Consider the following 57671-nt stretch of genomic DNA (forward strand, 5'->3'; position numbering starts at 1 on the left):
CACCAGATCTTTGAACGTTATCATAAGTTTCATCTTAAGAATGGTTATGCTAAAAAACAGGCGATTACCCTTAAGGAACTTGGTAATCTTGAGGTGGGCGATTATGTAACCCATATTGATCATGGAATAGGCAAATTTGGCGGACTTCAGAAAATTGATGTTGAAGGGAAAAAGCAGGAAGCCATCAAGCTTTTCTATGGCGAGCGCGATATTTTATATGTTAGCATACATTCGCTGCATAAAATTTCAAAATATAACGGGAAGGATGGCAAAGAGCCCAAGATCTTTAAATTGGGAAGCAATGCCTGGAAGAAATTAAAGCAAAAGACCAAGGCCCGGGTTAAGCATATTGCCTACAATCTAATTGAACTTTACGCAAAACGTAGATTACAAAAGGGTTTTGCCTTTGGCCCAGATTCTTACTTACAACACGAGCTGGAAGCCTCTTTTATGTATGAAGATACGCCAGATCAAAGTACCGCTACCCAGGCGGTAAAAGAAGATATGGAAAACGAGCGCCCTATGGATCGGTTGGTTTGTGGGGATGTTGGTTTCGGGAAAACAGAGGTTGCTATTCGGGCAGCTTTTAAAGCGGTAGATAACGGTAAACAAGTTGCTGTTCTGGTGCCAACCACTATTTTGGCATTTCAACATCACGAAACTTTCTCTGAACGTTTAAAGGATTTTCCGGTAACGGTAGATTATCTAAATAGGTTTAGAACCGCTAAAGAACGGCGTGAAACTTTAGCAGATTTGGAGAATGGAAAAGTAGATATTGTGATTGGTACACACCAATTGGTAAATAAAGCAGTGAAATTCAAAGATCTTGGTTTATTAATCGTAGATGAAGAGCAAAAATTTGGAGTTTCGGTAAAAGATAAGCTCAAGACTATAAAAGAGAATGTAGATACACTAACGCTTACTGCCACGCCTATTCCAAGAACACTTCAGTTTAGTTTAATGGCCGCAAGGGATTTATCTACCATTACCACACCGCCTCCAAATAGATATCCTATTGAAACTAATGTAATTCGCTTTTCCGAAGAAACTATTCGGGATGCAGTTTCTTATGAAATTCAGCGTGGCGGGCAGGTTTTCTTTATTCATAACAGGATTGAAAATATTAAAGAAGTCGCTGGAATGATTCAGCGTGTGGTGCCAGATGCTAAGGTTGGGGTAGGACACGGGCAGATGGAAGGTAAGAAGCTGGAAAAACTGATGCTGAGTTTTATCAATGGTGAATTTGATGTCCTGGTTTCAACAACGATCGTGGAAAGCGGACTTGATGTGACCAATGCGAACACTATTTTTATTAATAATGCGAATAATTTTGGGGTTTCAGATCTTCACCAGATGCGAGGTAGAGTAGGCCGAAGCAACAAAAAAGCTTTTTGTTATTTTATAACGCCACCATACTCTGTAATGACCGAAGATGCCCGTAAAAGAATTAGTGCCCTGGAACAATTTTCTGAATTAGGAAGCGGTATAAATATCGCGATGAAAGATTTAGAAATTCGTGGTGCCGGGGATTTACTGGGTGGCGAACAAAGCGGATTTATCAATGAAATTGGTTTTGATACCTACCAGAAGATTTTAAATGAAGCCATTGAGGAATTAAAAGAAAATGAATTCCAGGAGCTGTATAGCGAATCTGAAAATATAGAGGATAAAACCTTTGTAAAAGATGCGCAGATCGATACCGATTTTGAAATTCTTTTTCCCGATGATTATATCAATAATATTACTGAAAGACTTAATTTATATACGCAATTAAATAATATTACTTCAGAAGAGGAATTGCAAAAGTTCGAAGCCGAGCTTGTAGACCGTTTTGGGGAATTACCAACCCGGGCAGTAGACTTACTGAATAGTGTTCGAATAAAATGGATCGCGGCGAGTATAGGTTTGGAAAAGATCATATTAAAACAAGGCAAATTGATAGGTTATTTTATTTCCGATCAACAATCCAGGTTTTACCAAACCAATACATTTACCAAAGTGCTGCAATATGTACAAACACATAGGCAAAAATGCACAATGAAAGAGAAGAAAACCAGGAATGGCCTGCGTTTGCTTTTAACTTTTGAAAAGATTAATTCGATAGAAAGCGTTTTAAAAGTTTTGCAACCCCTTGATTTTAGATTGAAGGAAGAAGAGGTAGAAAAGACTGCTTAAAATGTTCCCCTCCCTTTTAAGGAGGGGTGGCTGATAGGCCGGGGTGGTTGAACCCTTCTGTCTTTCCTTCGGAATGCCACCTTCCCTTCAGAAGGGAAGGAGCTTTTGATATAAGACCTCACAGGTTTTTGAAACCTGTGAGATTTCTTTTTTGCGTCATTCTGAATTCGTTTCAGAATCTAAGTTGTTATATAGTTCTTTCAAAATCAAAACCTAAAACCTCTTTTAAATTCACCGAACTAATCTTTTTTCCTTTCGAAACTCCATTCTGCTCAAAATCGGGAATATTTAAGTTTCTTTCTTTTGCCGTTTTACTGTAGTATTCTTCCCTTGTGGGATGACCTGGGTAGGCGGCGTTAAAAATCTTTCCCCAGGCTTCTTTCTTGATGATCTGGTTAATGATTTTAATACAATCTTCCTGCTGAATAAGATTTACCGGCGCTTTTGGATTTTTAATCCCGGTTTTGTTAGCGAGATAATGCACAGGATGTCTGTCCGGGCCAATCAATCCACCGAAGCGAACAACTGCGGTTTGAAAATGCTCATTCTTTAATAGTATCTTTTCTGCAGCATTAAGTTGCTTAGCGGCTTCTGAAGTTCCGTTAGCTTCATTTTCTTCGGTGTATTCGGGGAAGGTTTCTTGGTCTTTATAGACTGAAGTAGAACTCACAAAAATCACTTTTCCTACAGGTGATTTTTCTATATAATCTACAATTCTTCCTATTTTACCTACGAAATCGGCCTGGGGATCACTGCGTAAACCAGGTGGTATATCAATGATCAAAAGTTCAGCATGGGCAAGAAACGAAGTTAGATCACCCTGAACGCCTTCGGTAAAAATTTTGATTTGATAGGGAGTAATTTCAGCATCACGCAATGGCTGTATTTTTTCCTGACTGGTAACCGAGCCTTTTACTACGTGCTCTTCTTTCAGCTTTTTTGCGAGTGGCAATCCCAGCCAGCCGGTTCCTAATATAGATATGTTCATAAAGCCCCTCCCGGCCTCCCCAAAGGGGAGGTGTTTTTAAGTTTTTAAATAAAATATTCGTGTATTTGTGTATTCGTCAAGCTGAACTTGTTTCAGCTTCTAATATGAGAGCATTTCTTATCAAGTTAGATCCTGAAATGAATTCAGGATGACGAATAATAACCCAAAGCTACAAAACCAAAGCCTACTCGGGGCTTATGGTTTTCTTAAAAATTACAGCATCATTTAGCACAAAAGGCCGTGGGATCATTGTTTCGGGCCTTGGCTTTACATTTAAGGCTTCATTTTCTAGCAAATCATAACTGGACTCGTAGAGCGTAAATTCTGGTTTTATCTCGTTTTTTAAACTAAATTCCAGTCTTAAGGTATCCCTTCCCGAAATATGATAAGTCAATATCCGGTCGTGCCATCTACGGGTGTGAATATGAAAATCGTTACTTCCTAGTGCAACGGAATCGGCTTCAAGCCCGTTTACTTTAAAGCTTTGAAAATCTATTGTTCTATCGGCAAAAAGTTCTATTCTATTTGCTTTTCGGTTGGTAGCAATTTTTAATGAATAGGAATTAAAAGCTGAGGTAGAATCGGTTTTTTCCCAGGTTACGCCCGGTGATTCTAGATCAATTTTTGGAGCTTCGGTACGCCAGGTAAAATTTGAGCCGTATTTACTGCTAAAGGTTTTATTTTCTGAAGGAGCAATTAATGGTTCTTCTCCAAAATATGCTTCGGTCCATTCGTCTGGCATCTTATCGTAAGAATACCAATTGGTAGTGTTTTTATCGGCATCAAAAAGATAAACCAGCGAATTCGGTTTGGGATGTTCTTTGGTGAAATCGGCTTTAAAATGTGCGATTATTAAAAGAATATTGAAAACTAAAAAGAATAAAACCGCAATCTTCTTATTGCTTTTAAAGTAAGCGAAAACAGGTAACAGCAGTTGAAATAATAGAACCGTGAGTAAAGCTGAAACAAACAATATTTTCAAACCTAAAGCTACCGGAAACATTTTTATAAACGGCACTAAAATAAATACAGCCGGAAGGCTTAATAACGCCATTAATAAGGAGTTTGGCGATTCCTGACGCATCATAATAAATAGCTGCAGCAAGCCGAAAAAACCTGGTATGATAAAATAAGCCGCGCCTTTTAGAAAGAAAGCGAGCAAAGCACAAAGCAATAACCAGAAAAATAGCGGAACAACGAATAGATTAGCCTTGTTTTCTATATGTCTAAATCGGAAGTAGGTGAAAAACGAAATGAGTAAGCTTAATGAAACAAAAGCGGCGATATAATAATAGCCGTTGTAGGTGAAACCCTGTTCCATTTCTGAATATTCCGGATAGCTGTAGAGTAAGAATTTCCAGAGTAGAAAAACCAATAAGCCAGAAAAGGCAAGGCTTACTACAAAGGGAATAATACTTTTTAAAATTTCTTTTAGCTGAAAACGATCCTTAGAAAATCCGTAGCCGAGAAGGATAAAAAACAGAACAAAAGCGAGAATAAGCATTGGGAAGATCCAGGAAAACGGATAACTAATTATTTCCCCTCCCGGAATATTGAAAAATAATACTTTCTCTTCTGCATCTACTTCGGCTAAATCTACATCTTTAAAATAATCAAGTAAAGACATTAAATAACTACCTTGATGCGCTAAGGTTTCCTTGTCTAAGTTTTTAGGAGTGTCAGTCGCGGTGTGATAATCAAAATGATCGTCTATAAAGGCAAAATTATAGCCTGGGATATCACCCTGTTCGCGTAAAACTGTAAGATCGGTATCATTAGGCAACATTTTATAAACGCTATAAACGAGCGAATTTGTAACGGGAAATTCTGGGTTTGCTTTTTTGAAAGAATTAATAAGCCCAGCATTTCCTGAATTTGTTTCCAGGAACATAAAAGAATCTCCATCGCTGCCTCGGGCTTCAAAGTTAAGAGCAAGCTTAGCGTCTTTAGCCCAGGGGTGATCTTTTATAAAAAGTTCGGCGCCATTTAAACCGAGTTCTTCGGCATCGGTAAATAGAATGATGATATCATTTTTGTGTTTTTTATTTTCAGCTAGAAAAGTGCGAATACCTTCTAAAATTGTCCCTACGCCACTGCCGGCATCACTGGCACCCAGGGAAGAATGCGGGTTACTGTCGTAATGCGTCATAATCACCAAAGCCTCACCGTTTCCGTTTCCTTCCAAACGAGCCGTGATGTTTTGAGGGCGGACTAATACGCCATTTTTATTAAGAATATAATCTTCGTGGGTTTGGGCCTGTAAGCCCATTTCCTGTAATTTACCAACGATATAATTTCTTACGCGGCTATGGGCTTCAGTTCCTACATAATGGGGCTTCTGCGCAATTGCTTCAACGTGTTTAAAAGCGCGTTGGGTAGAAAAAGTAGTTCCAGGTGCATCTTCGGCTTCAATAGTTTTTGGCTGGCTGCTGTAAAAGCTAAACCAAACTGCAATGGCAATAAAAATGAATGAAAAAAAGCGAGGTATATTTTTCAGCATAATTCAGAAAAAAACAAAAGGTTTTACAGGATTTAAAGATACTTAAGATTTTAAGGAATAGTAGCGCTGCGGAGTAAGCTTTCAGAATAATTAAATTTTGCCTATATTTAAGTAATTAGTAATCAAAAATTTAGGCTATGGGTATTAAAAGTTTTCAGGGAAAACGGGCGGCGCCGGAAAAGGAAAAAAGCGCTCCAATGTTAGTTAGAGATTATATGAGTACTTCACTTATTACCTTTAAGGAACACGAAAATATTATGGATGTTGCTGAAAAACTCACTAAAAATAAGATTTCCGGTGGGTGTGTGGTAGACGATAATAATAAGTTATTGGGGCTTATTTCTGAAGGGGATTGTATGAAACAAATTTCTGACAGCAGATATTATAATATGCCTTTAGATAATGCCACGGTAGGAAAACGAATGACTTGTAATGTTGATACTATAGATGGGAATATGAATGTGATGGATGCCGCGAAACTCTTTATTGAAAAACGATTTAGGAGATTTCCAATTGTAGAACACGGGAAACTTATTGGGCAAATTAGTCAGAGTGATGTTTTGCGGGCTGCGGTACGCTTAAAAAGTAATAACTGGCATTTGGGTTGATCTACGGCTAGTTGCGTTTTACCAACGCGTAAATTTCATTTTCTAAAGGAAGATATCCCTGGTCGTAAACAAAATAATAGACTTTACCAGTTTTTGTAGTGTATATACTGGTAAGATATTCAAAATTGAAACCACGAGCGAGTAATTTATTTTTACTAATCGTGGTTTTTTCGTTTGGGTTGAATTCTTCTAAAATCCGATAATTTTTGCGAAGCTGGTTGTTTACATTTCTTACCAGGTTTTTCCTGTCTTTGTTGAGGTTATTATGGTGGGCATTACGGCAGTAATCGCTGCAGAATTTTTTATCTACCCGACCCACAATTTTTTCGCCACATTCTAAACAGGTTTTTTGCATAACTCGATACTCGAGACTTTATATTTTAAAGGTTTCTCCTAAATTAAATTTTGTTCTCACAATAAATATAAATAAAAAGCTGAATAATTACTGAAATTAGGTTCATCTGTTCTTTCTCATTTCGGCCTGCCGCATAGGCATACTATCTATAGTATTAAAAAGTTTTTCTATGGAAAGCACTTCGGTTTGTTCCAGTTTTTCGCCGCCATCTAAACCAATCAGCATAACCCTGAAATCGCTATTTTTAACTTTATATTTTCCATAGAGCTCTGTAGAACTCTTCCAGTTTTCTTCTTGGAATCCGGTGCTGTATTTTTCAGGTAAAATTTTGTAGACCACCAATTTTCGCTCCTTTAAGCCTTGTTGATGTTTTTGAAGCTCGGTAATTTGTTGTTGAAATTTTTCGGTTTTCTCTTCAGTAATAATCAAAATGAGACGATCTTTCCATTGGTGTTTAGAAAGATCTTGCGCATTTACATTCATAGTAAAAAAGAAAATTAGTAGTAAGAAGCTTATAGATTTTAGCATATTCTAAAATACGAAAAATCTACTATACCTTTAGTCTAAGCATTTCGGCACGAGACATAAAGGAGTCTTTTAGGCGCTCAATTTTCGGGTTCATCGTAGAGGCAAAAACGAGATATTGACATTTTGTAATATGCTGCGGAATCCTAATTAGATCGTTATAATCGCTGTTTTTGGTTAAGAATTCGGCGTCTTCAACCGCAAGGATCTTTAACTGACTTACATTGATGCCGGTGATTTTAAAAAGCTGAAATAACTTTTTTGGTGTAGCGATCACAATATCTACTCCATCATAAATATCATCTTTTTGTTTATCTATAGCTGGTGCATCGTGGGCGCTATACACACGCAAGTCCATATATTTTGTGAATTTGTTGAATTCTTCTTCCAGCGCCAGGGCAGCTTCTTTGTCCTGAACAAAAATCAAAGCTCTGGGAGCATCTTCAAAAGCTGCGCTTTCTAATTTCTGAATTGTGCTAATTACAAGTGCGGTAGTTTTTCCGGAACCTTCAGGAGCAACGATAAAAAGATCTCTTCCGCTTTTAATTTTGGGTAAAATTTGTTTTTGAAATGGAAGCGGATTTTCAATTTTCAGTCTTTCCAAAGCTTCTTTAAGCGGAATATTCAGTTTTTTAAAGGACATAAGATTTGTTTTAAAGCTACCGACGTTTTAATCTTTCTATATAAATATCAAAAGCTTCTGAAGCTTACAAAGATAACTTTCCCTATAATTAAAGCGCTATAAAACATTATTGCTTTTAGAAAACTTGTTGGAAAAGGGCAGGATTTCAAATCCATTCCTGATTTTCCACGCTAAGTTTATCTTTCACTTCGCCGGTATGTTTGGTACTTGCAGGCTCAAAAAGTAAAATCCAGGCTTCCTCTTCAGCTACAGGGTTATGCTCAACACCTCTTGGGACAATATACATTTCGCCTTCATTTAAGCGAATAGTTTTATCTCGAAATTCAATCTTTAGACTTCCTTTAATAACCAGGAACATTTCATCTTCCTCTTTATGATCGTGCCAAACAAATTCCCCTTTTAATTTCGCGAGTTTTACCTGTTGCCCGTTGAGTTCGCCAATAATTTTAGGCGTCCAGTGCTCATTAAACAACTCGAATTTATCTTTTAAATTTACTTTTTCAGGTTTCATAAGTTTAGGGTTAACTAATTAAAAATAGGAAAATTACGTTCAGTTTTTAATAAGCTGTGGTAATTTAGCTTCAATGGGGAAACCTTTAATTCCTTCTTTGGTCTTTAAATAAGTTTCAATTTCGGCCTCACTCATTTGGTAGGTTTCTTTAAGGCCGTCAATAATTATTTTTAGGTAAAATTCGTGTGGGGAATTTATTTCCTCTTTTAAATAATCTTCATTAGTAAAAGTGAAGATTGGGCAATTTTCATCTTCACCCAGATAAATGATCTTCCCGTACCAGGAATTATTTTTCATATCCAGGCTACGATTTTTAATTACGTGTTGGAGATCTATATCAAAATCGCCTTCAAATTTTATTTCCTGTTGTACCAAATCAACAAATTGCTGCTGGGTGATGAGGTACATTCTACCCAGGGTTTTTATATTTTTATCAAAGTCAGATTTTATAAATCCGGCGCCACCGCCACTCCAGGTTTTTGAAGATTTAGCGAAATAAAGTTCACCATTAATAGTGATTCCTTTAGATTTTTCAGGTAGGGTTTTATTGCTGCAACCGGGATAAACGCGTTTTGCATTTGCAGGGCGGCCACCGCCAATATAGCAACTAAAACGCTCTTTCAATAAATTGGAACCATAACAGGCATACCAAACTTTGGGTTCTTCTTGTGGCATCTTTTTTCTACAAGAAAAGCTTTCTTATAGAGAATAGCAACTTCGCCTTAAAAGGAATTTTTTCCTAATGAAATGAGCGTAGTATGCTAAAGAATTTTATATTTAATTCCTATTTGCATTAAAATGCTTAGATCTTCCCCGGCAATTTGCCATTTATCATTTTCTCTTAATGAGCCAACAGGATCAGTCCAAAATAAATTAGGTTCTAATTGAAGGGCTAAATTGTTATTTAGCTTAGAACTTCAGAATTCTATTGATTATTATCTAATGTTTTAATGATTTTGGCCGGATTTCCACCCACAAGTACGTTTGGTGGAACATCTTTTACTACCACCGCTCCGGCGGCAATTACACTTCCATCGCCAATATTAACTCCCGGACAAATGGTTGCACCGCCGCCTATCCACACGCTATTGCCAATAGTAACCGGTTTGCCATATTCTAAAAGCGAATCTCGAGTTTTGGCATCTAAGGGATGCGTTGCGGTATAAATGTGTACGTTGGGCGCTAAAAATACATTGTTTCCAATGTTTACTTCTACAACATCTAAAATGCAGCAATTAAAATTCATAAAAACCTGGTCGCCCATTTTTATGTTATATCCATAATCACAATAAAATGGAGGCTCTATCCATAGATCTTTACCTGCTTTTCCAAATAAGGAGTAGAAGAGCTTTATTCTTTCATCTGCTTTTTCTTCCCCTAACCTATTTGCTTTTTGAAATATGAGTCTTGCATTATACCTATCTTTTGCAATTTCTTTATCTGATGCCAGGTATAATTGGCCTGAAAGCATTTTTTCTTTTTCGGTCATGGTAAGTCTTAATTATGAAATTTAATATTACAAAAAATTTCCGATTGCTTAATTCATTTCCAAACGTTTACAAACGTCTTTAAACGTAAACAAATGATTCCCAGACGATTACTACTAAAAGACTGTGTTATATTTGTCCTGTTGAAATGAACTAACGATTTTCAGCTTTTTAAATTAATACGTTATGAGCACTATTAGAAACAAAGTACAGTTGATCGGGAATGTTGGGAGAGAGCCTGAAATCGTAAACCTGGAATCTGGAAAGAAACTGGCCAAATTCTCGGTAGCTACCAATGAGAGTTACAAAAACGGAAATGGCGAACGCATAACCGATACGCAATGGCATAACATTGTAGCCTGGGGGAAAACCGCAGAGCTGGTTGAAAAATATGTAAATAAAGGCAAGGAAGTTGGAGTAGAGGGAAAACTCACCAACCGAAGCTGGGATGATAAAGACGGGAACAAGCGCTATATAACCGAAGTAGTTTGTAATGAATTGCTTTTAATGGGAAAATAATCTGGTTTGGGCATTATTTCTCAGAATTATAAAAGAGTACAAATGCTAAGGTGGAGCAAAAGTGGTTATTTTCTTTAAAAAAGATAATAACCACTTTTATTTTGTACCATCCAATAGCAAAACTAAAAGTGTAAAAACTTATTAGAGTTAACTATTTTGACCGCTGTATTGCCTCTATAGCATTGGCAAGATATACAAAAGGAGCATTCCAGTTAATTGCTATTTCATTACTGGCATAACTACAACGGTTATCAATATATGAAGTTGCAGGGTGGTTATGCGCAGTTGTGTATTTCTCTGCACATTCATTTTTGTCTTGTTGCCCGGGGTTTGGGCCACCGGCTAAAAGTCCGGGTACCGGATCTTCATTATCGTCAGCCTCAGAAGGTCTGTGATGCGGATCTCTTGTAGATTTCTCGCCAAAACCGGTTAAAAAGGAAAAGCCTTGGCATTTCTTCCCAGCAGGTAATCCAAATTGCTATTTGCAGCATCAAGATATTTCCTGTCGCCTGTTATTTCGTATACATTCAAAAGTAGTATTCCCTAGTTTGCTGCGGTGGAGTTACTTCCCCAAACAAAATCTGATTCATTTATTCCCATTGGAATCGCATAAGCAGAACTTTTTGATGAAGCTCCCAGATTATCGGCCATTTGAGTAAGTTGCTCAATTATAGCATTAATATTTACAAGCTCACTATCCTTATACCTTTTCCTGTGCCTGGCAAGAGAGTAGAGGGCAAGCGTATTTACATTTGGCCAGGCGGGAATTCCAAAGTCTTGTGCTAAAGGGGTTTCCAGGCCAGCTTCCTGGTAATAATCTTTCTTCCCTGTGGTTATGAAAAGTTCTGTGGCAGCCCATTGAAATTCATCTTTAAAATTGCGATCTCCATAGGCTCCGGTGTTTATTTCAGGATCTTTTAATTTTTCCTGGTGGTAAATTACATTGGGGTTTTCTTTCGCCCAGCGATAAGCTTTTTCGCTCATAACCAAAAGCGAATCTGCTAATCCTGGTAATTCATCTTTATAATCTTCGAAAATTCTTGTTGCCTGTGCAGTTACTGCAGCAAAATCTAAAGTAGCTGCTGTACTTTTTTGTACTACCCATCGCTGAAATGTAGCATCTTTTGGCGCAACTGCACCATGAAAATTCGCGCTGGTAAGCTTGTGATAAACACCTCCGTCTTTATCCTGCATTGTCATCATCCATCTTAGGTTGTACAATGTTTCATCAAGAAAATCTGGAATATTGTTGTCGCTTTCTGGAATATTTAAATTAAGTGTGTCCAGATATTCCGGGAAATCTTCATAAAGCGAAAATAAAGTCCCCATAGTAATTCCGCTGTTTACAATATATTTTCCATAATCTCCTGCGTCATACCATCCTCCGGGGCGTGAAATAGTAGATCCAACCGGTCTATTCGCTGAAGCGGCAGAATTATGAACTTTTACCAAATCGTGTGGATGGCCGGCTTCTCTTGCCCATTTTCCAGCATATTCTTCGGGTAAACTTGTGGAAGCTCGCTGAAAATAGAAAGCTTTTATACTTGCCTTTGCTGGCTCAAAATGTACATTTTTGTCTATATAAAAAGGATGGCTGGTACCAATTCCCGGAACTTGTAATACATACTCTCCTGAGATTTCTACGGAAGAAAAATCCGCTTGTTTTACCGTTTCTTTGCTATGCGGCCATTCTTTCGCATCGCTAAGTTTTCCTGAAAATACTTTATTCTTTTCATCTACTGTAAGAATTGAAAAATTGGTAGCTTCTGAAGTTACAACAATCGCTATTTTTTGGCCTGTAGGATAGAATCCAACCTGGTTGATCCTGATTTTATCTGAACCTGAACTTTCTTGATTTAATTGGGCAAATGCTGAAATATTCAGAAGAAAACATAAAAAAGGAACCAGGAATATTGTTGCAAGCCTCATAACTTAGGTTTAAAATTGATATAATTATATTGAATTAGCCGACACTAAAGTTAATGCTCCTAAAGCATTTTTCCACGTCTGTTCTAAATTTCTATTGAAATTGAAAAATTTCCTGGTAATCAAGAGGCGGAAAGTGAATTTTTTAAAAGGGAAAACTTTGCTAAAAGTAAATTTCCTTAGCCAATCGGTAAGTATTAGCATGGGCTTCAATAATCACCTTAATTTCTTTGGAATAGCCACCACCCATACTGCATTGAACCGGAATGTTTAAATCGTAACAGGTTTGCAACACAAACCTATCTCTTTCTTTACAGCCATTTACCGTGCAGGAGAGTCGGCCAAGTTTATCAGTCTCTAAAATATCAACACCGCTTAAGTAAAAGATAAAATCTGGTTTTTGTTTTTCTATTAAATCAGGTAATGTCTGTTTTAGTAGTTTTAGATATTCAATATCACCACTGCCGTCGGGGACTTCAATATCGAGATCTGACTTTTCTTTTTTGAACGGATAATTACCTTTTCCGTGCATAGAAAAAGTAAATACCGATGCATCATGCTGAAAGATCTCTGCTGTTCCATTTCCCTGGTGAACATCCAGGTCTACAATAAGAATTTTTTCAGCTAAATTTTTATGCTGAAGATATCTTGCAGTAATTGCCTGGTCGTTAAGTAAGCAAAATGCTTCGGCCCGGTTAGAATAAGCGTGATGAGTACCTCCAGCAATATTAAAAGCAATTCCATGTTCCAGGGAATAATGCACGGCTTTCATCGTACCATCGGCGATGATCATTTCGCGTTTCACTAAAGCTTCAGAAAGTGGAAAACCACTTTTTCTAATTTCCCTGGTGCTTAGTTTTAAATCACGTAAGCGTTCAAAATAATCAGCATCGTGAGCTTTTAGAATATATTTGTCGGTTGGAAATTCCGGCTCAAAAAAATTTTCTTCGCTACAGGTTCCTTCATGAAGTAATTGCCTGGGCAGCAATTCATATTTTTCCATCGGGAAACGGTGACCTTCGGGTAAAGGATGTTTATAGATGGGATGGTAGGCGATTTTGAGCATTTGCAAGGTAATTGGCTATTCAATAAGCAAATTATAAACGTCATTACGAACGCAGTGAAGTAATCTGCCCGTTGAGAGTCGGCAATTTTAGATTGCTTCGTTCCTCGCAATGACGCTTATTGGCAATTTTTCAGATGCATTTTTAATAAACTTAATTAATAGTTGTCCCCGGTTCTACACCATCTTCATCCGGATTTACGAATACTAGTTTTCCGGCTGAATTCTCGGTCATTAAGATCATTCCCTGGCTTTCTACGCCGCGCAGTTTTCTTGGCGCTAAGTTGGCTAAAACCGTAACTTTTTTACCAATAATTTCTTCTGCTTTATAATGTTCTGCAATTCCTGAAACTACCGTTCTTTGATCCAGCCCGGTGTCTACTTTTATCACCATTAATTTCTTGGTTTTTGGCAATTTATGGGCTTCAATAATAGTTCCCACACGCAAATCCATTTTGGTGAAATCTTCAAAAGTAGCAGTTTCTTTTTGAGGTTCTACCTTATTGTTTTCGGCTGCATTAGCAGTTTTTGTGGCTTCCAGTTTGTCTAATTGTTGCTGCATTTGGGCATCTTCTATTTTGCTGAAAAGCAATTCTGCTTTTCCAATTTGGTGCCCCGCGGGGAGTAATGAATCTCTGGTAGCGATCTTATCCCATTGTGAATATTCCTTGCCGGAAAGCTGACTTTCAGCATCGGTGAAATTCAGCATTTTTTGAAGTTTTGTTGAAGAAAATGGTAAAAATGGTTCGCTTAAAGTAGCTAATGCTGATGCGATTTGTAAAGCAACATACATCACTGTTTTTACACGTTCTTCATCGGTTTTAATAAGTTTCCAGGGTTCTTCATCGGCTAAATATTTGTTTCCTAGTCTGGCTAAATTCATTAATTCGCCTTGAGCTTCCCGGAAACGGTATTTTTCAATAGAACTCGCAATAACCGCCGGATAAGCTTTTAGCTCTGTTACAGTTTGCTCATCAACTTCAGAATAATCATTTGGTTTTGGAACAATTCCGGAGTAATATTTATTGGTAAGGACAACGACCCGATTTATAAAGTTGCCGAAAATAGCTACCAACTCATTATTATTCCTGGCCTGGAAATCTTTCCAGGTAAAATCGTTGTCCTTGGCTTCAGGAGCGTTTGCAGTTAAAACATAGCGTAAAACATCCTGCTGGTTTGGAAAATCTTCCAGGTACTCGTGCAACCAAACCGCCCAGTTTTTGGAGGTAGATAATTTTTTTCCTTCCAGGTTAAGAAATTCGTTTGCAGGAACATTTTCAGGTAAAATATATTCGCCGTGTGCTTTTAGCATTACCGGGAAAATAATACAGTGAAATACAATATTGTCTTTTCCTATAAAGTGCACCAATTTAGTTTTCTCGTCTTTCCAATAAGGTTCCCAGTCTTTGCCTTCGCGCTCGGCCCATTCTTTGGTAGAAGATATGTAGCCAATAGGCGCATCAAACCAAACGTAAAGTACTTTACCGTCGCCACCTTCAACAGGCACAGGAATTCCCCAATCCAGATCGCGGGTTACGGCTCTTGCGCGCAAACCATCATTTAACCAGGATTTCACTTGCCCGTGAACATTGCTTTTCCAGTCGTGGGCGTGGCCTTTTACGATCCATTCGTCCAGCCATTCCTGGTATTGATCTAAAGGTAAAAACCAGTGGCGAGTTTCTTTTAAAGTTGGAACTTCCCCGGTAATAGCCGATTTTGGATTTATAAGATCTGTGGCGTTTAAAGAAGTTCCGCAGCTTTCACACTGGTCACCATAGGCTTCCTCGTTTCCACATTTTGGGCAGTTTCCCGTTACAAACCTATCGGCCAGGAATTGCCCTGCTTTTTCGTCGTAAAGTTGTTGCGTTGTCTCTTCAATGAATTTCCCATCTTCATACATCTTTTTGAAAAACGCTGAAGCAGTATCGTGATGTACTTTGGCTGAAGTCCTGGAATAATTATCGAAAGAAACCCCAAAATCTTCGAAAGATTTTCTGATAATTCCATCATATTTATCTACGATATCCTGCGGGGTAACACCTTCTTTCTTTGCTTTTATGGTAATAGGTACTCCGTGCTCATCACTTCCGCAAACAAAAGCCACGTCATTGCCCTGCATTCGTAAATAGCGGGCATAAATATCGGCTGGAACATAAACACCTGCAAGATGCCCAATATGTATGGGGCCGTTGGTGTATGGTAATGCTGCGGTAATCGTGTATCGCTGTGGAGTATTGCTCATTTATCTTAAAATTTATTGAAGCCGCAAAGGTAAGCAACTCCTTAAAAATACGCGTTAAATTCTTGTAAAACACAGGGAGACTAAGGTAAATGTTCCTCATTTTAGCCTAGAAATCTATTTCTAATATTTAACCAAATGAAAAAAATAAGCTTAATAATTTTTGTTCTTAGTTTAGTGGCCTGTGGAAGCTCTAATACTAAGATGGCTAAGGATAAATTTGTAGTTGAAAATCTTACAAACTATGATGCAGAAGATTTAGCTGAAACCTTTCCTGAAGCAAATATTCAGGAAGACATGGGGATGTTTGAAGAGGGCACTGTGGAAAGAGCCTATACCATAATGTATCCAAATACTCCAGATGAACTGCATATTACCTGGAAAAGTAAAGAACGCGAAGAAATTTTTGATATACGATTTTCAGAAAAAGGAAAATGGAAATCTGCCAAAGGAATTGAAGTTGGAACATCTTATGAAGTGTTGAATGAACTAAATAAAAAGCAAATCTCGTTTTACGGATTTGGTTGGGATTATGGTGGCGCAGTAATGTGGAATGATGGGAAATTCGAAAACTCTAAACTTAGAGTTTTTCTAAGTCCCACCGGGAAAGCAGCCGATAAATATTATGGAGACCGAATTATTGAAGCGAGCGAGGAAGAAATTGCAAACCTGGATTTAAAAGTGAAAAGTATCATGCTTATCAATTAGGCGCTTTTTACGGGAAATCCCCCAGTAAATGAAGTCATAATAAAACCTAAATTCGATTATGGCTCAGCATAACGCTTTGGGGGAATTGGGTGAACGCCTGGCTGTGGAACACCTTTTAAAAAGGGGCTATGAAATTCTGGCTAAAAATTATGTGTATAATAAAGCGGAAATAGACATTTTAGCACGGAAGCATAAAACCTTAGTGGTAGTAGAAGTGAAAACAAGAAGCACACCCGATTTTGGGGACCCGCAAAGTTTTGTAAAGCCTAAACAAATTCGGCAGCTCGTAAAAGCTGCCGATTTTTTTTTAAACGATCACCAATTAGACCTGGAAGTAAGGTTTGATATCGTTGCGATAATTAAGAATAAAGCAGGCATTCAGGTAGAACACCTCGAAGATGCTTTTCTTTATTTCTAGTCTACATTTATATAGCTCTATTTAATATTATCGAATTAGGGTTAGAGCTCTATTCCCAATTGCTCAAATAAAAAGTAGTACTCATACAAAATCTTATTGTGAGAATCTTGTTTTTTCAATGCTCCGCCATGGCCAGATCCCGGCGTAACATATAGATGGTAAAGACCAGAAGGATCTCCTAGCTCCTGTAGTTTAGCAAGAAACTTATAAGAATGGTGGGGGGGTACTCGATCATCGGTATCTCCAGTAATCAAAAGGGTGTTAGGATATCTCTTCCCTTCAGTTATATTATGAAGTGGAGAGTAGGATTTTAAATTTCTATAATCCTCTAAGTTTTCCGGGGTTCCAAATTCTTTTAGGTTTGTATTCATACCACCAACTGTAAATAAATTAAACCTAAGCATATCATAGGGGCCTGCTTCCGCAATAACTGCTTTAAAAAGTTCGGGTCTTTGTGTAGCAGCAGCTTCTACCAGTAATGCGCCATGGGAACCTCCTTTAATAACAAATTTTTCTGAAGAGGTATAGTTATTTTTTATTAAATATTCTCCTGCAGCGATGAAATCGTCTATAGCATTCTGTTTTTTTAATCGCCGGCCTGCTAATGCCCAATCGCTCCCATTGGCACCCCCGCCTCTTATATTGGGAACAGCCAGGATACCACCGTGAGCCAATAAAAGTCCTGTAGCATAGCTAAAAGAGGGCTCTACAGTTGTTCCATAACCACCATAACCATACATTAGCACAGGGTTGGTTCCATCTAGAACGGTTTCTTTATCACACGTGATGTACATGTTTATCTCTGTGCCATCTTTTGAAGTATAAGTAACATATCGGGTTTCCAGACTATTAATGTCATAGGGCACCGAAATAGATTCAGAAGGTTTAAATTCAAGATTATCAAGATCTAGTTGGTACCAGGTGGTAGGGTGAAAAAAAGAACTTATACTAAACTTGGTGGTCCTGGCATCATCATTAAATTCGTAGAAATGATTTAATTTCTTTCCCTTCGGGAAATCTATTTTCCGAAGTAACTCACCTTTTAAATTAAAAATTAGAGCGATGTTTTGTCCCTCGTTACGATAGATACACGCAAGTTTATCTTTACCTAATTTAAGTACGTATTGAAGGTCAATATCATATTCAGGGATGAACTCACTCAATTTATTAGGCGTGTTTAAATTAGCAAGAAGTACTTTGCCTTTGGGAGCTCCTATAGTAGTCTTTAGGAAAACAGAATCACCTTTAATGTGTTTAATACTTAGTTCTACGTTTTCTTCTGCGGGATAAACCAGAAACCTTCTTGGTTGAAAATTTTCTTTGTTAAGATCTGCAATAGATATAGCATTATACCAGGTTCCCCGGGAATGGATATGATGGAATAATTTTAAGTTTTTCTCGTGAATATCATACCAAAAATTATAGGTGCCACTAGTATCCGGATTTTTGTATATAGGTTCCGGGTTCGCTGCAGCGTTATTTATGGAAAGACGGTATAATGTCTTATGGGTTGGGGTATCTAATAATTCTCTACCTTCTTTAGGTTTTTTATAGGCGGTATAATATAATTTACGGCCGTCCCACTCCAAATTTGTACTTGTTCTAATGTTCTTAATCGTGTATGGAAATTTTGATCCCGTGGTGAGATCATAAATATGTCCCTGGGCCCAGTCGCTACCGTTTACCGAAATAGCCACAGCTATTAGGTTTTCACTTTCATTTATGCTCGTATTTCCGTAAAGAACACGTTCCTCTTTACTACTTATAATATCTTTTCCACTAATTAGTTTTTTCCAGTTTTGTTGATCTTTCAATTTATATAAAAGATCCATAGAACCTGTATAAGGATTCCAGTCTTCTTTAGTTTCAAACTTATCTTCAAATTTTGAATCCTTTTTTATATGATCTTCGGTTTTTTCCCTTCGAACTCTATACATGGTTGCAATTTGAGCTCTAAGATCCCAGTAATTGGTTTGTTTCTTTGATTGTGCCCTGGTAAATCTAGCCTGTTCTTCCAGCCAATTCTGCAATTTTGCATCACTGGAGTTTTCCATATATTGGTAAGGATCTTCAACCACCTCTTCAAAATAGGTGTTTGTTGTAGCTTCTTTGGGGGCTTTGGGGTAATCATATTCATTTTGACAAAATGTGGTTATTCCTGAAAAAAGGAATAAGAGGATAGTGAAATTTCTCATTACGGCAATAAAAACTTGAATTTGGAGAAGTAAATTAGGGAGTTTACTCTTAGATTGTAAAATTTTTGTTAAAATTAATAATTTTCAGGAAAGTCTGAAATCTTAGGAAAGAAATTTACAATAAACTTCTGATGCTCTCTCGAGATGAATCTCTTGAGTTAATAGTTATTTCGAATTTTTAAGATTGAGTTTCCATAATCTAAAACTAATTCATAAAAAAAGGCCGGTCTATAGACCGGCCTTTCCCTTAATTTTAAATTATAGTTTACCAGATCTTAACTCGATCTTCTGGTGCTACATACATTTTATCTCCTTCTTCAATATCAAAAGCAGTATAAAAGGCATCTATATTTTGCAATGGAACATAAGCACGATACATTCCAGGAGAGTGAGGATCTGTCTTGATCTTATTCTTCAAGGCTTCGTCACGCATTTTGGTTCTCCAAACGGTTGCCCATGAAAGGAAGAAACGTTGCTCTGGAGTGTAACCATCAATCTTTCCTGGATCTCCGTGTTCTTCCAGGTGAATTTGTAAACCGTCGTAAGCGGCATTAACCCCGCCAAGGTCTCCAATATTTTCGCCTAAAGTAAATTGTCCGTTTATATAAACACTATCCAATACTTCAATGTTACTGTATTGATCTGCAAGATCTTTTCCAAGTGTTTCAAATTGTTTTAGATCTTCGTCTGTCCACCAGTTATTCAAGTTTCCTTCAGCATCAAAGCGAGAACCACTATCATCAAATCCGTGAGAGATCTCGTGCCCAATTACTGCTCCAATTCCACCGTAGTTTACAGCGGCATCAGCTTTATAATCGTAAAATGGTGGCTGAAGAATAGCTGCAGGAAATACAATTTCGTTATAGCTTGGGTTGTAATAAGCATTTACGGTTTGTGGTGGCATAAACCATTCGCTCTTATCTACCGGTTGGCCAAGATCTGCCATGTTATCGGCAACTCTCCATTTGCTGGAGTTCATCATATTTTGGAAAAAAGAACCACCGTTTTCAACATTTACAATTTCAAGATCGCTATAATCTTTCCATTCATCTGGGTAACCAACTTTAATAGTTGTGGTTCCCAGCTTTTCTTTAGCTTTTTTCTTGGTCTCTTCGCCCATCCAGCTTAGGTTATCTATCCTGTTTTCGTAAGCTTTAATTAGGTTAGAAATCATTTCCTGGGCTTTTTCTTTAGCTTCAGCAGGGAAATGTTCGTCTACATAAAGTTTACCTAAAGCCTCTCCAAGAGTTCCGTTTACCATTTGTAAAGCGCGTTCGTCACGAGGGCGTTGCTCCTGGGCTCCTCTTAGTGTTTTGCTGTAGAATTCCCAGTTTGCAGTTTCAATGTCTGTAGAAAGTGTTCCTGCTGCATCGTTAAAGATGCTCCACTTTAAATAGTCTTTCCAGTCTTCAACAGAATTTTTAGCAATTACATCCTGAAGTGATTTCATATAATCAGGCTGAGAAACTATAATCGTGTCTAAATTTTTAGCTCCAATTTCTTGGAAGTAAGTATTCCAATCAAAAGCCGGAACCATATTTTGAAGCTGTGCTACTGTTTTTGGATTGTAAGTTTTGCGGGCATCACGGCGTTCTACTTTGTCCAGTCTAGGTTCTGCAAGGCTAGTTTCAAAAGCCAAAATTCGTTCTGCCGCATCAGCTGCTTCTTCTTTAGAATAGTCTATATATTGAAGCATTCTGGTAATATGCTGCTTGTATTTTTCTCTTTTTTCTTTAGAGTCTGCATCATCTGCAACGTAATAATCACGATCTGGTAAACCCAGTCCTGAAGGGTAAAGGTAAGCCGCGTTCATATTACTGTTTTTAGCATCTGAACGTACGCCGAAAGAGAAAAATCCGGCGCCGCCGTATTGTTGCATTTCGGTAAGGAAATCCTGTAAATCTTCCTTGTTGCTTATAGCTTCTACTTTTTCTAAATATGGTTTTACCGGTTCTACACCTTTTTCGTTTCTGGCAACGGTATCCATAATCGTGTTATAAAGATAAACCGCTTTAGCCTGATCGCTTGAAGGGTCTAAACTGTCGTTTTTAGAAGCGCTTTCCAACAAAGCCATGGCGTCTTCATCGGTGCGTTCGCGAAGCTCCATAAAACTTCCCCAGGTAGTTTGATCTGAAGGGATTTCGGTAGAATCTACCCATTTTCCGTTTACATACTTAAAAAAGTCGTCCTGTGGCGCTACGGTAGTATCCATATAAGCCAGGTTAATACCGTGAACTTCTTCTTTTTCAGTTTGTTCTTTTTCGTTATCCTGACAACTGCTTAGTGTAGCAGCTCCCAAAACCGATAGGAACATTACTTTGGTTATTTTTTTCATGTGTGGTTTAAATTATTATGAAATTTCCCGCTAAAGTACTAAAAAGATGATTATTTAGCTGAAAATTATTTAAAGCGAATCTTATTCAATTTTTATTGAATTTTTGAGATACACCGGTATGGCTGATTCTATAGGGAAATATTAGGTTAGCTATTAGTCAAGGGAATCTATAAGCTTTTGGTCAAAGGGTTTTTTAAGCGCAGTAGCTTCTTCTACATTTTCGTTCGGGATAGTTATGGAAAGTACATAATGAGCAATTTTCCAGCCCTCTTCAGTTTTTTTAAGCACGCCAGAGCCACGGCAAATTCCCATTTGGGTTGCCAACAATTCATCAAACCACGCAATATCACTATTTTCTTCGGTATAAATATTTCGCTCTAAAGTCTTAAAATTCCAGGCTTTTCCGCGGTCAAAATACGGTTTAGAAAACGCTCTAAAATCTTTGTTTTGCCAGTTTTCGGTAGGATCGGTGCCTATAAAAACTCCGTCTTCGGTCATTAAACTAAAATACTCCTCGAAATTGGCTTCTGAAGCAGCTTTATGCCATTGCGTTAGTACTTGATCTATGTTGGATTTATCCTCTGCAGAAATTGTTATACTGAAAAGTAAAAAAATAAAGATTGCGATTTTTTTCATCCTGAATATTTATATAATTCAAGATAGTAAATTTTCATAAACCTGGTAGTGAAAACTTACTGTGCAGAAATAGAATCGGAAGTTGTAGAAATAGTGTCTCTTTCTGCTTTAAACTCATCCAGTTCTTCTTCAAAATCTTCCAGGGTTTTCAGGAAAAGCTCATTAAGCTGAATTTTAAAATTATTGAATTCTACAGGAATTTCACCTGCAACCTCGGTAATTGCATCGGCATCTAATTGCCGGCGGTGAGAAAGTTGGTCTAAAACCTTTGCTTTAGTAGCCAGAACATTGGCACGTGCCCTTACCGCATTAGAACTCAAAGAATCGGGAATACTTGAGGCAAGTGATTCCATTACCTGCGAGATAGGCTTAGAACTTTCTATGGTTTGCCGCAGGTTATAATTTTTTAATTGGTCGACTTCATTTTGTGCAGCAATATAAGACAACCATTGTATGACTTGCTCTCTAGCTTCGGGAAGTAAAACCACTTCCTGATTAGTGGTTTTTATAGGCTGTTGAAGGGCTATTGAATCTAGTTGAGTACTGGAAATGTCTTTATTTGATGATTTTTCACCACAAGACCAAAGAAAAATAAATGATATAAAAACCAGTTTTTTCATAGAAATACAAAGTTAGTCTAAAATATTTCGGTTTTCATAAAATTCCTGCTGTGAAAGCTAAAGAGATAAAAGATTTCTAACAAAGAGAAAGGTTTCGGGCGTTTCGTTGCGAATACTTCTGCGTAAATAAATATATTTGCGGAAAAATCAATATTATGGCCGGTAAAATTTTAATTATTGGAGCTTGCGGACAAATTGGAACCGAATTAACGTTGAAATTACGCGATATCTACGGAAATGATCAGGTGGTTGCAAGCGATATAAGAGAAGGAAGCGAAGAGCTTATGAGTTCTGGCCCGTTTGAAGCAGCTGATGCAACTGATGAAGCTAGAATAGAAGCTTTAATAGACCAATATAATATTAGCGAAGTTTACCTGATGGCCGCAATGTTAAGCGCTACAGCAGAGAAGGCCCCAATGAAAGCCTGGAACCTTAATATGGATTCGCTTTTTCATATTTTGAATTTCACTAAGGATAAAAAGATTAAAAAAGTTTTCTGGCCTTCGAGCATTGCGGTTTTTGGTCCTACCACTCCTAAAAACGATACCCCACAAACTACTATCATGGAACCTTCAACGGTTTATGGAATTAGTAAACAAACCGGGGAAAGGTGGTGTGAATATTTTCACGATAAATACGGGGTAGATGTAAGAAGCTTACGTTATCCAGGCATTATAAGTTATAAAACTCTTCCCGGTGGCGGAACAACAGATTACGCGATTGAAATTTTTCACGAAGCACTTAAGAATAAAGCCTACACTTCATTTTTAGCTGAAAATACCGGTCTGCCAATGATGTATATGGACGATGCGATTAAAGCTACTATAAATATTATGGAAGCTCCTTCAGAAAAAATAAAGGTGCGGTCTTCTTATAATCTTTCGGCTTTGAGTTTTACACCAAAAGTTCTTTCTGAAGCTATTCAGAAGGAAATTCCTGAATTCAAGATTTCCTACGAACCAGATTTTAGACAAAAAATAGCCGATTCATGGCCATCGAGTATAGATGATTCTGAAGCTAGAAAAGACTGGCAATGGAAGCACGATTTTGATATGCAAAGCCTGGTTAAAGAAATGCTTGCCGGAGTTTCTGAACAACTGAAAACTGCGAAATAACTCGATAATCGAGTCTTGATATAGCTCCGTTAACTTGCTATCAGGCAGTTTATTTCTTCTTTTTCTTCATTTTATTAAGCCAGATTATGGTTCCGGTAATTGGTAAACTGGTTGCGATTATACAGGCTAAAAAATATAGGATTTTTGAAAAAGTACCGAATATTTCGCCTGTGTGAATTGGCTTTATTAATGAAGCTACCTGGACGTTTGCCGGTTTTTCTGAAAAAAGTTCTTTTTTAAGAATTTTCCCGTCTCTATCTATCACTAACATATCGTAAGTATTGGGTGACCAGTTGCCAGATTCATATTTTCTAATGGAAAAAATACCATTTTCGTCCTGCGGAAATGAAATTGAAGTCTCCCCGGGATAATCTAGGTTTTGATTAGAAATATTAATAATTTCTGCAAGTTCCAGGGTTTTAGATTCTGCCTTGGTTTCTGAAGCAATTTTCGGTCCGCCGCGGCCACCAAAAACCTGGGTTCCCAGAACCTGACTGCCGAGGTCTTTATACCAATCAAACGACCAGAATAGCCCGGTTAGCGTCATTACAATTAATAATAAGCAGGAATAGAAACCAAGGGTATTATGCAAATCGTGATTAATCCTTTTCCAGTTAGCAGACCATTTAATTTTAAAGCCCGGTTTTAAGGTTTTCCACCTTATTTTTTTCTTCGGAAACCAAAGTACAACTCCGCTTATAGATAAAAATAGAAAGATAATGGTTGCAATACCTACAATAGGCCTCCCAATAGCAGAATCGAATAGCAACCAACGGTGCATTCTAAACATCGTAAAGAAAAATTCATCTGCAGGATTTTCACCTAGCTGTTGGTAATCGCCGGTATATTGATTTATATAAAAAGTGGTGCCGCGTCTATCTTCAGGAGAAATTTTCACCTTGAATTCATAAGCTTTATTGTGATCTTCAGGTAACGTAAGACCTGTAACCGCACCTTCTTTTTCAAGGTTTTGCTGTAGAGTTTCAATAGCAATTAGTTCACCTTGTTTCGGGCTTACTTTTAATTCTTCAGTAAAAAGTGATTTTATTTCGGTTTGGAAGGTGAGAATGGTTCCGCTTAGGCAAACTAAGAATAGGATAATTCCGCTGCCCAGGCCCAACCATAAATGCAGATCGTTAAGTAATTTTCTAAACGTATATTTTTTCTTTTTTTGCTTCTTCTTTGACATGGCTTCTTGTATAAAACTTAAAATAAGACTGACCGGAAATAGAATTTCCGGCCAGCCCTTTTGGCAAATTTAAATATTTTTTAGGTGCTTAAAATGCTCCTATAAAGTGGCTTCCTTCAACATTTACCAGTTCTGCTCCTTTAGTTACCTCACCGGTTTGCGTATCTATTACATAAATATTTCCGTTTTCTCCTACGGGAGCTTCGGTTACATAAACTTCATCTCCATCTACCACAAATCCCTGGTATTGGAATAGGTAGAAATCTTCGCTATAGGGAATTTCGTTTATTTTTTGTGCAGTTTTTGCTTCTAAATCTACCAGGGCGAAATATCCCTGGGCTCCAGCTACACCTTCAGCAGAACCTGCGTGACGATAAGCTACAACGGCTTTTCCGCTTGCGGTAGGTCTCCAGGCAAGAATATAGGCATCTTCCACTCCTAATGCTTCGTCTAAATTAAATACGTATGAATCATCATACTGGTTATTAGCACCTATTTTTAAGATATGGGAACCGTTTGGATCTCCCTGGTTTGCCTGGTAAACACTTCCGTTTACCAAAAATGCATTAATACTTCGGTAACCGTTGGTATTTCCCTTTCCTACTTCAGAAGTAATAATTGTTGGATTCTCTAAAGAAGGATAGTCTAAGACAATAGTTTTAGAATTTAAGACTTCTCCATTTCTATCTGTTTCTCCGGTTTCTGGGTTTACTTTACTTATACGTGCGCCAATGTATAATTTATCTCCGGTAGCATTTAAGGTTGGCATATCAATCCTGCCAATGTAATATCCCTGAGCTTCCAGTTCTTCGCTTAGCGAAAGACTCGATTCCTGGAATTCTTTTATTGCTGAATTTTGTAAATCTAAAGTAACAATACCCATAGTGGCTTCGGTACGAATATAAGTATCGTCTGAAGTATCATCCGGGGTGTCATTATCATCAAACTGGTTTTCGGTATCCACATATACAGCAGCTCCTGTTTGGTCTCCGTCAAATAGCTTGATCCATCTTGGTGCAGAACCTACATAAGGTGCAATGCTAATTTCGCTTCCGGTTTGTTCAAAATCCTGTCCGCCATTGACGTTGTACTTTGTGTAATTACCACCGGTATCGCCGGCATAACTAATATTAAATATAGTGCTGCCGTCTTCAGAAGATTGCAACCTTGCCGTTCTGTTAGAAGGTACTATAAATCCGTTATCAAAAGGTTCTATATAAACCGATGGATCTTTGGCATCTTCACTACTTATAGAGTAGATTAGTGTGCCGCCATTACCATCTCCAGGGTTTTCTCCCATTCTGGCTGCGGCAACTGTAATCCATCTACCGTCTTCATTTTCAACTGGTTCCTGGCCCGGGTCTATAGGAGAGTCATCGCTACTACAAGAAGCCAGTAAGCCTGTTGCCATTGCAATACTTGCCAAAGTTTTAATGCTGAAAAAATTACGTTTCATATTATGATCTTTTATAATTGGTTAAAATTTATTGATTGAATAATTTAATTTTAGGTAAAAGGCCCTTCCCGGTTTCTGCACCGATAAATTGTCGTAAACAGGTTTGTCAAGGATGTTTTTTACGTCAAAACTCATTACAAAATTTTGATTGGGGAAGATGTAACTAAGTCCAAGATCTTGCACTAATTGCTGAGGTACTTTAAAGAAATTGTCTCCTACCGTGTTAGATCCCTGCGGAACCAGATATGAAAATTCATCGGTAAAGTACATGGTGTAAAATAGATTTAGCCGGGAGTTTTTCTGAATTAAATTTTTAATTGAATAGCGTAAGTTTCCATTCATGGTAAAAAATGGAGTATTGGGAACGTCTATTTCTACGCCCCGGTTTTCAATTTTTAAATCGAATCGCGATATATTAAAATTAAGTCCGAAATTATTATTATAGGTATAACCCAACTGTGCGTCTATACCTTTTGAAGTACCGCTACCCTGGTTTACGTAGACGATTAATTCTTCATCAACATTTAGGGAAGTCTCTATAGGTAAACCAATTCTATCTTTAATATTTCTGGTAAAAAGATTTGTTGAAGCATTAAATTGATGCTTCTTAAAGTTAAATGTGCCTAGTTTAACTCCTAAATTATAATTGTTACTTTGTTCGGGATTAATACTGGCGTTGGCTACCACATTGTCACCATCGTTACCAAAAATCTCGGTTTCGTTTGGCAATCGCACAGCTTTTTCAGCCGAAGCCAATATGGTGATGCTAGGGCTAAGCTCGTAAGAAGCGGCAAAACCATAGCCTTCATATTTTTTATTACTGCTTATAACATCATCTACAATTTGCCTGCTTCCGTCTTGATTTGTCTGAATTTCAGGATCTACACTTATGCTTTTCTGTTGATAATATTTCCCGAATACATTGATTTTTAACCTGTCGTTAAAAGCATTTAATTCATAGGTTATCGAAAGTATGTTTTTGTGTAAATCTCTTGTTCCTACAAAGGTGTTTTCTAATACAGATTGTAGTTCGTCACTATCTTCTCTATCAATTCCGCTATATACATGGTTTGCCAATATTTTATGGTTATCATTAATAGCATAAGCTGCACCTGTTCTTATGGATGCTACATTTCGTTTAATTTTTGCAAGCGTAGGTTCGCCTTCTTGCTGTGAGCCCCAGGTATATTTGTATTCGTTTCCTCTAAAATCTACCGCTCTTTCGCCTTTCCAGCTATAAGCCCAGGGCACCGTATCATTCACCTGGCGATTTCGCTTTCCGTAGTATCCAATTACATTAATATCTAATCCCGGGGTAAATAAATCTTCTTTTTGATAAGTTAAATTGGCAAGAGTTGCATTAGATTCCAGGAATCTTCCTTCGTATGGCATGATGGTCATAAATGCGCCGTGTTGCACTTCTTTGTAGTCATCAGAACCTGTAAAACCTACAAAAAACTGGTCGGCCCATTTTATATCGGTATATCCTAATTGCACCGTACCTCCGGTAGATCTGTAGGCGTCGTTAAAGCGTTTTGCGGTAATAGGAGTTTGTTGGCCACCTAAACCGGTTACTACAATACTTCGGCCTGAAACTTCATAATTATTATCAGAATAGTTATGAAATGCAGAGGCTTTTACGGTAAAACCAGAATTATTAAATCTGTACAGTCCATTAACATTGGCCTGAAAAGTATTGAATGAGCCATACGAAACAGAGGCATTAATATTTTCACTCGACTGTTTATTAAGTACGATATTTATAGCACCACCCAGGGCATCGTCGGCTAAATGACCGGGAACAACTCCTTTATAGACTTCAATTCGCTCGATCATTGAAGGCGGAATACTGTTTAAGTTATAGGAGGAACCAAATGTGGAAATTGGAATTCCATCTATAAAAATACGTACAGCACTTCCCGATAAACCATTCAGACTGTATTCTGCACGAGAGCCTAAACCACCATTTTGCCGAATTTTTACTCCAACCGTAGTATTTAGTAATTCATTGGTCTGAATGTTTCTAATACTGGCTTCTTCTGTTTCAACAACATTAAGTGCAAAACCTTTTTTCTCCATTTTGGTTTTGAAAGATTCTGTTCTTAAATGTACCTCATCTAATTCGTTCCCTGAGGTATTTATTCTAATATTATGTTCTAGATTTTTTTTATTTACCGCTATTTGATGGTGTGCTATGAAGTCACCATTACGAATTTCGAGTAGAAAAACTCCTGGTTCTAATTTCTTTAATTGGTAATTTCCTTCGGAATCTGACTGTGTGCTTTGACTCTGATTTAGATTAGAGGCCGTAATAATTGCGTGCTTAATTGCTTCCCCATTTTGATTTTCAATTATTCCCGAAATATTGAAGCTTTTAGTCTCCTTTTGCTGTGCACTTAAAGTAGACACGATTGCCGATAGCAACAGTAACACAAAGCTTATCCTAAATTTCGTAATCACAATTATTATTTATTATTCTTATTTAAACTAATTTTAAATAACTTGCGACAAATTTATATTTTGAAGTTCTAAGCCTGTTTCGGTTTTGGTAATAAAAATTACGGAAAACGTATTATGTATATTGAGTCTAAATTAGAGGAGATTGATGAAGCCTTATTTTCTGTAGATCCATCAGAAGTAAGAGACCCAAATATTTTGCAAGAAAAAATAGCAGGGCCAACTTATTCATGGCTTAAGGCAAAGACAAAAATTCAGTTTACAAAGGGATTATTCATTGTAGATACTTATTTTGAAAATGACAGGGATCTAACGGATATTTTTAGCATTAGCGGGGAGTATATTCAAATTTCTTATTTGGGGAAAGGAGATTCACACCTTATGTGTGCTAAAGAAAGTAAACCCGTAGGAATAGGATGTGTTAATTGCTGTTATAATCGTAATACAATTACTACCATAAAAATGCCTGCCAATAGCCCCACTCATTACCAGGCACTTTTTCTTTCAAAAGAATATTATTTACAACTATTAAAGGATGAAGCCTGGGTTGCTAATAATTCTTTCTATAAGAATATAATGGAAGGAGAATTTTTAGAATGGGGAACTTGCAAATATCCAATAGATTATAATTTATATCATATTTTTAATGAAGTAACCAGAGGGGATTGGAAAAGAGATTTTAAGAAATACTATCTGGATCTTAGGCTTAAGGAAATATTCCTGTCTTTGCATTTATGCCAGGAGGAATTGGAAAGAGCTACGTTTAAAGGGATAAATGATGAAAATCTGGAAAAGATTAAAACAGCTCACGCTTATTTAATAGAGCATTTTAAAAATCCACCGACCATTAAAGAGTTAGCAAGGATAGTGCTTTTAAATGAACTTCAGCTGAAGAGAGATTTTAAAAAAATGTATGGGAAAACAATTAGAAGTTTTATTATAGAACTTCGAATGGAGAAAGCTAAAAGTTTATTGGGAAAACATACGGTGAGTGAAATGGCTGAAATCTTAGGCTATAGAAGCGTGCCGCACTTTATAAATACTTTTAAAAAATGTTATGGCTATACGCCAAAGCAAGGTTTAAACCAGTAGATATTAGTCATAAAAAAGCCGCTATAAATAGCGGCTTTAAAGTTCTTGAAATAGGATAATATATATTATTCTATAACGCGTACTTCAGCAGCGTTAACTCCTTTTCTTCCTTCTACTTCAACGTACTCAACTTTATCACCTTCGTTCAAGCTCTCGCCATCTAAACCAGTAATGTGTACGAAAATGTCTCTTCCTGTTTCGTCGTTGGTAATGAATCCGTATCCTTTTGATTCATTGAAAAATTTAACTGTACCTTCCATTGTAATAATAAAATAAATAATTAATAAAGGACAAAGTTAGTACAATATTATTGAAGACAATGCAAGAATATTAATTTTCTTTTGAAAGTATTCTAAAACAGGGACTTAATCAATGCCTTTGTCTCGCATCTTATCCATGTTTTCTTTAGTGAGAGTGTAGTCTTTAAGGCGTTTTCCTTTCCATCTTACGTAGAGGAAAATAGGCATTAAAATAAATGCGCTGACCAAAACAGCAAGCCCAATTATCTGGTCTCCCAGTAAAACATCTTCAAAAGTGCGGTAATAAAATCCGACTCCAATGGCAATTAGTATTAATATTCCTAAGATCTTTAAAATGGTATTCATAGCATTAAACAGTTACTTCTATTAGTTTTTGACGGTAAGCGGTGAGTAGTTTAGATTTTGAAATAAAACCTACATATTTTCCATCTTCTACCACCGGTAGGTTCCAGGCATTCGTTTCCTGAAATTTTCTCATGGTGTCTTTTGGTCTGTCTTTTCGCAAATCTATGGTTGCAGGTGCTCTTTGCATTATATCACTCACTTTTACATCATCATACATTTTTTGGTCGAACATTATAGGGCGGATGTCATCTAAAAGAATGATTCCTAAAAAGTTACGATTTTCATCTATAACAGGAAAAAGATTCCTTGAAGATTTTATCACGCCTACGTGGATAACATCGCCAAGATTCATATCAATATTCAGAGTGATAAAATTTTTCTCTATTATCTGCTGAATATTTAATAGGGTTAAAACGGCCTGGTCTTTATTATGGGTTAGCAAATCGCCACGTTGCGCCAGTTCCATAGTATAAACTGAATGCGGCTGAAACTGGTTGGTGATCATATAAGAAATTGCAGCGGTAATCATTAAAGGGACAAAAAGTTCGTAGCCACCGGTAAGTTCTGCTATAAGGAAAATTGCAGTAAGCGGCGCGTGTAAAACTCCCGCCATCAAACCAGCCATACCCACCATGGTAAAACTACTTACCGAAATAGGATTCCTTAAAATCCCCAGGTTATTTACTACTAGTGCAAAACAGTGTCCCATGGCACTTCCCATAAATAAAACCGGGGCAAAAATACCACCTATACCACCCGCTCCAAAAGTAAGTGAAGTAGCGAAAATCTTAAAAATCACAAGGCCTGTGAGCAGAATAACTACAATCCAGATATTATCGAGGTAATCGTTAAAGAAATTAGTTCCCAGCGCTTGCAAATAATCTTCTGCCAGAAGGTTGTTTATTACATTGTAACCTTCACCGTAAAGCGGCGGGATTAAGTAAATAAGAATTCCAAGGCCCAAACCTCCAATCAAAAGTCTATAAAATAGCGAATCTATTTTTTTAAAAGCATCGCCAATTTTAAAATAAATATGGGTGAAGTACATAGAGCAACCTGCGGCAAGAACTCCCAGGATAATGTAAAACGGTACTTCAGAAATCGTGAAATTATCCTGAAGTTGAACAGGTAAAATAATATCAGAGCCAAAGAAAAAGTAGGAGGTGAGAATCGCTGAAACCGAAGCTATAAGCAACGGCACCATGGAGATTAAAGTAAGGTCTAAACTAAAAACTTCAATAGCAAATATGATCGCAGCTATAGGTGCTTTGAAAATAGAAGACATAGCTCCGGCAGCCGCACATCCAATTAATAAAGTGCGAGAGCTTTGGTTCATCTTAAAAAACCGGGAAATATTAGAACCCAGGGAAGCACCAGTGGCTACCGTTGGGCCCTCCAATCCCACCGAACCTCCAAATCCTACAGTTAAAGGTGCCGTGATAATTGAGGCGTACATTTGGAAGGAACGCATAATTCCTTTTCGGCGTGAAATAGCATAAAGCGTAGAAGGAATTCCGTGCCCAATCTTTTTCTTAAAAACTAATTTTATGATGAGTAGGGTGAGACTCAAGCCAATTAGCGGGAAAATAAAATAAAATGCGTGGTGGTAATTAATTATAAGGCTGCCTTCCAGTAAACGTTGTATAAAGTGGGTGAGGTTCTTTATCACTACGGCACCCAAACCCGCGGTAAAGCCTATTATAGCACTTAATATCATCAAGAATTGTTGATGACTTAAGTGCCTATTGCTCCACTTAGAAAAACGGATTAGCAGTTTTGTACCTTTATTCCCCACTCAAAAAATTTTTAAATGAAGATAAAAAAATCCCGATGTGAAACCGGGATTTTTTATCAATTATAATTTTGCTCGATAATCGAGATTTGTATGCTCCGGCTTCTTGCCCTGAATTCATAGAATCATTTTTCATGAATGTCTTTTGAGCCTTCTTTTTGGTTGTCTATTTGAAGATGAAGCTCTTTTAATTGGGCTTCATCAAGTTTTGCAGGTGCATCTATCATGACATCCCTACCATTATTGTTTTTTGGAAAAGCAATAAAATCTCTAATGCTTTCCTGGCCGCCAAGAATGGCAACGAGGCGGTCAAACCCAAATGCAAGTCCGCCGTGTGGTGGCGCACCATATTGGAAGGCATCCATTAAAAAGCCGAATTGTGCTTTAGCTTCTTCTGGAGTGAAACCAAGATAATCGAACATTTTAGACTGGGTTTCTTTATCGTGAATTCTTATAGAACCACCGCCAATTTCGTTACCGTTTAAAACCAGATCGTAAGCGTTGGCGCGAACTTCTCCGGGCTTAGACTCCAGTAGTGCAAAATCTTCCTTTTTAGGTGAAGTAAACGGGTGGTGCATCGCGTGAAAACGTTGAGTGTCTTCATCCCATTCTAATAATGGGAAATCTACCACCCAAAGTGGTGCGAATTCATCGGCTTTTCTTAGTCCCAGTTCATTACCCAAATGCATTCTTAATGCGCTTAATTGAGTTCTTGTTTTGTTAGCATCACCAGCCATCACTAAAATAAGATCTCCGGGTTTCGCTGAGGTAGCTTCAGCCCAGGTTTTTAGATCTTCTTCGGAATAAAATTTATCTACTGAAGATTTTAGAGTTCCATCTTCATTATATTTTGCCCATACTAGTCCGTTGGCGCCAACTTGTGGTCTTTTAACCCAGGATATTAATTTGTCTATTTCTTTTCTAGTGAAAGAAGCTGCTCCCGGAACCGCTATCCCCACAACTAATTCCTGCTGATCGAAAACATTGAAGCCTTTATTTTTGGCCAAATCGTTTAATTCGGCAAACTCCATCCCAAAACGAATATCGGGTTTGTCGTTTCCGTATTTTTTCATCGCTTCAGCGTAGGTCATTCTTGGGAAGTCTGCTACTTCTACACCGTTGATCTCCTTTAATAAATGACGGGTTAAACCTTCAAAAATATTCAGAATATCCTCTTGCTCCACAAAAGCCATTTCGCAGTCAATTTGGGTAAATTCCGGCTGCCTGTCGGCTCTAAGGTCTTCATCCCTAAAACATTTTACGATCTGGAAATATTTATCCATTCCGCCCACCATAAGCAATTGCTTAAAGGTTTGTGGGGATTGCGGCAAGGCGTAAAATTGACCTTCGTTCATTCTACTGGGCACCACAAAATCGCGTGCACCTTCAGGAGTAGACTTTATTAAATAAGGGGTTTCCACTTCAATAAAATCCTGGTTAGAAAGATAATTTCTTACTTCCATTCCTACCTTGTGGCGAAATTTCAGCTTGTTTTTTACCGGATTTCTTCTAATATCAAGATAGCGATATTTCATTCTAAGATCTTCGCCACCATCTGTTTCATCTTCAATAGTGAAAGGAGGCGTAAGCGAGGTATTTAGAATAGTAACTTCGGTCACCAAAACCTCAATCTCACCGGTTGGAATATTTGTATTTTTAGATTCCCGCTCAATTACTTTTCCGCTAACCTGAATAACAAATTCGCGTCCAAGTTTTTGAGCTTTCTCCATAAGTTCGGTTGAAGAGCGCTCTTCATCAAAAATAAGTTGGGTGATACCGTAACGATCACGTAAATCTACCCAAACCATAAATCCTTTGTCTCTTATTTTTTGAACCCAACCAGAAAGTTTTACTTCCTGGCCAATTGAAGCTGCATTTAATTCCCCGCAGGTATGACTTCTATACATAATATTCCTGAAATTTTAAGTAGCGCAAAAGTAAGAAGTTCAATTGGGTTTCGCGATAAGATAAGCTTAGAAAATATATGCTAAGTAAGATTTAAATACTCATAGTTTCCCAGGTAAATTCCCGATATGCTCTTTTCCAACGTGAATAAGATTTTCTGAGAAATATTGCTTTTGTTAAGCTGAAACATGGGGTTTAGTTGTCTGTTTACCAGTTTTTTATTGTTTCAATGTTAATTTAATGTTATGTGATTGTTGCTTTAAAGTAAACATTTAGCTATATTTGTAAAGTAAAGATTAAAGAAAAAGACTATGAAAAAGATAAAAAATATATTGATGGCCGCCGTTTTCACTGTTGGAGCAGCTGCTATGGCCCAGGAAAGCCCAGAACCAAAATTTGAAAAAGAAGGAGACCTTATAAAAGGAACTTTCTATTATGAAGATGGTACAATTCGGCAGCAGGGAACTTATAAAAATGGAGAACTGCACGGGGAATGGATAGCTTATGATGCTGAAGGAAAAAAGCAAAGTATGGCTAACTATACCGAAGGAGAAAAAACTGGAAAATGGTTTTTTTGGACTTCAGATAAACTTACTGAAGTAGATTACGATAATAACCAGATTGCAGGAGTAAATACCTGGAAGAGTGATGGTACTTTAGCTGATAACTAAGAGCTATTATCTACATATAAAATTTAAAAAAGGCTGTCTGAAAAAGACGGCCTTTTTTGTTTCTAAGTCATGGACTTTTAGCTTTTTCATGAGCGATAAATAGATGGCAAGAAAAATCTCTATATTACATTGATTCAGTATTGCTGTTTAATAAAGCGATATTGTAACCATCGGTTATAAAATGAGAGTTAAATAAAAACCCCGAAGTTCTACTTCGGGGTTTTTATAAATTAAGCTTTTGTCTCTAGCTTTCTTTGTTTTCGCTCTTGGCGTTTATCGGCTGTTTTCACCTTGGCTCTATTTACCAGGTAAAACATTACCGGAACTACAACTAACGTAAGGAAGGTGGCAAACACCAACCCGAAGATCACCGTCCAGGCTAATGGACCCCAGAAGATCACGTTGTCACCACCAATAAATATTTTCGGATCGTAGTCTATAAATAAACTAAAGAAATCTATATTCAATCCTACCGCTAGTGGAATTAAACCAAGAACAGTAGTAATCGCTGTAAGCAATACTGGTCTTAACCTCGATTTTCCACCTCTAACAATACAATCGAAATACTGGGCGCGAGTAAGCAATTCATCATCATCCATGTTAAGCTCCCGCTTTTTACGGTCTATAAGGATTTGGGTATAATCAATAAGTACTATGGCATTGTTTACCACGATTCCCGCCAGAGAGATAATTCCCATCATCGTCATAATAATAATGAAATCCATCTGGAAAATGATCAAGCCGAGGAATACCCCTACAAGGCTCAATACTACTGCCATTACAATGATAATTGGTTTTGACAGGGAGTTAAATTGAGCAACAAGAATAAGAAGGATACCGCCCATAGCGATTAATAAAGCTTTTAATAAGAAAGCCATATTTTCTTCCTGTTCTTCCTGTTCTCCCGTAAATTCTAAAGTAATATCCTTTGGAAGATCGTAACTTCTAAGTGCCGTTTTTAACTGGCCTACAATCTCATTTCCATTGTAACCCTGAAGCACGTTGGAGTAGAGGGTAATTACCCTTTTTAGATCTTTCCGTTTAATAGAGCTGAAAGAAGAAGAGGATTCTGTGGTAACCAACGATGAAATTGGCACCTGAATTATTTCGCCCGTGTTCTGGTCTTTAAACGTAATCGGCTGATTGAATAGTACATTTTCATTATAGCGATATTCATCAGCAAACCTCACGTTTATTTCGTAATCATCGTCGCCGTCTTTATAAGTAGAAACTTCTTCCCCATAGATCGCTCTACGCAAAGTTTGACCTACCTGTGAGGTAGAAACTCCAAGTTGTCCTGCTTTTCTTCGGTCTACTTCTACACTTAATTCGGGTTTAGACTTGTTTACATCTATTTTAAGCTCTTCAATCCCCGCGATGCTAAGATCATTGATGTAAGATCGCAGGTCTTCGGCTTCCTGTAACATTTGCTCGTAGTCCTCACCTTTTAGTTCCATGTTTATTGGATAACCTGTGGGTGGGCCGGCCGCATCTTTTTCAACAACAATAGAAGCGCCTGGGAATCCCTGTACGGCTTCCCGAACTTCCGATAAAACTTCGCTACTGCTCACGCCACGCCTTTCGGTGAACTCGCGCATAGAGAGTGTTACCTTGGCTTTATGTGGCATTTCATTTTGTTGACCGCCATCGGTTTGAGGATTTCCAGCACCTTCACCAACCTGGGAAATTGCCGACTCTACCATAAAGTTATAACCATCTTCATCTTCATATTGCTCTATAGCTTCAAAGATGCGTTGCTCTACTTTTTTAGTAAGCGCGTTGGTTTTATGAATATCGGTTCCCTGTGGGTATTCAATATAGGTGATTACCTGGTTAGGTTCGTTTTCAGGGAAGAACAAGACTTTCGGTTGTACTAGTGCAATTAATACAAAAGACAGGAAAAGCAAAAGCAAAGTTCCGAAGAAAACTAAATAGGCCTTCTTTCCGCGTAGAGAGAATTTAAGGGTTTTTTCATAAATATTCTCCATCCATTTAAGGGCAGTATATTGGAAGTAATCTACACCTTTTGAAATAAAATATTTGTAGGCCCAAAGCAGGATAGCCGCTAGAAGTAATATGTTTCCAAAGGCTCTAAGTGCGCCGGCATCAATTACAAATCCTACTATGAGCAATAAAGCTCCAAAACCTGCCAGAATAGAACTTATTCTAATAAGTTTTTTCTTGGTGAATTCGCCTTCCTCTGTTCTCATAAACTGAGAAGTAAGCATCGAGTTGATGATCAAGGCCACGAAAAGTGAGGAACCTAATACTATAGAAAGTGTGATAGGGAAAATTACCATAAAACTTCCTATAATTCCCGGCCAGAGTCCCAGCGGGAAAAATGCAGCTAAAGTAGTGGCTGTAGAAGCTATAATTGGCCATGCAATTTCACCTAAACCTTGCTTAGCAGCCTGTTTTCTCGGCATCCCTTCGTCCATTAAAGTATAGACGTTTTCTACCACCACAATTCCGTTATCTACAAGCATCCCAAGACCCATTACCAGAGCAAAAAGCACCATAGTATTTAGGGTGTATCCCATGCTGGACAGGATGATGTAAGAAAGAAACATAGATAATGGGATCGCGATCCCAACAAACAATGCGTTTCTAAACCCGAGGAAGAACATTAAGACTAAAACTACCAGGATGACTCCGAAAATAATGTTGTTTACCAGGTCATCTACCTGACTTTTGGTATTGGTGGAAAGATCGTTAGTGATGCTTACTCCAAGGCTTTCAGGAAGATATTCTTCCTGTTCTTTTTTTACAATTTCTTTGATCTGGTCTACAGCCTCGATCATATTCTTACCGGCACGTTTTTTTACGTCCAGCATTACTACAGGCTTACCATATTCACGGGCAAAAGTGGTAGCATCTTTTTCCCTAAAATTAATATCTGCAATATCTTTTAGGAAAATATTACCGCCATCGGTTTTCACCACAACGTTTTGAAGTTCTTTTGGATCTTCAATTTCTCCAACAATTCTTATGTTTTTCTGAACGCCGCTGGTAATAACATTTCCACCAGAAATTGTTCTATTTTCAGCACTAACCGCGTTTACGATATCTGAGAAACTAACTTTAGAAGCTGTCATCTTATAAATATCTACCGCGATCTCAACTTCCATTTCTTCAGCACCACGAATACTCGCTTCTTTTATCTGCGGAAGCAGCTCGATGTGCTCCTGAAGGTATTCGGCATATTCCTTTAATTGCTGTACCGTGTAATCTCCCGTCAAGTTGATATTTAGAATAGGTTGCTCTTCTGAAATATTAAGGTCGAATACATTGGGTTCTACCTTGGCACCATTATCTAAAGTAGGCCAGGTGGTTTCGGCTTTCACCATATCTACCTTGTCCTTTACTTTTGTTTTGGCACTTTCAATTTCTACATCTTCTTCAAACTCTACAATTACCAGGGAGTAATCCTGAAATGTAGAAGAAGAAATTTCTTTTACGCCGGCAACATCGTTAAACTCTTCTTCCAGGGGTTCGGTGATGAATTTCTCAACATCTTCGGCCGAGTTTCCCGGGTTAATAGAGCTTACGTAGATCTTTGTCTCTACAACTTCCGGGAAAGTTTCCCTTGGCATATTGTAGTAAGACATGAGTCCACCAATCATAATAATGGCGATAATTACATATACCGTCATTTTGTTATTAATGGCCCAGGACGAAAGCTTAAATTCTTTATCTAAATTCATTGTAGCTTAGTTTCTTATTTTAACTTCCTGACCATCTCTAAGGTTTTTGGCACCTTCTACGATCAGTGTTTCTCCGGTTTCCAGCCCGCTAGTTATTTCTATCTTATTATTATAGGTATAACCTGTTTTTACTATTTGTCTTTTCGCAATACCTATATTGTCTTCACCTTCTTCTTTTTCCTGAAGGATAAACACAACGCTTTCACCCTGTGCGTTTTTAAGCAAAGCATTCTCTGGAATAATTACAGCGTTTTCTGCGGTATAATCATTGAGCTTAAGGGTAGCAATTTGGTTAGGTTTAAGCATCCCGTTTTCATTAGGTACCGCAACCTGAATGCTGAAGGAACGGTTGTTAGGATTAATGGTGTTCCCAACTCTTTTTACCTCTCCTTCAAACTCACGGCCTAAAGAACTAATTTCTACAAGTACTTCGGTGCCCTTGTTTATTTTGTTCAAATAACCTTCTGGCACGTCAGCTTCTACATACATATTTTTTAAACTCACTAAGCGAAATAACTGACTTTGCCCCGGGTTTACTACTTCTCCTTCTTCGGTAAGTACTTCATCTATAATTCCGCTAAAAGGTGCTCTCACAATAGTTTTGTCTAATTGAGATTTTAACCTGTTTACAGAATTTTGCATAGACTCGTAATTGGTTTTGGCTTCTAAGTATTGCATTTCAGACCCAATATTTTGTTCCCATAAACGCTTTTGACGTTCAAAAGTGGTTTTTGCCAGGGTAGCCTGAGTTTCTAATTGGGCCAATTCGCTCGAAAGTCCGCCGTCATCTATTTTAGCAAGGACCTGTCCTTTATTTACTTGTTCTCCTTCTTTTACGCGCAAGTCTTGCAGGATTCCAGAAAATTCGGCGTAAACCACAATGTTTTCATCTGTTGCTACATCACCCTGTACTTCGGCGTAATGTTTAAAAAGGGTATCATTGATCTCCTGGATCATTACCAAATCTAAACGTCTCGTTTTGTCTAACCGATCTATAGCCTGATCCAGTTTATCCAGCTTTTGAGTAAGGTCGCTTTGCTTCTTGCTTAATTCTGTTTTTCTGGCTCTAATTTCCGAGAGGTTTTCGCTCTCTATAAGTTCTTCTATAGATTTTCCTTCTTCATTATTTCCACACGAAAGCAATAACAGCGGAATACTTAATAAAACAGCTAACTTTTTCATTGTTGTTATTTGATGGGTGTATTTAATCTTCATTGTTATATTTTCTAGTGTCCAACAGGTTTTCTAATTCTACTTTAGCAGTTATTACGTCAAGCATAGATTGTAAAAAGTCTTGTTGTGCCTGGTAAAGTTGGCGCTGGGCTTCACTAAGCTCAAAACTGCTGGCAATTCCTTCAAAAAACTTAATTTGATTCTTGTTCTCTATCCTTTCTGCGAGTTCAAGGTTTTTCTTTTGATTTTGATAATTCTCCAGGCTAAACTCATAATCGCTTTTAGCAGAATTAATTTGGCGTTTTACTTCATTTTCGGTTTGTTCCAGTTCTACCATCGCCTGTTCATAGGCAATTTGTTTTTGCTGCGTCCTGGAGCTTCGCATACCACTGCTGAAAATTGGAATATTTAAGCTTACGCCTAAAATAGACTGTCCAAAATATTCCTGGTCTTCATTAAGAAAAGTAAATTCCTGGCTGAAGCCCTGTACCCCATAATTTAAAAACCCGGTTAAAGAGGGAAGTGCTTTAGATTTTTCCAGTTTCACTTCAATTTCACGAGATTCTGCCGTGTTTGCAGCAATACGGTAATCTATATTTTCTTCTACCGGAATTTCCTTTTGTAAGAGTTCCAGGTCAAAATATTCCATTGCCAGGTTATCCAGTTCTTCGGTTAGATTAACCGGTATTTCTACAGGAATCCCAAGCGTTAAATTGAACATTTCGTAAGCGATATCACGCATACGTTTGCTTCGGCTTAAGTTGTTTTTTAAGTTAAGCAAGGTGATTTCAAGCTGCTCTACATCTTCTTGTTCTGCCAGCCCGTTTTTATAGATCTCGTTCGTTTCGTCGTAATTCTTTTGTACGTTTTCTACGTTTTTTTCAAGAATCGCTACATTTTCTTCCGCCAGTAAAACATTTCCGTAGGCATTAATTACAGCTTTCTTTATTTCGAGGTCGGTTTTGGTTTTTGCATTTTCAGAGATCTGAAGCAAAGTTCTGGCCGATTGGATACCTACTATATAAGAACCATCAAAAATTAGCTGGTTCCAGGTGGCTGTGGCGTTTACATTTTGCTGTGTTCCAAAAGTTACAGGGGTAAAGGTGCCGGGCTCACCGCCTGTAATTTCTGCGGGAAGTAAGGTAACCGGTTGCTTAAGGTAATTTTGATAATCTGCCGTAGCGCTCACCTGTGGTAAACCCTGGGCAATAATCTCCCATTTTTGCTTGAGCGCAATTTCAATATCTTTTTGCGCATTTACCGAGGAGTAATTGTTCTCCAGCCCAAATTTTATGGCTTCCTCCATAGAAAAACTGTAATCTTGAGGAGTTTCCTGGGCTATACTGCTTATGGAAATCAGTAAAATTAACAGGTATCTAAATTTCATTTTTCACTTTATTCTTGGTTAATAAATCTTCTAAAACTTCCAGTCCTTTTGGGGTGCAAATAGCTCGCAAATGGTATTCTAATAAATAATCCATAAGCTTATTATTGCTGAATTCGTCTTCAGGAAACAGGTTTTTGTCTTTAACGCCTAACATACCAGCAAAATGAAGCCTGCTTACAAAAGAAATTGAAATATTAGAGCGATAGTAACCACTTCTAATACCGCGTTCCAGGTTATCTATTATGCTACGTTGTGCAACTTCAAATTTTTTGTTGCTTATAGTATTATAGATTTTTGGATAGTATTTTTTAAGCTGAAATTGGGGTGAGGTCTTTTCATTTTTAAGCATGCGTTGCACATATACTTTTACCTCAAAATTTTCTACAATAGGGTTTAAGTTTTGAGCGCGCAATGATTCTATTCCCGTATTAATTTCTTCCATTAATTGCCAAACACTACCTTCAATAAGCTGGGATTTATTGCTATAATGTGCATATATGGTTTTTTTTGATATCCCCATCTCTTCGGCGATATCATCCATGGTTACACTTTTAAAGCCCAGTCTTAAAAAAAGGTTGGTGGCTGTATTTTGAATTGCTTCTTTCACTTCATCTTCATTAAAATTGGATGCAAAACTAAGTCAGGGAAACTTATAAAACAAGAAAAGTTTCCAAGGTTTAAGATAATTTAACTTGCTTAAAGAATTTGAAATACGTTCGATTATGTATTTTAGCCGGAAAATTTTTTTGGTATGAAGTCTATTTCTCAATATAGAGAAGCTTTTCAGGAATATTTAGATCTTAAAGTTCAGGTGAAAGAGCCTGAAAATCTTTATGAACCTATGCGCTACATTCTTAGCCTGGGTGGGAAACGTCTAAGACCGGTTTTAGTGTTGATGTCTACTGAAATCTTTGAAGCCGACTATAAAAAAGCTTTAGATGCTGCGCTTGCTATAGAGATATTTCATAATTTTTCTTTGGTTCATGATGATATTATGGATGATGCCCCTTTGCGCCGTGGTAAAGAAACCGTGCACGAGCGTTGGGATATCAATACCGGAATTTTATCTGGTGATGCCATGTTGATAAATGCCTACCAGCTTTTTGAGAATTATGATGGTGATACCTTTAAGGAATTGGCGAGATTATTTACCAAAACCGCGATGCAGGTTTGTGAAGGTCAGCAATATGATATAGATTTTGAAACCCGAGACGATGTAGCTATCGAAGATTATCTAAAAATGATAGAATACAAGACAGCAGTTCTTGTAGGAGCTTCGTTACAAATGGGAGCTATTGTGGCAAATACTTCTACACAATGTAAAGAGGCAGTCTATGAATTTGGGCGCTTATTAGGAATTGCTTTTCAGCTACAGGATGATTACCTGGATGCTTTTGGAGATCCTGAGACTTTTGGGAAACAACCCGGTGGGGATATTATTGAAAATAAAAAGACTTTTCTTTATTTAAAATCTCTGGAGGCTTCGGGGAAAAGCGAGGCGCAACAATTAGAGCATTTGTATACCATTAATCCTGCTGAAACTTCCGGGAAAATTGAAGCTGTAAAGACCCTTTTTGAAAATAGTGGGGCCGCAGCTTTAACTCAACGCGAAATAGAAAAATACACTGAAAAAGCTTTTAAAGTATTGGATGAAATTGATATTTCTGAAGAGAAAAAGCGTCCTTTAAGGCAATTTGGTGAAATGCTCATGAATCGCACGGTCTAAATTTTAGTAAAATCAGATTGAGAAATTCTTAATATTTAGAGGCTTACACCTGTTAGATTTGCAATCAATACACATTTTTAACCACTTCCTGAAGTTTTTACTATGTTAAACTTCTTATAATTCATAAGATAAATATATAGTTTACTGCAGGCTGTTTTTTCTAAAAATTGTATTTTTGCCTTGTTTTATACTCAAAAGAAACATTAGTTTCAACTTATGGATAGATTTTCATTTCTAAATGCTGCGCATACGGCATATTTCGCCGAATTATACGACCAATATCTCCAGTACCCCGATAGTGTAGAGCCCAGTTGGAGGGCTTTTTTTCAAGGTTTCGACTTTGGAATGCAACAGAACGGTGTTTCTGCGGAAACTATGGAAGAAGCTCCTGTAGACTTTCAGGAGGGAGAAATTCCCGAGCACGTAATTAAGGAATTCAAAGTTATACGCCTTATAGACGGTTACCGAACTCGCGGGCACTTATTCACAAAAACGAACCCGGTTAGGGAGCGTCGTAAATACCGGCCAACCTTAGATATCGAGAATTTTGGACTGGAGAAAAGCGATCTGGATACCAAATTTAATGCGGGAGATATGCTAGGTATTGGACCAAGCAGTCTAAAAGATATTGTAACCCATCTTGAAAAAGTATATTGTGAATCTATAGGGATCGAATATATGTTTATTCGTAAGCCGGAAGAAATTCAATGGATTCAGGATAAATTAAATAAGAATGAAAATCATCCCAACTTTAGTGATGATGAGAAAAAGAAAATCCTGAAGAAATTAAATCAGGCGGTTTCTTTTGAATCATTTTTACATAGAAAATATGTTGGGCAAAAGCGTTTTTCACTGGAAGGTGGAGAAAGTTTAATCCCAGCCTTAGATGCCCTTATAGAAAAAGCAGCCGATTATGGAGTAAAAGACTTCGTGATGGGTATGGCTCACCGGGGGCGTCTAAATACGCTTACCAATATCTTTGGTAAGAGTGCTAAAGATATTTTTAGCGAGTTTGACGGAAAAGATTACGAACAGGATATTTTTGACGGTGACGTTAAATATCACCTGGGCTGGACCTCTTGCCGTGAAACCGATAATGGAAAACAAATCAATATCAATATTGCCCCAAATCCGTCTCACCTTGAGGCGGTAGGGCCGGTGGTGCAGGGTATTACTCGCGCCAAACAAGATAGGCATTACGGAGGTGATAATATGAAAGTGCTTCCTATTCTTGTTCATGGCGATGCCGCCATTGCAGGACAGGGAGTAGTTTACGAAGTGGTGCAAATGGCCCAGTTGGAAGGTTATCAAACCGGTGGCACCATTCATATTGTAGTAAATAACCAGATAGGGTTTACCACAAATTATCTTGATGGGCGTTCTTCAACGTATTGTACAGATGTAGGGAAAGTAACCCTTTCTCCTGTATTGCACGTAAATGCTGATGATGCCGAAGCTGTGGTTCACGCAATTTTATTTGCGCTAGATTTCAGAATGAAATTTAAGCGAGACGTATTTATAGATTTATTAGGTTACAGAAAATATGGGCATAATGAAGGTGATGAGCCTAAATTTACCCAGCCTAAGTTATATAAAGCTATTTCCAAGCACGAAAATGCGATGGATATTTATGCTAAAAAGCTTAAATCTTCTAATATCATAGACGATGATTATCTCACTAAATTAGAAGAAGAGTACAAAGCTGCTCTGGAAGAAAAACTGGAGGATTCTCGAAAAGAAGAAACCACGAAGATCACGCCTTTTATGCAAGATGAGTGGGAAGGTTTTGAGAATGTGTATGAAGATGAAATGATGAAAGAGTTGGATACTACTTACAAGATGGAAGATCTTGATAAGGTAGCCGATGCCATTTCGAAACTTCCGGAGGATAAAAAATTTATGCGAAAGGTGAAAAAGATCATAGACCTTCGTAATAAACTTTACTTCGAAGATAATAAGCTGGATTGGGCTATGGCCGAACATCTTGCTTATGGTTCCTTAATGAAGGAAGGCTTTAATATTAGAATTAGCGGTCAGGATAGTGAGAGAGGAACTTTTTCTCACCGTCACGCTATTGTAAAAGTAGAAGATAGTGAAGAAGAAATTATTCTACATAATAATATAGAAGGCAGGGAAGGCGATTTCTTCGTGTATAACTCCCCGCTTTCAGAATATGGTGTGATGGGGTTTGATTATGGATACGCAATGGCGAGCCCTCAAACGCTTACCATTTGGGAGGCCCAGTTTGGGGATTTCGTAAATGGAGCACAAATAATGATAGATCAGTATATTTCTGCGGCAGAAGATAAGTGGAAATTACAAAACGGATTAGTGCTTTTCTTACCGCACGGGTACGAAGGTCAGGGAGCAGAGCACTCTTCGGCAAGAATGGAGCGTTTTCTTCAGCTTTGTGCTAAAGATAATATGTATGTGGCAGATGTTACTACACCAGCCAATATGTTTCATATCTTACGCAGGCAGATGAAAGCCGGGTTTAGAAAACCTTTGGTAATTTTTACACCAAAAAGTTTATTGAGACATTCTAAAGTGATTTCAACTAAAGAAGACTTTGCTGAAGGAAGTTTCCAGCCATTGCTAGACGATCCAAAAGCGAAGGCTAAAGATGTAAAAAGCCTGGTATTCTGTACCGGGAAGTTTTACTACGATCTATTGGAATTTAAAGAAGAAAATGATCGTGATGATGTGGCGCTGGTACGTGTGGAGCAATTATTCCCGCTTCCAGTTGAAAAAATGAAAAAAGCGATCAAGAAATATAAAAATGCAGATGATGTAGTTTGGGCTCAGGAAGAACCTAGAAATATGGGCGCTTACGGGCATATGTTATTGCATTTTGATGAAGCTAAAAACTTTAGAGTTTGTAGTAGAAAATTTTATGGCTCTCCGGCTGCCGGAAGTTCTGTAAGATTTAAGAAACGTCACGAAAAAGTGATTGCAAGTGTTTTTGACAAAACAGTAGAGAATTAATAAATTATAAATAACGAATCCAATGTTTTCGCCTGGCGGAAACTTTAAATAAAAACAAAGATCATGGCCTTAGAAATGAAAGTTCCTTCTCCGGGGGAATCTATAACCGAAGTTGAAATAGCCGAGTGGTTAGTTGAAGATGGCGACTACGTAGAAAAAGATCAGGCAATTGCCGAAGTGGATAGTGATAAAGCTACCCTGGAACTTCCAGCTGAAGCAAGCGGAATTATTACGCTTAAAGCCGAAGAAGGTGATGCTGTGGCCGTAGGTGAAGTGGTTTGTCTAATCGATACTGAAGCTGAAAAGCCAGGTGGAGGTGATGATAAAAAAGAATCTAAAGACAGTAAAGAAGATTCTAAAGATGAGTCTTCAAATAAAAAAGAGAAAGAAGATAAGGATAAAGCAGAAGCTAAAACCGAAGAGCCTTCAAAATCTTCAACTCCTTCTCAGAAACAGGATTCTCATGCAAAAGGAAGTCCTTCTCCTGCAGCGAAAAAGATTCTTGATGAGAAAGGAATTGATAAAAAAGATGTAGAAGGAAGCGGAAAAGATGGTCGTATCACTAAAGAAGATGCGGTTCAGGCTAAAGCTTCTATGGGTAGCCCGGGTAAAGGAAAACGTGGCGAGTCTAAGAAGAAAATGTCTATGCTTCGTAGAAAAGTGGCTTCTCGTTTGGTTTCAGTTAAGAATGATACCGCGATGCTTACTACTTTTAACGAAGTAGATATGCAGCCTATCTTCAATCTTAGAAAAAAATACAAAGAGGAATTTAAAGAGAAACACGGGGTAAGTTTAGGCTTTATGTCTTTCTTTACTTTGGCGGTAGTGCGAGCACTAAAGCAGTATCCCGGAGTGAACTCTATGATAGATGGTGATCACCAGGTAACATTTGATTATCAGGATGTTAGTATTGCAGTTTCAGGGCCAAAAGGTTTGATGGTGCCGGTAATCAGAAATGCTGAAAATCTTAGTTTCAGAGGTGTTGAAGATGAGGTGAAACGCCTTGCTTTAAGAGCTCGTGACGGAAAAATTACAGTAGATGAAATGACTGGAGGTACTTTTACCATAACCAATGGTGGAGTATTTGGTTCTATGCTTTCTACTCCAATTATTAATCCTCCACAAAGTGCAATTTTAGGGATGCACAATATTGTAGAGCGTCCGGTGGCTATAGATGGTCACGTAGAGATTCGTCCTATTATGTATGTAGCCCTTTCTTATGACCATAGAATTATTGATGGAAAAGAATCTGTAGGTTTCCTTGTGGCTATTAAAGAAGCTATAGAAAACCCAGAAGAATTATTGATGGATAACGATGTGAAAAGAGCGCTTGAGCTTTAGATTATCGATCATCAAAAAACAAAAAAGGCAGCCAATTGGCTGCTTTTTTTTGATACCACAAATAACAAAATCAAGAACCTCGGAGTAAGCCCAAGAGGTGTGAAGTGAGGAATAATTTTTGAAATTTCGAGGCAAGGCTCGCAGAAATGAACTCTCTGTAGGGATTAAAATAATAATAAATTCAAAATGTTTAAGAATAAAACGCATATCACAAAGATCCCTAATAAGATATAAAGGAAGCTGTTTTGAGTTTTATTTTTTGACACACCAGGCATTATACTAACATTAATACCTCAAACTTAGATAGAATGCAGTGGCCGGTCAAGGGGATAATTCCCCTTTCCAAAATCTTATTTTAAGTAAAGTGCAGGAGCTTTATAGTCTATAACAGCTTTTCCTTTCCTTAAAAGATCGGCGCCAATTATCCCGTGCACCTTTTCGGCTTCGTGATTTATAAGGGCTTCGTTTACGTGTCTTAGATCAAAAAGTACAAGGTCTACTTTTTTCTTTTTCCAGCCTTTAATTTCTATTCGATTCTTTTGCGCAATTTGCGTAAGCATGTTTGTTGCCCCTGCCCCGGCCGCTTTAATATCACTGTCTTCGGCAAGAAGCTTAAAGTGTTCTACGGCTTCAAGACCTACGCAAGTGCTGGAAGCACCGGTGTCCAGGATAAAGTTGCCTTCAATATTATTAATTTTGGCTACCAGTTCTAGATGTTGGGTTTTGGTATATTTTAATTTTATGCGCTTAAATCCTTTTTCTTTAAGCAATTTCTTTAAAGATGACATTCTTTGTGTTTTTCACAAAGATAGGTCTTCAAAATAAATTATTTTTGCTTTTATGATTTTAACCGATACACATATACATCTTTATAGTGAAGATTATGAAGATGACAGGGATGAGCTAATAGAAAATGCCTTTAAGCAGAATATTGAAAGATTTTTTCTTCCGGCCATAGATTCTGAAACTACCCAGTCTATGTATGATTTGGAAGCCCGTTATCCCGAGAATGTTTTTCTAATGATGGGCTTGCATCCAACTCACGTTCAGGAGAATTTTGAAGATGAATTAAAGCACGTTGAAGAACAATTTGGACAACGCAGGTTTTATGCTGTAGGAGAAATTGGGATAGATTTGCATTGGGATAAAAGCACTTTAGAAATTCAGCAGGAAGCTTTTAGAAGACAAATTAAACTTGCAAAAAAGCATAAACTTCCCATTGTTATTCATTGCAGGAAAGCTTTTGATGAGATTTTTGAGATTTTGGAAGAAGAAAAAAGTGACGATCTTTTTGGGATTTTCCACTGTTTTACCGGAAATCTCGAACAAGCCAAAAGAGCACTTTCTTATAATCTGAAACTTGGGATTGGCGGAGTTGTAACATTCAAAAACGGAAAAATAGATAAATTTCTGAATGAAATTCCTTTAAAAGAAATTGTTCTGGAGACCGATGGGCCTTATTTATCCCCGTCGCCTTTCCGCGGAAAAAGAAATCAACCGGAATACCTATTAAAGGTAGCTGAAAAAATTGCTGAAATTTATCAAAAACCACTGGCTGAAATTGCCGAGGTAACCACCCAAAATTCAAAAGATATATTTGGGATATAAAGGAGGTTAAAATTAAAATTTGTTCATTTGCCTAGCTAACATAATTTTGCGTGAAAGAATTCGAAGATATAAGGTTTTATAAAGATGATGAGGTGCAACCTGCCCTGGCAGAGTTTATGAGGCACCCTATGGTGAAAACCCTTTTGCAATTCACTTTTCCCGATAAGGATTCAGAAGAAATTGCTGCCATATTAGAGGAATGCCATTCTATTAGAGATTTTCAAACCAAAGTAATCTATAATTCGGTATTAAAAGTTATTGAAAAAAGTACCGAAGGACTTACTTACGATGGTTTTGATAAATTAGATAGCGATAAGCCTTATTTTTATATTTCCAATCATCGGGATATTATTCTCGATACTTGCCTGTTAAATACTACGCTGTATGAGCAGGACCTTATCATGACGGCTTCAGCTATTGGTGATAATTTGGTGCAGAAACCTTTTTTGATGGCTTTGTCCCGTTTAAACCGGAATTTCCTGGTAAAGCGTGGAATTAGCCCTCGGGAAATGTTGAAGAGTTCTATGGTGCTTTCAGAATATATTAAAAAATTGCTTCTGGAAGATGGTCGTTCGGTTTGGATGGCGCAAAGAGAAGGTAGAACTAAAGATGGAAGCGATTACACACAACAAGGTGTATTAAAAATGCTGGGAATGGCCAAAGGCAAAAAAAGCCTGGCCGAATATTTTGCTGAACTTAAAATTGTTCCGGTGGCGATTTCCTATGAATTTGATCCTACCGATATTCTAAAAATGCCTGAAATTCTTGCTAAAAGAATGAAAGAGGAATATGTAAAATCTGCTAACGAAGATTTCAACTCTATTATGCAAGGTGCAATGGGGAATAAAGGGCGTATTCATATTAATGCAGGAGAAGTATTAGGGAAAGAAGTTTTTGATGAAATTGAGAAAGATCATTCTTCTTTAAATGCGCAGTTAAAAGCGGTGGCTTCAAAAATTGACGAGCATATTTATAAGAATTACAAATTATGGCCCGCCAATTATATCGCATTCGATTTGCTGAAGAATTCAGAAACTTATGCCGGTAAATATTCCGATAAGGAAAAAAGGCAGTTTGAACGTCGCCTTAGCCGAAGGGTAGATGTTAAAAATCCCCTGGAGCTAAATAGTTATTTATTAATGTATGCAAACCCGGTAATTAATAAAGAAGCACTTTATGAAGAAAAGAGCTAAGATCCTGCTTATTTATACCGGCGGGACTATTGGGATGATCAAAGATTACGATACAGGTGCCCTAAAAGCTTTTAATTTTGATGAATTACTGCAAAATATTCCGGAGTTAAAGATCCTGGAACACGAAATTGATACGCTAAGTTTTGACGATCCTATAGATTCCTCTAACATGAATGTGGAATGTTGGGTAAAGGTTGCAAATACTATAAATGAAAACTTTGAAACTTACGATGGTTTCGTTGTACTGCACGGTAGTGATACCATGTCTTATACCGCTTCTGCCCTAAGTTTTATGTTTGAGAATTTAACCAAGCCGGTTATTTTTACAGGATCGCAATTGCCAATTGGAGATCTTAGAACAGATGCTAAAGAAAACCTTATTACCAGTATCCAAATCGCAGGTTTACAAAAAAATGGAAAACCGGTAATTTCTGAAGTAGGACTTTATTTTGAGTATAAATTATATCGAGCTAACAGGACTACAAAGATTAATGCAGAACATTTTCAGGCTTTTGCTTCGTTAAATTATCCGCCTTTAGCCGAATCTGGAGTATATCTATCGGTAAATCATAGTGCACTTTGGCGTCCCAACCGAAGACAGAAAACCAAATTACATACGGGTTTTAATAACGAAGTATTGATTTTAAAGATGTTTCCGGGGATAAATGCAGCAACTGTTGAGTATATGCTTTCCAAACCCGGTTTAAAAGGAGTAGTGCTGGAGACTTACGGAAGCGGTAATGCACCTAGTGACGATTGGTTCCTGGATATTCTTAAAAGAAAGATTTCAGAAGGATTATTTGTAGTGAATATAACGCAATGTATAGGTGGCAGCGTGGTAATGGGACAATATGAAACCAGCGTGCAACTTAAAAAAATAGGTGTGGTTTCAGGAAAAGACATAAGTACTGAAGCTGCGGTTGCAAAATTAATGTACCTTTTGGGTAAAGAATTGTCGCCAAAAGTTTTTAAAACTATCTTTGAAACCTCCCTGAGAGGGGAAATGTCATAAAATTAACGGCAGATGCTTGACGGACTATATTTTTTTTCGTTATTTGGCGCACCGTTTAAAGAACGTTAATAAAGAGAGGTGGCCGAGTGGTCGAAGGCGCACGCCTGGAAAGTGTGTATACGCCACAAGCGTATCGAGGGTTCGAATCCCTTCCTCTCTGCAAAAATTATTATATTTTTATTAAAAATTTATTTTTATATCTTTAACCCTTTAACTAATTAAATTAAGACAAACAGTAATGAAAAGATTATTTTCTATTTTGGTAATCGCCGCGGTGATGGTGCTAGGAGCCGGAAACCTAAATGCGGCCAATGATGTTAACACATTACCTGGAACAATTGTAAACTTTGTACAGGATGAAGAGGCTGCAGCTGCCGCAGATGAGGCAGAGGAAGAAACTCTTGGTTTTCATCAGGAACTTAAAAAACGTTTTATAGAAGGTGGTCCTTCATTTATGGGGATTGTTCTTTTATGTTTAATTCTTGGTTTGGCTGTTGCCATTGAGAGAATTATCTTTTTAAACCTTTCTACTACAAATACTAAGAAATTAGCTAGAAACGTAGAAGATGCGTTAAATAGTGGTGGTGTAGAATCTGCTAAGGAAGTTTGTAGAAATACAAAAGGACCTGTTGCTTCTATCTATTACCAGGGTCTGGATCGTGCAGACGAAAGTATTGACGCTGCAGAAAAAGCTGTTGTAGCTTACGGTGGTGTACAAATGGGACAATTAGAGAAAAACGTTTCCTGGTTATCTTTATTTATCGCTATTGCTCCTATGCTTGGTTTCATGGGTACTGTAATTGGTATGATTACTGCCTTCGATAGAATTGAAGCAGCTGGTGACATGCAACCATCTCTTGTTGCAGGAGGTATTAAAGTGGCACTTCTTACAACCGTATTTGGTTTGATCGTAGCTATTATCCTTCAGATTTTTTACAACTACATTATCGCTAAGATAGATAGTATTGTAAACGATATGGAAGATGCATCTATCACTCTTATCGATATGTTGGTAGCTTACAAAAACAAAAAAAGAATCTAAGACCAGATTAAATTATGACTTTACATAAAATATTAAAATATGTATCTATCGTTTTAGGCGTTGTAGGTCTTATCCTTTTAGGAAGGATCCTAGCCGAAGACGCGGATGCTATAGAGGCCTCGGCCGATTTACAGAATAGTCTGCTTACACCAATAATGTATTTGTCTTATTTAGTGTTACTGGTTGTTCTTGTATTGGTTGCAATCTTTGTGATAAAAGGCCTGTTTAAAGGAAATATAAAAAACACGCTAATTGCCGTTGGAGCATTCCTGGCGGTTATTTTAATAGCTTACCTTGTAACTGACGGATCTCAAATGACGCTTAAGGACGGAGACATACTTTCGGCTAGCGCAGCGCATTGGATTAGTGCAGGTTTGGTAACTTTCTACATCCTTGCAGGAATTGCAATTTTAGCAATGGTTATTTCCGGAGTTAAAAAATTAACGAAGTAAAATTATGGCAAGAAGAGAAGCACCAGAAGTTAATGCCGGTTCGATGGCCGATATTGCTTTCTTGCTACTAATCTTCTTTTTGGTAACCACAACCATTGAGACAGATAGTGGGATTAGTAGGAAACTACCCCCATGGCAGCCAGAAGAGCAGGAGCCACCGGTAATTAAAGAAAGAAACATCTTCCAGGTATTGGTTAACAGTAATAACCAGTTACTTGTAGAAGATGAGGAGATGGAGATAGAGGAATTGCGACAAGCCGCAGTAGAATTTATCGATAATGGTGGGGGAACAGGTGATGAAGCTTGTGATTTCTGCCAGGGTCCAGGAGATGCTAGTTCTTCTGTAAACCCACAAAAAGCTATTATCTCTTTGGTAAATAACCGGGGAACCGAGTATGGAACTTATATCGCAGTGCAAAACGAACTTGTGGCGGCATATAACCAACTTAGAGATAGAGAAGCGCAACGTTTGTTCGGTACAAGCTTTACAGCGATGGAAGCTAAATATAACGACTCACGTACAAGCGAGGGTGCTAAAGAAACGCTTAAAGAGAGAATTGAATTGATTAAAGATATGATTCCTCAGAAGCTTTCTGAAGCCGAACCAACGAGTTAATAACCTAATTTAAAACTTAAATTTAAGACTCAATTATGTCTAAATTCAAAAAGAAAAAAAGCGAAGGGCAACCAGCCATTAGTACAGCATCTTTACCAGATATTGTATTTATGTTACTGTTCTTCTTTATGGTTGTTACCGTTATGCGCCAGAATACGTTAATGGTACAAAATAAACTGCCATTCGCCGATCAGGTTGAAAAACTGGATAAGAAAGATCTCGTTATGTATATCTATGCTGGAAAACCTAGCCCAAGATACCAACAAACTTTTGGTAAGGAAGCAAGGATTCAGTTGAACGATAAATTTGCCAGTGTTGGTGAAGTACAGCAGTTTATCTTTTCTGAAAGAGAAACTAAGCGAGAAGAGTTGATTCCATATCTTACAACTGCCCTTAAGGTGGATGAGGAAACAAATATGGGATTAGTTTCAGATATCAAACAAGAATTGAGAAAAGCTGAAGCTCTTAAAATTAACTATACAACCAAAGAAGGTGAAGCATTACAAAATATGCAATAAAGACCAATAGGTCATTTTTTCAAAACTGTATAAACATCCTGTCTGAATTTAAATATTTGGCAGGATGTTTTTTTATATTTAAACTCAATATACCTGTGGTTTAAAAATGAATAAATTACTTAAAATCTTTTTTTGCTTATTTGTAGTATCTAGTCTTCCTCTTGCGGCCCAAACTGAAGAAGAGGATAGGCTTCAAAGTATTCCTGACTCTGTGCCTTCGGTAATTGATAGTTTGTATCGCGAAGATCAGTTTTATGTGGGTTTAACTTTTAACCTTATAAGCAATAAACCTGATGCTATTTCACAATCAGGCTTTTCCGGAGGAATCCATGCAGGATTTACCAGGGATTTCCCGCTTAATAAACGTAGAAATATTGCCATAGCAGTTGGCTTAGGCTGGTCTTTAAATAGCTATAGCCAAAATCTTTTTATTGGCGAAGATGAAGCCGGAGAAAGCATTTTTAGGGAATTAACTAATGATATAGATTATAGTACCAACAGGTTTTCTACACAACTCGTTGAAGCGCCGTTAGAATTTCGCTGGCGTACTTCTACCGCCGAAACTTATAAGTTCTGGAGAATTTATACCGGTTTAAGATTTGGTTATATCTATCATTTTAAAAGTGATTTTGTACAGCCCGATAACCAGGTTATTCAAACTGAGGTTCCCGAATTAGATCGTTTCCGGATGGGGGCAACCTTTACGTTTGGCTTTAATACTTTTAACTTCCATCTTTATTATAGTTTAAATTCTCTATTTCCAGATGCTCAGTTAAATGGCGAGACCATAGATATTTCTGTATTTAGGGCTGGGCTTATGTTCTATATTTTATAGCCACAGGTTTAATACCATAACTTGAGTTATCATTCCACAGGCAAGACCCAATACGAGTTCGTTAATGGTATGTGCTTTATAATAGATCCTTGAAGAAGCGGTTAAACCAAGTGCAAGTATCAGGAAGCTAATTGTATAAGTTAGATCAATTTTAAAATTGAGACTTATCCCTATTAGAAATACTAAAAGACCACCCAGACCCATCATATGTAAACTCGCTTTGAGTTTAAATACCACCAGCACAAAGGCCACTATTGTAGCGAAAAGAATCCCGGTAAAGTAGTAATAGAGGGCGGCATAATTATAGGCGTTTAAAATTTGGTTTAAAACCATGGTGATCAAAATAGTATAAAAGATCAGTGGCCATTTTCGCTCTTTTACGTCTACTAAAAAAACCGATTGTGCTTTTCCGAGGTTTTTCAGTAAAAAATAGAAAACTATAGGAATAAAAATAGTAAGTATGGCGATAGCCAGTAATTTGGCCTGCACCACACCTTCGGGAAAGAATCTTGGTGTAAAGATAAAATACAAGAAACTACCCGCTAGCGGTAGCCATAGCGGATGAAAAATAAAAGAAGCACTTTTTAAAAGGAATCTCATTAAATCTCTTTTCGAAGCCTGGCAACCGAAATATCTAATTGCTCTCTATATTTTGCCACTGTTCGGCGCGCTATAGGGTAACCTTTATCTTTTAAAACTTTTGCAAGTTTTTCGTCGGTAAGGGGTTTGCGCTTGTCTTCTTCTTCTATAGACATTTCCAGGATCTTTTTTATCTCGCGTGTAGAAACATCTTCGCCCTGATCGTTTTTCATAGATTCAGAGAAGAATTCTTTAATGAGTTTGGTTCCGTAAGGAGTGTCAACATATTTACTGTTGGCTACCCGGGAAACCGTAGAAACATCCATTTCTATTTCATCTGCAATGTCCTTTAAGATCATTGGTCTAAGGTTACGCTCGTCCCCGGTGAGAAAATATTCCTTCTGGTAGTTCATAATAGCACTCATTGTTACCATTAAGGTTTGCTGCCTTTGTTGTATAGCTTCAATGAACCATTTTGCGGCATCGAGTTTCTGTTTTATAAACATTACCGCATCTTTCTGGGCTTTAGTTTTTTCCTTAGATTCCTTATAGCCTTTTAGCATATCGCTATAATCACGGGAAACGTGCATTTGCGGAGCGTTTCTTCCGTTAAGGCTTAATTCTAGATCTCCATCAACAATTTTTATAGTAAAATCTGGAATTACGTGTTCTACCATTCTTGTATTTCCGGAATAAGAACCGCCCGGTTTTGGGTTTAGATGTTCAATAACATCTATGGCTTCCCGAAGTTCATCTTCAGAAATATCGTGCCTGGAAATTATTTTGGTGTAATGCTTTTTGCTGAATTGGTCAAAAGAGCGATCAAGGATATCCTCGGCTAATTCTACAGCCTTAGTGGGCTCTTTTCGCCTTAATTGAATAAGTAGGCATTCCTGAAGAGATCTTGCTCCTACGCCCGCCGGATCCAGTTCCTGAACCTTTTTTAATACTTTCTCTACCGAGTCTTCATCGGTATAAATATTTTGGGTGAAAGCAAGATCATCTACAACATCCTGCAATTCCCTTCTCAGGTAGCCGCTCTCATCTACACTTCCCACAAGGAAAGCAGCTATTTTCTCTTCGGTTTCATCAAACCTAAGAGTACTTAATTGTGTGGTTAAATATTGAGTAAATGAAGTTCCTGAAGCATAAGGAACACTTTTTTCATCATCGTCGGGGCTATAATTATTCGCTTGTAGCCTGTAATTAGGTACCTCGTCGTCACTTAGATATTCATCAACATCAATTTCCGCTTCAATAGATTCGGTTCCTTCGTCTTCCCGATCTCTTTCATTATAATCATCTTCATATTCCTCATATTCATCCTTGGTCTCCAGCTTACCATCTTCCAGCGCAGGATTTTCTTCCAGCTCCTGTTTTATACGCTGCTCAAAAGCTTGCGTAGGAAGTTGTATAAGCTTCATCAGCTGTATTTGCTGCGGAGAAAGCTTCTGGGATAATTTGAGATTTAGTTGCTGTTTAAGCATAAAACTTATTTTGCTTTACTTACTAAGTGAGATTTACTTTATTCAACGCCGGGTTGAAAGCTTTGTTGTCTCACACAGTACTCCCGAAAATTATCAGGATAGTTTACTACAAAAATAGGCAAAACAAAGCTATGCAGCCTTTGGCACAGTAAATGATTGTGGTAAAATTTTGTTAAGTATCCTTAGCTGAATTCTTAATTTCTCTAAATTTCTTAGGAAGTTCCAGTTCAAAATTCATTATTTCTTTAGTCTCAGGATGAATGAATTCTAAACCCGTAGCTGCTAAAAACAGGCCGCCTTTTTTTATGTTTTCTGAAGTTTTGCCGTATAATTTATCACCTACAATTGGATTACCATTTTCGGCTAAATGAATTCTAATTTGATGCGTTCTTCCTGTTTTGGGAAATGCTTTTACCAGGCTTAATTTCTCATTTTTAAATTGAAAATTGTCTATGACTTCTATCTGGGTTTCAGCATTTTTTTCTTCAATAGGATTTTTCAGGAGAAGAGTGTCTGAGATATTTCCGAAAACTAAAGCGTGATAACTTTTTATGATTTTCTTTTCTTCAAAAAGCCTATTTAATACCACCTGAGCAGCTTTACTTTTTGCAATTAATAATATTCCTGAAGTTGGATTGTCTAACCTATGTACTGGCAAAGGAGCCGGCAAAGCATCTTTTTGATTTGATGGTTTTAAATTAAAAGGTAGGGCATTGGTAATAGTTTTGAAATAATTTCCGCTGGTAGGAATCCCTGCTGGTTTATGAATAAGCGCGAGATATTCATCCTCAAAAATAACTTCTAGTTTTAAGGTGAAAACTTTCTTATTCGGTTTTTCAGGTTCAAGAAGTTCTATTTTTTGGCCTTCTTTAATCCAGTCTGAAGTTTTTGCTGGTTGTCCGTCTAAAAAGATAAGTTCTTTTTTTAAAACTTTTTTAAGCGAACTTTTAGTGGGAAGGGAAGCAAATATGGAAACCGCGTATTCCTGTAACCTGATCTTTTCAGTTATTGCAGGAACAATATGGGTTTCTTTGATTTTCAATGGCTGTGGGCTTTTTTTAACTAAGCTTTCTAAGATTCTAGGTTTCGTTTCGTCAAGCTGAACTTGTTTTAGCTTCTAACGTGATTTAAATTTTTAATCAAATTAGATCTCCGAATAAATTTCGGAGCAAGCTCTGAAATAAATTCAGGATGCCGTGCAGAGGAATAAAAAAACCTCACAAGTTTTGAAAGCCTGTGAGGTTTTGAAATATCCTAAAACTCGGCGTTTTGCGGAGTTC

The 57671-nt window shown here is 37.5% G+C and carries 50 protein-coding genes, 1 tRNA gene and 1 pseudogene (2 of these 52 cut by a window edge); 20 read left to right on the top strand and 32 right to left on the bottom strand.

The features are described 5' to 3' along the window. Positions 1-2175, top strand: the 3' portion of a protein-coding gene (gene mfd / locus APB85_RS06540) for a transcription-repair coupling factor (RefSeq protein WP_057482529.1). The gene continues 1212 nt to the left of window position 1, outside the view; only the last 2175 of its 3387 coding nucleotides appear in the window; the start codon falls outside the window, past its left edge; it ends in the stop codon at positions 2173-2175. Between the two features lie 187 nt (positions 2176-2362). On the opposite strand, the gene APB85_RS06545 is transcribed toward mfd, so the two are convergent. Next, positions 2363-3163, bottom strand: a complete 801-nt coding sequence (locus APB85_RS06545; protein WP_057482530.1) for an NAD(P)H-binding protein — start codon at positions 3161-3163, stop codon at positions 2363-2365. A 184-nt stretch (positions 3164-3347) separates the two neighbouring features. Beyond that, positions 3348-5663: a M28 family peptidase gene (locus APB85_RS06550; RefSeq protein ID WP_057482531.1), complete on the bottom strand. Its 2316-nt coding sequence runs from the start codon at positions 5661-5663 to the stop codon at positions 3348-3350. Between the two features lie 137 nt (positions 5664-5800). On the opposite strand from APB85_RS06550, the gene APB85_RS06555 reads away from it, so the two are divergent. After that, on the top strand, positions 5801-6271 hold the full coding sequence (locus APB85_RS06555; protein WP_057482532.1) for a CBS domain-containing protein: 471 nt from the start codon (positions 5801-5803) through the stop codon (positions 6269-6271). A 7-nt stretch (positions 6272-6278) separates the two neighbouring features. On the opposite strand, the gene APB85_RS06560 is transcribed toward APB85_RS06555, so the two are convergent. The 6 genes from APB85_RS06560 to APB85_RS06585 all read right to left on the bottom strand — a co-directional run bounded on the left by APB85_RS06560 (position 6279) and on the right by APB85_RS06585 (position 9794). Beyond that, positions 6279-6626 carry a hypothetical protein gene (locus APB85_RS06560; RefSeq protein ID WP_057482533.1) on the bottom strand — a complete coding sequence of 116 codons (348 nt, stop codon included), beginning with the start codon at positions 6624-6626 and terminating at the stop codon, positions 6279-6281. 102 nt (positions 6627-6728) lie between these two features. Continuing rightward, on the bottom strand, positions 6729-7154 hold the full coding sequence (locus tag APB85_RS06565; protein WP_083482219.1) for a DUF4174 domain-containing protein: 426 nt from the start codon (positions 7152-7154) through the stop codon (positions 6729-6731). Between the two features lie 22 nt (positions 7155-7176). After that, complete coding sequence (locus APB85_RS06570; RefSeq protein ID WP_057482535.1) at positions 7177-7794, bottom strand: DEAD/DEAH box helicase; 618 nt, start codon at positions 7792-7794, stop codon at positions 7177-7179. Between the two features lie 145 nt (positions 7795-7939). Then, on the bottom strand, positions 7940-8305 hold the full coding sequence (locus APB85_RS06575; RefSeq protein ID WP_057482536.1) for a cupin domain-containing protein: 366 nt from the start codon (positions 8303-8305) through the stop codon (positions 7940-7942). A gap of 39 nt (positions 8306-8344) precedes the next feature. Next, positions 8345-8980, bottom strand: a complete 636-nt coding sequence (locus APB85_RS06580; RefSeq protein WP_057482537.1) for a hypothetical protein — start codon at positions 8978-8980, stop codon at positions 8345-8347. Between the two features lie 250 nt (positions 8981-9230). Beyond that, positions 9231-9794 carry a sugar O-acetyltransferase gene (locus APB85_RS06585; protein ID WP_057482538.1) on the bottom strand — a complete coding sequence of 188 codons (564 nt, stop codon included), beginning with the start codon at positions 9792-9794 and terminating at the stop codon, positions 9231-9233. A 184-nt stretch (positions 9795-9978) separates the two neighbouring features. On the opposite strand from APB85_RS06585, the gene APB85_RS06590 reads away from it, so the two are divergent. After that, a complete protein-coding gene (locus tag APB85_RS06590; RefSeq protein WP_057482539.1) occupies positions 9979-10311 on the top strand; it encodes a single-stranded DNA-binding protein in 333 nt (110 codons plus the stop codon). Positions 10312-10462: 151 nt separating this feature from the next. On the opposite strand, the pseudogene APB85_RS17660 reads toward APB85_RS06590, so the two are convergent. The 4 genes and pseudogenes from APB85_RS17660 to metG all read right to left on the bottom strand — a co-directional run. Then, a pseudogene (locus tag APB85_RS17660) lies at positions 10463-10759 on the bottom strand (glycoside hydrolase family 9 protein); the annotation flags it as partial. A 95-nt stretch (positions 10760-10854) separates the two neighbouring features. Further along, on the bottom strand, positions 10855-12240 hold the full coding sequence (locus APB85_RS06595) for a glycoside hydrolase family 9 protein (protein WP_201780899.1): 1386 nt from the start codon (positions 12238-12240) through the stop codon (positions 10855-10857). A gap of 160 nt (positions 12241-12400) precedes the next feature. Beyond that, positions 12401-13303 carry a histone deacetylase family protein gene (locus APB85_RS06600; protein WP_057482540.1) on the bottom strand — a complete coding sequence of 301 codons (903 nt, stop codon included), beginning with the start codon at positions 13301-13303 and terminating at the stop codon, positions 12401-12403. A 151-nt stretch (positions 13304-13454) separates the two neighbouring features. Continuing rightward, the gene (metG, locus tag APB85_RS06605) at positions 13455-15542 is read right to left on the bottom strand and encodes a methionine--tRNA ligase (protein ID WP_057482541.1); all 2088 of its coding nucleotides are present in this window, start codon (positions 15540-15542) and stop codon (positions 13455-13457) included. Between the two features lie 135 nt (positions 15543-15677). Between metG and APB85_RS06610 the strand changes: the two genes are divergently transcribed. Beyond that, entirely contained in the window at positions 15678-16247 is a 570-nt protein-coding gene (locus APB85_RS06610; RefSeq protein WP_057482542.1) for a hypothetical protein, read from the top strand. Between the two features lie 58 nt (positions 16248-16305). Continuing rightward, positions 16306-16665: a YraN family protein gene (locus APB85_RS06615; protein WP_057482543.1), complete on the top strand. Its 360-nt coding sequence runs from the start codon at positions 16306-16308 to the stop codon at positions 16663-16665. Between the two features lie 41 nt (positions 16666-16706). Here APB85_RS06615 and APB85_RS06620 read toward each other — a convergent pair whose 3' ends face one another. From APB85_RS06620 to APB85_RS06635, 4 genes are all read right to left on the bottom strand, one after another. Continuing rightward, positions 16707-18860 (bottom strand): prolyl oligopeptidase family serine peptidase, encoded by a 2154-nt coding sequence (locus tag APB85_RS06620; protein WP_057482544.1) that lies wholly within the window; start codon positions 18858-18860, stop codon positions 16707-16709. A gap of 265 nt (positions 18861-19125) precedes the next feature. Further along, complete coding sequence (locus APB85_RS06625) at positions 19126-21195, bottom strand: M13 family metallopeptidase (RefSeq protein WP_057482545.1); 2070 nt, start codon at positions 21193-21195, stop codon at positions 19126-19128. 153 nt (positions 21196-21348) lie between these two features. Next, positions 21349-21831 carry a nuclear transport factor 2 family protein gene (locus APB85_RS06630; RefSeq protein WP_057482546.1) on the bottom strand — a complete coding sequence of 161 codons (483 nt, stop codon included), beginning with the start codon at positions 21829-21831 and terminating at the stop codon, positions 21349-21351. Between the two features lie 56 nt (positions 21832-21887). Next, positions 21888-22451: a hypothetical protein gene (locus APB85_RS06635; protein ID WP_057482547.1), complete on the bottom strand. Its 564-nt coding sequence runs from the start codon at positions 22449-22451 to the stop codon at positions 21888-21890. 155 nt (positions 22452-22606) lie between these two features. Here APB85_RS06635 and APB85_RS06640 point away from each other — a divergent pair, with 155 nt between their 5' ends. Further along, positions 22607-23566, top strand: a complete 960-nt coding sequence (locus APB85_RS06640; RefSeq protein ID WP_057482548.1) for an NAD-dependent epimerase/dehydratase family protein — start codon at positions 22607-22609, stop codon at positions 23564-23566. A 49-nt stretch (positions 23567-23615) separates the two neighbouring features. Here the strand turns inward: APB85_RS06640 and APB85_RS06645 are convergent, their stop codons facing one another. The 3 genes from APB85_RS06645 to APB85_RS06655 all read right to left on the bottom strand — a co-directional run bounded on the left by APB85_RS06645 (position 23616) and on the right by APB85_RS06655 (position 28671). Further along, complete coding sequence (locus APB85_RS06645; protein ID WP_057482549.1) at positions 23616-24755, bottom strand: PepSY-associated TM helix domain-containing protein; 1140 nt, start codon at positions 24753-24755, stop codon at positions 23616-23618. Positions 24756-24843: 88 nt separating this feature from the next. Further along, positions 24844-26211, bottom strand: coding sequence for a hypothetical protein (locus APB85_RS06650; protein ID WP_057482550.1), 1368 nt, complete (start codon positions 26209-26211; stop codon positions 24844-24846). A 21-nt stretch (positions 26212-26232) separates the two neighbouring features. Further along, positions 26233-28671: a TonB-dependent receptor gene (locus APB85_RS06655; protein ID WP_229792203.1), complete on the bottom strand. Its 2439-nt coding sequence runs from the start codon at positions 28669-28671 to the stop codon at positions 26233-26235. Between the two features lie 114 nt (positions 28672-28785). On the opposite strand from APB85_RS06655, the gene APB85_RS06660 reads away from it, so the two are divergent. Further along, positions 28786-29760 carry a helix-turn-helix transcriptional regulator gene (locus APB85_RS06660; protein ID WP_057482552.1) on the top strand — a complete coding sequence of 325 codons (975 nt, stop codon included), beginning with the start codon at positions 28786-28788 and terminating at the stop codon, positions 29758-29760. A gap of 65 nt (positions 29761-29825) precedes the next feature. Here APB85_RS06660 and APB85_RS06665 read toward each other — a convergent pair whose 3' ends face one another. From APB85_RS06665 to aspS, 4 genes are all read right to left on the bottom strand, one after another. After that, positions 29826-30020, bottom strand: coding sequence for a cold-shock protein (locus APB85_RS06665; protein ID WP_037318850.1), 195 nt, complete (start codon positions 30018-30020; stop codon positions 29826-29828). Positions 30021-30125: 105 nt separating this feature from the next. After that, complete coding sequence (locus APB85_RS06670) at positions 30126-30365, bottom strand: hypothetical protein (protein ID WP_057482553.1); 240 nt, start codon at positions 30363-30365, stop codon at positions 30126-30128. A gap of 4 nt (positions 30366-30369) precedes the next feature. After that, entirely contained in the window at positions 30370-32082 is a 1713-nt protein-coding gene (locus tag APB85_RS06675; RefSeq protein ID WP_083482220.1) for a chloride channel protein, read from the bottom strand. A 200-nt stretch (positions 32083-32282) separates the two neighbouring features. After that, complete coding sequence (gene aspS / locus APB85_RS06680) at positions 32283-34064, bottom strand: aspartate--tRNA ligase (protein ID WP_057482555.1); 1782 nt, start codon at positions 34062-34064, stop codon at positions 32283-32285. Between the two features lie 309 nt (positions 34065-34373). Between aspS and APB85_RS06685 the strand changes: the two genes are divergently transcribed. After that, positions 34374-34733: a toxin-antitoxin system YwqK family antitoxin gene (locus APB85_RS06685; protein ID WP_057482556.1), complete on the top strand. Its 360-nt coding sequence runs from the start codon at positions 34374-34376 to the stop codon at positions 34731-34733. 230 nt (positions 34734-34963) lie between these two features. Here APB85_RS06685 and APB85_RS06690 read toward each other — a convergent pair whose 3' ends face one another. Genes APB85_RS06690 through APB85_RS06705 form a run of 4 tightly spaced genes read right to left on the bottom strand, consistent with a single transcriptional unit; the run spans position 34964 to position 41604 of the window. After that, a complete protein-coding gene (locus APB85_RS06690) occupies positions 34964-38437 on the bottom strand; it encodes an efflux RND transporter permease subunit (RefSeq protein WP_057482557.1) in 3474 nt (1157 codons plus the stop codon). Positions 38438-38443: 6 nt separating this feature from the next. Then, positions 38444-39619, bottom strand: a complete 1176-nt coding sequence (locus tag APB85_RS06695) for an efflux RND transporter periplasmic adaptor subunit (RefSeq protein WP_057482729.1) — start codon at positions 39617-39619, stop codon at positions 38444-38446. 22 nt (positions 39620-39641) lie between these two features. After that, on the bottom strand, positions 39642-40997 hold the full coding sequence (locus APB85_RS06700; protein WP_057482558.1) for a TolC family protein: 1356 nt from the start codon (positions 40995-40997) through the stop codon (positions 39642-39644). After that, positions 40987-41604 (bottom strand): TetR/AcrR family transcriptional regulator, encoded by a 618-nt coding sequence (locus tag APB85_RS06705; protein WP_057482559.1) that lies wholly within the window; start codon positions 41602-41604, stop codon positions 40987-40989. Before APB85_RS06705 ends, APB85_RS06700 begins: the two co-directional genes overlap by 11 nt. Positions 41605-41748: 144 nt before the next feature. On the opposite strand from APB85_RS06705, the gene APB85_RS06710 reads away from it, so the two are divergent. From APB85_RS06710 to odhB, 3 genes are all read left to right on the top strand, one after another. Continuing rightward, positions 41749-42723 (top strand): polyprenyl synthetase family protein, encoded by a 975-nt coding sequence (locus tag APB85_RS06710; protein WP_057482560.1) that lies wholly within the window; start codon positions 41749-41751, stop codon positions 42721-42723. A 216-nt stretch (positions 42724-42939) separates the two neighbouring features. Further along, positions 42940-45708 carry a 2-oxoglutarate dehydrogenase E1 component gene (locus APB85_RS06715; RefSeq protein ID WP_057482561.1) on the top strand — a complete coding sequence of 923 codons (2769 nt, stop codon included), beginning with the start codon at positions 42940-42942 and terminating at the stop codon, positions 45706-45708. A gap of 63 nt (positions 45709-45771) precedes the next feature. Next, positions 45772-47049, top strand: coding sequence for a 2-oxoglutarate dehydrogenase complex dihydrolipoyllysine-residue succinyltransferase (gene odhB / locus APB85_RS06720; RefSeq protein WP_057482562.1), 1278 nt, complete (start codon positions 45772-45774; stop codon positions 47047-47049). Between the two features lie 350 nt (positions 47050-47399). On the opposite strand, the gene APB85_RS06725 is transcribed toward odhB, so the two are convergent. Then, positions 47400-47837 carry a retropepsin-like aspartic protease gene (locus APB85_RS06725; protein WP_057482563.1) on the bottom strand — a complete coding sequence of 146 codons (438 nt, stop codon included), beginning with the start codon at positions 47835-47837 and terminating at the stop codon, positions 47400-47402. A 52-nt stretch (positions 47838-47889) separates the two neighbouring features. Between APB85_RS06725 and APB85_RS06730 the strand changes: the two genes are divergently transcribed. From APB85_RS06730 to APB85_RS06770, 9 genes are all read left to right on the top strand, one after another. After that, positions 47890-48657, top strand: coding sequence for a TatD family hydrolase (locus tag APB85_RS06730; protein ID WP_057482564.1), 768 nt, complete (start codon positions 47890-47892; stop codon positions 48655-48657). A gap of 50 nt (positions 48658-48707) precedes the next feature. Further along, positions 48708-49850, top strand: coding sequence for a 1-acyl-sn-glycerol-3-phosphate acyltransferase (locus APB85_RS06735; RefSeq protein WP_057482565.1), 1143 nt, complete (start codon positions 48708-48710; stop codon positions 49848-49850). Then, positions 49834-50862, top strand: coding sequence for an asparaginase (locus APB85_RS06740; protein WP_057482566.1), 1029 nt, complete (start codon positions 49834-49836; stop codon positions 50860-50862). The genes APB85_RS06735 and APB85_RS06740 overlap by 17 nt, the downstream gene beginning before the upstream one ends. A gap of 72 nt (positions 50863-50934) precedes the next feature. Continuing rightward, a tRNA-Ser gene (locus tag APB85_RS06745) sits at positions 50935-51022 on the top strand. 78 nt (positions 51023-51100) lie between these two features. After that, positions 51101-51904 carry a MotA/TolQ/ExbB proton channel family protein gene (locus APB85_RS06750; RefSeq protein ID WP_057482567.1) on the top strand — a complete coding sequence of 268 codons (804 nt, stop codon included), beginning with the start codon at positions 51101-51103 and terminating at the stop codon, positions 51902-51904. 14 nt (positions 51905-51918) lie between these two features. Continuing rightward, positions 51919-52356 carry a hypothetical protein gene (locus APB85_RS06755; protein WP_057482568.1) on the top strand — a complete coding sequence of 146 codons (438 nt, stop codon included), beginning with the start codon at positions 51919-51921 and terminating at the stop codon, positions 52354-52356. A gap of 4 nt (positions 52357-52360) precedes the next feature. Continuing rightward, positions 52361-52972, top strand: a complete 612-nt coding sequence (locus APB85_RS06760) for an ExbD/TolR family protein (protein ID WP_057482569.1) — start codon at positions 52361-52363, stop codon at positions 52970-52972. Positions 52973-53007: 35 nt separating this feature from the next. Next, on the top strand, positions 53008-53490 hold the full coding sequence (locus tag APB85_RS06765; RefSeq protein WP_057482570.1) for an ExbD/TolR family protein: 483 nt from the start codon (positions 53008-53010) through the stop codon (positions 53488-53490). A gap of 106 nt (positions 53491-53596) precedes the next feature. Beyond that, positions 53597-54325 (top strand): porin family protein, encoded by a 729-nt coding sequence (locus APB85_RS06770; protein WP_057482571.1) that lies wholly within the window; start codon positions 53597-53599, stop codon positions 54323-54325. On the opposite strand, the gene APB85_RS06775 is transcribed toward APB85_RS06770, so the two are convergent. From APB85_RS06775 to asnS, 4 genes are all read right to left on the bottom strand, one after another. Continuing rightward, positions 54320-54925, bottom strand: coding sequence for a hypothetical protein (locus tag APB85_RS06775; protein WP_057482572.1), 606 nt, complete (start codon positions 54923-54925; stop codon positions 54320-54322). The genes APB85_RS06770 and APB85_RS06775 overlap by 6 nt on opposite strands. Further along, entirely contained in the window at positions 54925-56391 is a 1467-nt protein-coding gene (gene rpoN, locus APB85_RS06780) for an RNA polymerase factor sigma-54 (RefSeq protein ID WP_057482573.1), read from the bottom strand. Before rpoN ends, APB85_RS06775 begins: the two co-directional genes overlap by 1 nt. 172 nt (positions 56392-56563) lie before the next feature. After that, positions 56564-57433: an RluA family pseudouridine synthase gene (locus APB85_RS06785; protein WP_057482574.1), complete on the bottom strand. Its 870-nt coding sequence runs from the start codon at positions 57431-57433 to the stop codon at positions 56564-56566. 212 nt (positions 57434-57645) lie between these two features. Then, on the bottom strand, positions 57646-57671 hold the final stretch of the coding sequence (asnS, locus tag APB85_RS06790; protein WP_057482575.1) for an asparagine--tRNA ligase. Its footprint extends 1417 nt past the window's final position; only the last 26 of its 1443 coding nucleotides appear in the window; its start codon lies off the right edge, out of view — the gene reads right to left on this strand; it ends in the stop codon at positions 57646-57648.

Origin of the sequence: Salegentibacter mishustinae (genome assembly GCF_002900095.1) — a bacterium.
In the GTDB taxonomy this organism is placed as follows: domain Bacteria; phylum Bacteroidota; class Bacteroidia; order Flavobacteriales; family Flavobacteriaceae; genus Salegentibacter; species Salegentibacter mishustinae.

Bases quoted from the DNA above. Each gene is read 5' to 3' on its own strand.
- APB85_RS06545 (WP_057482530.1), bottom strand. From the start codon at position 3,163: ATGAACATATCTATATTAGGAACCGGCTGGCTGGGATTGCCACTCGCA.
- APB85_RS06550 (WP_057482531.1), bottom strand. From the start codon at position 5,663: ATGCTGAAAAATATACCTCGCTTTTTTTCATTCATTTTTATTGCCATT.
- APB85_RS06555 (WP_057482532.1), top strand. From the start codon at position 5,801: ATGGGTATTAAAAGTTTTCAGGGAAAACGGGCGGCGCCGGAAAAGGAA.
- APB85_RS06560 (WP_057482533.1), bottom strand. From the start codon at position 6,626: ATGCAAAAAACCTGTTTAGAATGTGGCGAAAAAATTGTGGGTCGGGTA.
- APB85_RS06565 (WP_083482219.1), bottom strand. From the start codon at position 7,154: ATGCTAAAATCTATAAGCTTCTTACTACTAATTTTCTTTTTTACTATG.
- APB85_RS06570 (WP_057482535.1), bottom strand. From the start codon at position 7,794: ATGTCCTTTAAAAAACTGAATATTCCGCTTAAAGAAGCTTTGGAAAGA.
- APB85_RS06575 (WP_057482536.1), bottom strand. From the start codon at position 8,305: ATGAAACCTGAAAAAGTAAATTTAAAAGATAAATTCGAGTTGTTTAAT.
- APB85_RS06580 (WP_057482537.1), bottom strand. From the start codon at position 8,980: ATGCCACAAGAAGAACCCAAAGTTTGGTATGCCTGTTATGGTTCCAAT.
- APB85_RS06585 (WP_057482538.1), bottom strand. From the start codon at position 9,794: ATGACCGAAAAAGAAAAAATGCTTTCAGGCCAATTATACCTGGCATCA.
- APB85_RS06590 (WP_057482539.1), top strand. From the start codon at position 9,979: ATGAGCACTATTAGAAACAAAGTACAGTTGATCGGGAATGTTGGGAGA.
- APB85_RS06595 (WP_201780899.1), bottom strand. From the start codon at position 12,240: ATGAGGCTTGCAACAATATTCCTGGTTCCTTTTTTATGTTTTCTTCTG.
- APB85_RS06600 (WP_057482540.1), bottom strand. From the start codon at position 13,303: ATGCTCAAAATCGCCTACCATCCCATCTATAAACATCCTTTACCCGAA.
- metG (WP_057482541.1), bottom strand. From the start codon at position 15,542: ATGAGCAATACTCCACAGCGATACACGATTACCGCAGCATTACCATAC.
- APB85_RS06610 (WP_057482542.1), top strand. From the start codon at position 15,678: ATGAAAAAAATAAGCTTAATAATTTTTGTTCTTAGTTTAGTGGCCTGT.
- APB85_RS06615 (WP_057482543.1), top strand. From the start codon at position 16,306: ATGGCTCAGCATAACGCTTTGGGGGAATTGGGTGAACGCCTGGCTGTG.
- APB85_RS06620 (WP_057482544.1), bottom strand. From the start codon at position 18,860: ATGAGAAATTTCACTATCCTCTTATTCCTTTTTTCAGGAATAACCACA.
- APB85_RS06625 (WP_057482545.1), bottom strand. From the start codon at position 21,195: ATGAAAAAAATAACCAAAGTAATGTTCCTATCGGTTTTGGGAGCTGCT.
- APB85_RS06630 (WP_057482546.1), bottom strand. From the start codon at position 21,831: ATGAAAAAAATCGCAATCTTTATTTTTTTACTTTTCAGTATAACAATT.
- APB85_RS06635 (WP_057482547.1), bottom strand. From the start codon at position 22,451: ATGAAAAAACTGGTTTTTATATCATTTATTTTTCTTTGGTCTTGTGGT.
- APB85_RS06640 (WP_057482548.1), top strand. From the start codon at position 22,607: ATGGCCGGTAAAATTTTAATTATTGGAGCTTGCGGACAAATTGGAACC.
- APB85_RS06645 (WP_057482549.1), bottom strand. From the start codon at position 24,755: ATGTCAAAGAAGAAGCAAAAAAAGAAAAAATATACGTTTAGAAAATTA.
- APB85_RS06650 (WP_057482550.1), bottom strand. From the start codon at position 26,211: ATGAAACGTAATTTTTTCAGCATTAAAACTTTGGCAAGTATTGCAATG.
- APB85_RS06660 (WP_057482552.1), top strand. From the start codon at position 28,786: ATGTATATTGAGTCTAAATTAGAGGAGATTGATGAAGCCTTATTTTCT.
- APB85_RS06665 (WP_037318850.1), bottom strand. From the start codon at position 30,020: ATGGAAGGTACAGTTAAATTTTTCAATGAATCAAAAGGATACGGATTC.
- APB85_RS06670 (WP_057482553.1), bottom strand. From the start codon at position 30,365: ATGAATACCATTTTAAAGATCTTAGGAATATTAATACTAATTGCCATT.
- APB85_RS06675 (WP_083482220.1), bottom strand. From the start codon at position 32,082: ATGATATTAAGTGCTATAATAGGCTTTACCGCGGGTTTGGGTGCCGTA.
- aspS (WP_057482555.1), bottom strand. From the start codon at position 34,064: ATGTATAGAAGTCATACCTGCGGGGAATTAAATGCAGCTTCAATTGGC.
- APB85_RS06685 (WP_057482556.1), top strand. From the start codon at position 34,374: ATGAAAAAGATAAAAAATATATTGATGGCCGCCGTTTTCACTGTTGGA.
- APB85_RS06690 (WP_057482557.1), bottom strand. From the start codon at position 38,437: ATGAATTTAGATAAAGAATTTAAGCTTTCGTCCTGGGCCATTAATAAC.
- APB85_RS06695 (WP_057482729.1), bottom strand. From the start codon at position 39,619: ATGAAAAAGTTAGCTGTTTTATTAAGTATTCCGCTGTTATTGCTTTCG.
- APB85_RS06700 (WP_057482558.1), bottom strand. From the start codon at position 40,997: ATGAAATTTAGATACCTGTTAATTTTACTGATTTCCATAAGCAGTATA.
- APB85_RS06710 (WP_057482560.1), top strand. From the start codon at position 41,749: ATGAAGTCTATTTCTCAATATAGAGAAGCTTTTCAGGAATATTTAGAT.
- APB85_RS06715 (WP_057482561.1), top strand. From the start codon at position 42,940: ATGGATAGATTTTCATTTCTAAATGCTGCGCATACGGCATATTTCGCC.
- odhB (WP_057482562.1), top strand. From the start codon at position 45,772: ATGGCCTTAGAAATGAAAGTTCCTTCTCCGGGGGAATCTATAACCGAA.
- APB85_RS06725 (WP_057482563.1), bottom strand. From the start codon at position 47,837: ATGTCATCTTTAAAGAAATTGCTTAAAGAAAAAGGATTTAAGCGCATA.
- APB85_RS06730 (WP_057482564.1), top strand. From the start codon at position 47,890: ATGATTTTAACCGATACACATATACATCTTTATAGTGAAGATTATGAA.
- APB85_RS06740 (WP_057482566.1), top strand. From the start codon at position 49,834: ATGAAGAAAAGAGCTAAGATCCTGCTTATTTATACCGGCGGGACTATT.
- APB85_RS06750 (WP_057482567.1), top strand. From the start codon at position 51,101: ATGAAAAGATTATTTTCTATTTTGGTAATCGCCGCGGTGATGGTGCTA.
- APB85_RS06755 (WP_057482568.1), top strand. From the start codon at position 51,919: ATGACTTTACATAAAATATTAAAATATGTATCTATCGTTTTAGGCGTT.
- APB85_RS06760 (WP_057482569.1), top strand. From the start codon at position 52,361: ATGGCAAGAAGAGAAGCACCAGAAGTTAATGCCGGTTCGATGGCCGAT.
- APB85_RS06765 (WP_057482570.1), top strand. From the start codon at position 53,008: ATGTCTAAATTCAAAAAGAAAAAAAGCGAAGGGCAACCAGCCATTAGT.
- APB85_RS06770 (WP_057482571.1), top strand. From the start codon at position 53,597: ATGAATAAATTACTTAAAATCTTTTTTTGCTTATTTGTAGTATCTAGT.
- APB85_RS06775 (WP_057482572.1), bottom strand. From the start codon at position 54,925: ATGAGATTCCTTTTAAAAAGTGCTTCTTTTATTTTTCATCCGCTATGG.
- rpoN (WP_057482573.1), bottom strand. From the start codon at position 56,391: ATGCTTAAACAGCAACTAAATCTCAAATTATCCCAGAAGCTTTCTCCG.